The 55715-nt window shown below is 55.4% G+C and carries 59 protein-coding genes; 21 read left to right on the top strand and 38 right to left on the bottom strand.

Going from position 1 to position 55715, the window contains the following annotated elements:
* From F3I44_RS09435 to fkpA, 9 genes are all read right to left on the bottom strand, one after another.
* On the bottom strand, nt 1-463 hold a 463-nt coding region (locus tag F3I44_RS09435; RefSeq protein WP_150019384.1), incomplete at its 3' end, for a GTP-binding protein.
* Between the two features lie 68 nt (nt 464-531).
* Complete coding sequence (gene fusA / locus F3I44_RS09440; protein ID WP_150011018.1) at nt 532-2646, bottom strand: elongation factor G; 2115 nt, start codon at nt 2644-2646, stop codon at nt 532-534.
* A 93-nt stretch (nt 2647-2739) separates the two neighbouring features.
* Nucleotides 2740-3210 (bottom strand): 30S ribosomal protein S7, encoded by a 471-nt coding sequence (rpsG, locus tag F3I44_RS09445; protein ID WP_009087603.1) that lies wholly within the window; start codon nt 3208-3210, stop codon nt 2740-2742.
* A 96-nt stretch (nt 3211-3306) separates the two neighbouring features.
* On the bottom strand, nt 3307-3681 hold the full coding sequence (gene rpsL, locus F3I44_RS09450) for a 30S ribosomal protein S12 (RefSeq protein WP_003852912.1): 375 nt from the start codon (nt 3679-3681) through the stop codon (nt 3307-3309).
* Nucleotides 3682-3805: 124 nt separating this feature from the next.
* Nucleotides 3806-4093 carry a sulfurtransferase complex subunit TusB gene (gene tusB / locus F3I44_RS09455; protein WP_150011020.1) on the bottom strand — a complete coding sequence of 96 codons (288 nt, stop codon included), beginning with the start codon at nt 4091-4093 and terminating at the stop codon, nt 3806-3808.
* 9 nt (nt 4094-4102) lie between these two features.
* Complete coding sequence (gene tusC, locus F3I44_RS09460) at nt 4103-4462, bottom strand: sulfurtransferase complex subunit TusC (protein WP_150011022.1); 360 nt, start codon at nt 4460-4462, stop codon at nt 4103-4105.
* Complete coding sequence (gene tusD / locus F3I44_RS09465) at nt 4462-4848, bottom strand: sulfurtransferase complex subunit TusD (protein WP_150011024.1); 387 nt, start codon at nt 4846-4848, stop codon at nt 4462-4464. Before tusD ends, tusC begins: the two co-directional genes overlap by 1 nt.
* A complete protein-coding gene (locus F3I44_RS09470) occupies nt 4848-5570 on the bottom strand; it encodes a transcriptional regulator (RefSeq protein WP_013359249.1) in 723 nt (240 codons plus the stop codon). Before F3I44_RS09470 ends, tusD begins: the two co-directional genes overlap by 1 nt.
* Nucleotides 5571-5736: 166 nt before the next feature.
* Complete coding sequence (gene fkpA, locus F3I44_RS09475; protein WP_061063525.1) at nt 5737-6582, bottom strand: FKBP-type peptidyl-prolyl cis-trans isomerase; 846 nt, start codon at nt 6580-6582, stop codon at nt 5737-5739.
* Nucleotides 6583-6851: 269 nt separating this feature from the next.
* Here fkpA and F3I44_RS09480 point away from each other — a divergent pair, with 269 nt between their 5' ends.
* On the top strand, nt 6852-7070 hold the full coding sequence (locus F3I44_RS09480) for a SlyX family protein (RefSeq protein ID WP_013359251.1): 219 nt from the start codon (nt 6852-6854) through the stop codon (nt 7068-7070).
* 97 nt (nt 7071-7167) lie between these two features.
* On the opposite strand, the gene slyD is transcribed toward F3I44_RS09480, so the two are convergent.
* The 4 genes from slyD to kefG all read right to left on the bottom strand — a co-directional run bounded on the left by slyD (nt 7168) and on the right by kefG (nt 10504).
* Complete coding sequence (gene slyD, locus F3I44_RS09485; protein WP_009087618.1) at nt 7168-7728, bottom strand: peptidylprolyl isomerase; 561 nt, start codon at nt 7726-7728, stop codon at nt 7168-7170.
* A 197-nt stretch (nt 7729-7925) separates the two neighbouring features.
* Nucleotides 7926-8120: a YheV family putative zinc ribbon protein gene (locus F3I44_RS09490; protein ID WP_010253033.1), complete on the bottom strand. Its 195-nt coding sequence runs from the start codon at nt 8118-8120 to the stop codon at nt 7926-7928.
* Nucleotides 8121-8143: 23 nt separating this feature from the next.
* A complete protein-coding gene (kefB, locus tag F3I44_RS09495; protein WP_150011026.1) occupies nt 8144-9952 on the bottom strand; it encodes a glutathione-regulated potassium-efflux system protein KefB in 1809 nt (602 codons plus the stop codon).
* Entirely contained in the window at nt 9953-10504 is a 552-nt protein-coding gene (gene kefG, locus F3I44_RS09500; RefSeq protein ID WP_150011028.1) for a glutathione-regulated potassium-efflux system ancillary protein KefG, read from the bottom strand.
* Between the two features lie 112 nt (nt 10505-10616).
* Here kefG and F3I44_RS09505 point away from each other — a divergent pair, with 112 nt between their 5' ends.
* Nucleotides 10617-12521 carry an ABC transporter ATP-binding protein gene (locus F3I44_RS09505; protein WP_150011030.1) on the top strand — a complete coding sequence of 635 codons (1905 nt, stop codon included), beginning with the start codon at nt 10617-10619 and terminating at the stop codon, nt 12519-12521.
* 32 nt (nt 12522-12553) lie between these two features.
* Here F3I44_RS09505 and tauD read toward each other — a convergent pair whose 3' ends face one another.
* Genes tauD through tauA form a run of 4 tightly spaced genes read right to left on the bottom strand, consistent with a single transcriptional unit; the run spans nt 12554 to nt 15968 of the window.
* The gene (gene tauD / locus F3I44_RS09510; protein ID WP_150011032.1) at nt 12554-13393 is read right to left on the bottom strand and encodes a taurine dioxygenase; all 840 of its coding nucleotides are present in this window, start codon (nt 13391-13393) and stop codon (nt 12554-12556) included.
* Nucleotides 13390-14217 (bottom strand): taurine ABC transporter permease TauC, encoded by an 828-nt coding sequence (tauC, locus tag F3I44_RS09515; RefSeq protein ID WP_033734148.1) that lies wholly within the window; start codon nt 14215-14217, stop codon nt 13390-13392. Before tauC ends, tauD begins: the two co-directional genes overlap by 4 nt.
* Nucleotides 14214-14981, bottom strand: a complete 768-nt coding sequence (tauB, locus tag F3I44_RS09520; protein WP_150011034.1) for a taurine ABC transporter ATP-binding subunit — start codon at nt 14979-14981, stop codon at nt 14214-14216. The genes tauC and tauB overlap by 4 nt, the downstream gene beginning before the upstream one ends.
* Nucleotides 14982-14990: 9 nt before the next feature.
* Nucleotides 14991-15968, bottom strand: coding sequence for a taurine ABC transporter substrate-binding protein (tauA, locus tag F3I44_RS09525; protein ID WP_150011036.1), 978 nt, complete (start codon nt 15966-15968; stop codon nt 14991-14993).
* 236 nt (nt 15969-16204) lie between these two features.
* Here tauA and F3I44_RS09530 point away from each other — a divergent pair, with 236 nt between their 5' ends.
* On the top strand, nt 16205-17185 hold the full coding sequence (locus F3I44_RS09530) for a LacI family DNA-binding transcriptional regulator (protein ID WP_150011038.1): 981 nt from the start codon (nt 16205-16207) through the stop codon (nt 17183-17185).
* Between the two features lies 1 nt (nt 17186).
* On the opposite strand, the gene F3I44_RS09535 is transcribed toward F3I44_RS09530, so the two are convergent.
* Complete coding sequence (locus F3I44_RS09535; protein WP_150011040.1) at nt 17187-17789, bottom strand: LysE family translocator; 603 nt, start codon at nt 17787-17789, stop codon at nt 17187-17189.
* Nucleotides 17790-17847: 58 nt separating this feature from the next.
* Here F3I44_RS09535 and F3I44_RS09540 point away from each other — a divergent pair, with 58 nt between their 5' ends.
* The 3 genes from F3I44_RS09540 to F3I44_RS09550 all read left to right on the top strand — a co-directional run bounded on the left by F3I44_RS09540 (nt 17848) and on the right by F3I44_RS09550 (nt 20018).
* Complete coding sequence (locus tag F3I44_RS09540) at nt 17848-18864, top strand: hydrolase (protein WP_150011042.1); 1017 nt, start codon at nt 17848-17850, stop codon at nt 18862-18864.
* Nucleotides 18865-18868: 4 nt separating this feature from the next.
* A complete protein-coding gene (locus F3I44_RS09545) occupies nt 18869-19087 on the top strand; it encodes a YheU family protein (RefSeq protein WP_013359263.1) in 219 nt (72 codons plus the stop codon).
* A 61-nt stretch (nt 19088-19148) separates the two neighbouring features.
* Nucleotides 19149-20018, top strand: coding sequence for a phosphoribulokinase (locus tag F3I44_RS09550; protein WP_150011044.1), 870 nt, complete (start codon nt 19149-19151; stop codon nt 20016-20018).
* Between the two features lie 536 nt (nt 20019-20554).
* On the opposite strand, the gene F3I44_RS09555 is transcribed toward F3I44_RS09550, so the two are convergent.
* On the bottom strand, nt 20555-20959 hold the full coding sequence (locus tag F3I44_RS09555; RefSeq protein ID WP_003852949.1) for an OsmC family protein: 405 nt from the start codon (nt 20957-20959) through the stop codon (nt 20555-20557).
* A gap of 303 nt (nt 20960-21262) precedes the next feature.
* Between F3I44_RS09555 and crp the strand changes: the two genes are divergently transcribed.
* Together crp and F3I44_RS09565 are read left to right on the top strand one after the other, a co-directional pair.
* The gene (crp, locus tag F3I44_RS09560) at nt 21263-21895 is read left to right on the top strand and encodes a cAMP-activated global transcriptional regulator CRP (RefSeq protein ID WP_003852956.1); all 633 of its coding nucleotides are present in this window, start codon (nt 21263-21265) and stop codon (nt 21893-21895) included.
* 57 nt (nt 21896-21952) lie between these two features.
* Nucleotides 21953-24028: a YccS/YhfK family putative transporter gene (locus F3I44_RS09565; RefSeq protein ID WP_150011046.1), complete on the top strand. Its 2076-nt coding sequence runs from the start codon at nt 21953-21955 to the stop codon at nt 24026-24028.
* 1 nt (nt 24029) lies between these two features.
* Here the strand turns inward: F3I44_RS09565 and F3I44_RS09570 are convergent, their stop codons facing one another.
* From F3I44_RS09570 to ppiA, 5 genes are all read right to left on the bottom strand, one after another.
* The gene (locus F3I44_RS09570; RefSeq protein ID WP_150011048.1) at nt 24030-25256 is read right to left on the bottom strand and encodes an aspartate aminotransferase family protein; all 1227 of its coding nucleotides are present in this window, start codon (nt 25254-25256) and stop codon (nt 24030-24032) included.
* Nucleotides 25257-25337: 81 nt separating this feature from the next.
* Nucleotides 25338-25913, bottom strand: a complete 576-nt coding sequence (locus tag F3I44_RS09575; protein ID WP_150011050.1) for an aminodeoxychorismate/anthranilate synthase component II — start codon at nt 25911-25913, stop codon at nt 25338-25340.
* Nucleotides 25914-25954: 41 nt separating this feature from the next.
* Nucleotides 25955-26548, bottom strand: a complete 594-nt coding sequence (locus F3I44_RS09580; RefSeq protein WP_150011052.1) for a putative adenosine monophosphate-protein transferase Fic — start codon at nt 26546-26548, stop codon at nt 25955-25957.
* Complete coding sequence (locus tag F3I44_RS09585; RefSeq protein ID WP_150011054.1) at nt 26538-26708, bottom strand: YhfG family protein; 171 nt, start codon at nt 26706-26708, stop codon at nt 26538-26540. The genes F3I44_RS09580 and F3I44_RS09585 overlap by 11 nt, the downstream gene beginning before the upstream one ends.
* A gap of 99 nt (nt 26709-26807) precedes the next feature.
* Nucleotides 26808-27380, bottom strand: coding sequence for a peptidylprolyl isomerase A (ppiA, locus tag F3I44_RS09590; protein ID WP_150011056.1), 573 nt, complete (start codon nt 27378-27380; stop codon nt 26808-26810).
* Between the two features lie 261 nt (nt 27381-27641).
* Here ppiA and tsgA point away from each other — a divergent pair, with 261 nt between their 5' ends.
* Complete coding sequence (tsgA, locus tag F3I44_RS09595; protein ID WP_150011058.1) at nt 27642-28820, top strand: MFS transporter TsgA; 1179 nt, start codon at nt 27642-27644, stop codon at nt 28818-28820.
* A 35-nt stretch (nt 28821-28855) separates the two neighbouring features.
* On the opposite strand, the gene F3I44_RS09600 is transcribed toward tsgA, so the two are convergent.
* The gene (locus tag F3I44_RS09600; protein ID WP_150011060.1) at nt 28856-30133 is read right to left on the bottom strand and encodes a cytosine deaminase; all 1278 of its coding nucleotides are present in this window, start codon (nt 30131-30133) and stop codon (nt 28856-28858) included.
* Nucleotides 30134-30354: 221 nt separating this feature from the next.
* On the opposite strand from F3I44_RS09600, the gene nirB reads away from it, so the two are divergent.
* From nirB to cysG, 3 genes are read left to right on the top strand one after another with little or no spacing between them, the layout of a single operon-like run.
* Nucleotides 30355-32895: a nitrite reductase large subunit NirB gene (nirB, locus tag F3I44_RS09605; protein WP_150011062.1), complete on the top strand. Its 2541-nt coding sequence runs from the start codon at nt 30355-30357 to the stop codon at nt 32893-32895.
* Nucleotides 32892-33218: a nitrite reductase small subunit NirD gene (gene nirD, locus F3I44_RS09610; RefSeq protein ID WP_013359274.1), complete on the top strand. Its 327-nt coding sequence runs from the start codon at nt 32892-32894 to the stop codon at nt 33216-33218. The genes nirB and nirD overlap by 4 nt, the downstream gene beginning before the upstream one ends.
* Before the next feature lie 44 nt (nt 33219-33262).
* Complete coding sequence (gene cysG, locus F3I44_RS09615) at nt 33263-34627, top strand: siroheme synthase CysG (RefSeq protein ID WP_150011064.1); 1365 nt, start codon at nt 33263-33265, stop codon at nt 34625-34627.
* Nucleotides 34628-34686: 59 nt separating this feature from the next.
* Here cysG and trpS read toward each other — a convergent pair whose 3' ends face one another.
* From trpS to aroK, 7 genes are all read right to left on the bottom strand, one after another.
* Complete coding sequence (gene trpS, locus F3I44_RS09620; protein WP_150011066.1) at nt 34687-35688, bottom strand: tryptophan--tRNA ligase; 1002 nt, start codon at nt 35686-35688, stop codon at nt 34687-34689.
* Between the two features lie 16 nt (nt 35689-35704).
* On the bottom strand, nt 35705-36382 hold the full coding sequence (locus F3I44_RS09625; protein ID WP_150011068.1) for a phosphoglycolate phosphatase: 678 nt from the start codon (nt 36380-36382) through the stop codon (nt 35705-35707).
* Nucleotides 36366-37049, bottom strand: a complete 684-nt coding sequence (gene rpe, locus F3I44_RS09630; protein ID WP_013359278.1) for a ribulose-phosphate 3-epimerase — start codon at nt 37047-37049, stop codon at nt 36366-36368. The genes F3I44_RS09625 and rpe overlap by 17 nt, the downstream gene beginning before the upstream one ends.
* 67 nt (nt 37050-37116) lie before the next feature.
* Nucleotides 37117-37932, bottom strand: a complete 816-nt coding sequence (gene dam, locus F3I44_RS09635) for an adenine-specific DNA-methyltransferase (protein ID WP_150011070.1) — start codon at nt 37930-37932, stop codon at nt 37117-37119.
* A 93-nt stretch (nt 37933-38025) separates the two neighbouring features.
* Nucleotides 38026-39045: an SPOR domain-containing protein gene (locus F3I44_RS09640; RefSeq protein WP_150011072.1), complete on the bottom strand. Its 1020-nt coding sequence runs from the start codon at nt 39043-39045 to the stop codon at nt 38026-38028.
* Nucleotides 39046-39117: 72 nt separating this feature from the next.
* Entirely contained in the window at nt 39118-40206 is a 1089-nt protein-coding gene (gene aroB / locus F3I44_RS09645) for a 3-dehydroquinate synthase (protein ID WP_150011074.1), read from the bottom strand.
* Between the two features lie 38 nt (nt 40207-40244).
* Nucleotides 40245-40766, bottom strand: a complete 522-nt coding sequence (gene aroK, locus F3I44_RS09650) for a shikimate kinase AroK (RefSeq protein ID WP_003852989.1) — start codon at nt 40764-40766, stop codon at nt 40245-40247.
* Between the two features lie 76 nt (nt 40767-40842).
* Between aroK and F3I44_RS09655 the strand changes: the two genes are divergently transcribed.
* A complete protein-coding gene (locus tag F3I44_RS09655) occupies nt 40843-41037 on the top strand; it encodes a hypothetical protein (protein WP_033734187.1) in 195 nt (64 codons plus the stop codon).
* Nucleotides 41038-41128: 91 nt separating this feature from the next.
* Here the strand turns inward: F3I44_RS09655 and hofQ are convergent, their stop codons facing one another.
* The 5 genes from hofQ to pilM are packed head-to-tail and all read right to left on the bottom strand — an operon-like array spanning nt 41129 to nt 44547.
* Nucleotides 41129-42397, bottom strand: coding sequence for a DNA uptake porin HofQ (hofQ, locus tag F3I44_RS09660; protein ID WP_150011076.1), 1269 nt, complete (start codon nt 42395-42397; stop codon nt 41129-41131).
* On the bottom strand, nt 42339-42719 hold the full coding sequence (locus tag F3I44_RS09665; protein WP_150011078.1) for a HofP DNA utilization family protein: 381 nt from the start codon (nt 42717-42719) through the stop codon (nt 42339-42341). Before F3I44_RS09665 ends, hofQ begins: the two co-directional genes overlap by 59 nt.
* The gene (locus tag F3I44_RS09670) at nt 42709-43206 is read right to left on the bottom strand and encodes a hypothetical protein (RefSeq protein ID WP_150011080.1); all 498 of its coding nucleotides are present in this window, start codon (nt 43204-43206) and stop codon (nt 42709-42711) included. The genes F3I44_RS09665 and F3I44_RS09670 overlap by 11 nt, the downstream gene beginning before the upstream one ends.
* Nucleotides 43199-43744 (bottom strand): PilN domain-containing protein, encoded by a 546-nt coding sequence (locus F3I44_RS09675; RefSeq protein ID WP_223811663.1) that lies wholly within the window; start codon nt 43742-43744, stop codon nt 43199-43201. The genes F3I44_RS09670 and F3I44_RS09675 overlap by 8 nt, the downstream gene beginning before the upstream one ends.
* Nucleotides 43741-44547: a type IV pilus biogenesis protein PilM gene (gene pilM, locus F3I44_RS09680; RefSeq protein ID WP_150011082.1), complete on the bottom strand. Its 807-nt coding sequence runs from the start codon at nt 44545-44547 to the stop codon at nt 43741-43743. The genes F3I44_RS09675 and pilM overlap by 4 nt, the downstream gene beginning before the upstream one ends.
* 117 nt (nt 44548-44664) lie before the next feature.
* Here pilM and mrcA point away from each other — a divergent pair, with 117 nt between their 5' ends.
* From mrcA to F3I44_RS09700, 4 genes are all read left to right on the top strand, one after another.
* A complete protein-coding gene (gene mrcA / locus F3I44_RS09685; RefSeq protein WP_150011084.1) occupies nt 44665-47214 on the top strand; it encodes a peptidoglycan glycosyltransferase/peptidoglycan DD-transpeptidase MrcA in 2550 nt (849 codons plus the stop codon).
* 600 nt (nt 47215-47814) lie between these two features.
* Nucleotides 47815-48225, top strand: coding sequence for an N-acetyltransferase (locus F3I44_RS09690; protein WP_150011086.1), 411 nt, complete (start codon nt 47815-47817; stop codon nt 48223-48225).
* A 24-nt stretch (nt 48226-48249) separates the two neighbouring features.
* Nucleotides 48250-48939 carry a PAS and helix-turn-helix domain-containing protein gene (locus F3I44_RS09695; protein ID WP_150011088.1) on the top strand — a complete coding sequence of 230 codons (690 nt, stop codon included), beginning with the start codon at nt 48250-48252 and terminating at the stop codon, nt 48937-48939.
* A gap of 19 nt (nt 48940-48958) precedes the next feature.
* Nucleotides 48959-50257 (top strand): cytosine permease, encoded by a 1299-nt coding sequence (locus F3I44_RS09700; RefSeq protein ID WP_150011090.1) that lies wholly within the window; start codon nt 48959-48961, stop codon nt 50255-50257.
* 50 nt (nt 50258-50307) lie between these two features.
* Here F3I44_RS09700 and nudE read toward each other — a convergent pair whose 3' ends face one another.
* A complete protein-coding gene (gene nudE / locus F3I44_RS09705; protein ID WP_150011092.1) occupies nt 50308-50871 on the bottom strand; it encodes an ADP compounds hydrolase NudE in 564 nt (187 codons plus the stop codon).
* A gap of 391 nt (nt 50872-51262) precedes the next feature.
* On the opposite strand from nudE, the gene F3I44_RS09710 reads away from it, so the two are divergent.
* Genes F3I44_RS09710 through hslO form a run of 4 tightly spaced genes read left to right on the top strand, consistent with a single transcriptional unit; the run spans nt 51263 to nt 55433 of the window.
* Nucleotides 51263-53398 (top strand): intracellular growth attenuator family protein, encoded by a 2136-nt coding sequence (locus F3I44_RS09710; protein WP_150011094.1) that lies wholly within the window; start codon nt 51263-51265, stop codon nt 53396-53398.
* 56 nt (nt 53399-53454) lie between these two features.
* Entirely contained in the window at nt 53455-54102 is a 648-nt protein-coding gene (gene yrfG / locus F3I44_RS09715; RefSeq protein WP_150011096.1) for a GMP/IMP nucleotidase, read from the top strand.
* 13 nt (nt 54103-54115) lie between these two features.
* On the top strand, nt 54116-54517 hold the full coding sequence (gene hslR, locus F3I44_RS09720) for a ribosome-associated heat shock protein Hsp15 (protein WP_033734209.1): 402 nt from the start codon (nt 54116-54118) through the stop codon (nt 54515-54517).
* Between the two features lie 49 nt (nt 54518-54566).
* Entirely contained in the window at nt 54567-55433 is an 867-nt protein-coding gene (gene hslO, locus F3I44_RS09725) for an Hsp33 family molecular chaperone HslO (protein WP_150011098.1), read from the top strand.
* Nucleotides 55434-55715: the final 282 nt, after the last annotated feature.

Genomic DNA, 55715 nt, shown 5'->3' on the forward strand with positions numbered 1-55715 from the left:
GCACTTCCATCTCAACCAGTTCCAGCAGCTCTTCATCATCAACCATGTCGCACTTGTTCAGGAACACGATGATGTAAGGAACGCCAACCTGACGACCCAGCAGGATGTGCTCACGGGTCTGTGGCATTGGGCCATCAGTTGCAGCAACAACCAGGATCGCGCCGTCCATCTGCGCAGCACCGGTGATCATGTTTTTCACATAGTCGGCGTGGCCTGGGCAGTCAACGTGTGCATAGTGACGAGTCGGGGTTTCATATTCAACGTGTGAAGTGTTGATGGTGATACCACGAGCTTTCTCTTCTGGTGCGTTATCGATCTGATCGAATGCACGAGCCTGACCGCCGTAAGTTTTAGACAGTACGGTAGTGATAGCTGCAGTCAGAGTGGTTTTACCGTGGTCGACGTGACCGATGGTGCCCACGTTTACGTGCAGTTTGTTACGCTGAAATTGCTCTTTCGCCATGGCGATAATTCCTTACGTTGTGCCTTCACCATCTGGGTGAAGGCATCAGTTCAAATTTAAACCGTAGCTTATTTGCTACGAGCTTCAATAACGGCCTGCGCTACGTTGTTCGGCGCATCGTCATACTTCAGGAACTCCATGGAGTAAGAAGCACGACCTTTGGTCAGAGAACGCAGCTGAGTTGCGTATCCGAACATTTCAGACAGCGGAACTTCAGCGTGAATCTGAACGCCAGTAGCGTTAGATTCCTGCCCTTTAAGCATACCACGACGACGGCTAAGGTCACCGATGACATCACCCGTGTTCTCTTCTGGCGTTTCAACTTCAACCTTCATGATAGGCTCAAGCAGAACAGGTGTCGCTTGTTTAAAGCCTTGTTTGAAGGCAATAGACGCGGCCAGTTTAAACGCCAGTTCTGAGGAGTCGACATCATGGTAAGAACCGAAGTGCAGACGCACGCCCAGATCCACAACCGGATAACCAGCCAGAGGGCCTGATTTCAGCTGCTCCTGGATACCTTTGTCAACCGCAGGGATGTATTCGCCAGGAATCACACCACCTTTGATGTCGTTGATAAATTCGTAACCTTTCGGGTTCGAACCTGGCTCCAGTGGGTACATGTCGATAACAACATGACCATACTGACCACGACCACCAGACTGCTTGGCGTGTTTACCTTCAACATCGGTAACTTTGTTGCGAATCGCTTCACGGTAAGCAACCTGTGGTTTACCCACGTTTGCTTCAACGTTGAATTCACGCTTCATACGGTCAACGATGATGTCGAGGTGCAATTCACCCATACCGGCGATGATGGTCTGGTTAGATTCTTCATCAGTCCATACGCGGAATGATGGGTCTTCTTTCGCCAGACGGCCCAGAGCCAGACCCATTTTTTCCTGGTCAGCTTTGGTTTTTGGTTCAACGGCGATAGAGATTACCGGCTCCGGGAACTCCATGCGCTCAAGGATGATGACGTTCTCTGGGTCACACAGGGTATCACCAGTGGTCACATCTTTCAGGCCGATCGCAGCGGCGATATCACCCGCACGGACTTCTTTGATTTCTTCACGCTTGTTAGCGTGCATCTGAACGATACGGCCCAGACGCTCACGGTTTGACTTAACCGGGTTGAACACGGTGTCACCTGTGTTAACAACACCAGAGTAAACGCGGAAGAAGGTCAGGTTACCCACAAACGGGTCGGTAGCAATTTTGAACGCCAGTGCAGCAAACGGCTCGTTGTCGTCTGAGTGACGAACAGCCGGCGTGTCTTTACCGTCGTCCAGCATACCGTTGATCGCGGTAACGTCAGTTGGTGCTGGCAGATATTCAACAACTGCATCCAGCATCGCCTGAACACCTTTGTTCTTAAATGCAGAACCACAGGTTACCAGGATGATTTCGTTGTTCAGAACACGCTTACGCAGAGATGTTTTGATCTCTTCTTCAGTCAGTTCTTCACCGCCGAAGAATTTCTCCATCAGCTCATCAGAGCCTTCAGCAGCGGCTTCAACCAGCTTCGCACGCCATTCTTCAGCCAGTTCCTGCATATCAGCTGGGATATCTTCGTAAACGAAGGTTACACCCTGGTCTTCGTCGTTCCAGTTGATGGCTTTCATTTTCACCAGGTCAACAACACCGGTGAATTTCTCTTCTGCGCCGATAGCCAGCTGCAGAGGAACTGGAGTTGCGCCCAGACGAACTTCCATCTGGTTAACAACTTTCAGGAAGTTTGCACCCATGCGGTCCATTTTGTTGACGAACGCAATGCGTGGAACTTTGTATTTGTTAGCCTGACGCCATACGGTCTCAGACTGTGGCTGAACGCCACCAACTGCACAGTAAACCATTACCGCGCCATCAAGAACACGCATAGAACGTTCTACTTCGATGGTGAAGTCAACGTGTCCTGGGGTGTCGATGATGTTGATGTGGTGTGGTTCAAACTGCTTAGCCATACCAGACCAGTAACAGGTGGTCGCAGCGGAAGTGATAGTAATACCACGTTCCTGTTCCTGCTCCATCCAGTCCATAGTTGCTGCGCCGTCATGTACTTCACCGATTTTGTGGTTTACACCGGTGTAGAACAGAACACGTTCGGTAGTGGTAGTTTTACCGGCGTCGATGTGCGCACTGATACCGATGTTACGGTAGCGAGCAATGGGTGTTTTACGAGCCATTTTATTCCTCGGTTTTTCGGACGTTCAAAATTAGTCAACCCCAGCGGGTTGGCCATTTGGGCGCCCGCTGGTTTAACAATAACTACGCGACTGTTACCAGCGGTAGTGTGCGAACGCCTTGTTGGCTTCAGCCATACGGTGAACGTCTTCACGTTTCTTCACTGCAGTACCTTTGTTCTCTGCAGCATCAGAAAGTTCGTTCGCCAGGCGAAGAGCCATTGATTTATCACCACGTTTACGAGCAGCATCTACGATCCAGCGCATTGCCAGGGCATTACGACGAACCGGACGGACTTCAACTGGTACCTGATAAGTAGAACCACCAACGCGACGTGACTTAACTTCAACAGTCGGACGCACGTTTTCCAGTGCTACTTCAAAGGCTTCCAGGGAGTTTTTACCTGAACGCTGAGCCAGGGTCTCAAGCGCGGTATAAACAATTGATTCTGCAGTAGATTTTTTACCATCTACCATCAGGATATTTACAAATTTGGCCAGCAGCTCTGATCCGAACTTAGGATCTGGCAGAATTTTACGCTGACCAATGACGCGACGACGTGGCATGGAAATACTCCGTTGTTAATTCAGGATTGTCCAAAACTCTATGAGTTTATTTTGACATTTAATTTAAAACGTTTGGCCTTACTTAACGGAGAACCATTAAGCCTTTGGCTTCTTCACGCCGTACTTGGAGCGAGCCTGCTTACGGTCTTTAACACCTGAGCAGTCCAGCGCGCCACGAACGGTGTGGTAACGCACACCTGGCAGGTCTTTTACACGACCGCCACGGATCAGGATCACGGAGTGTTCCTGCAGGTTATGACCTTCACCGCCGATGTAGGAGGTAACTTCAAAACCGTTGGTCAAACGCACACGGCAGACTTTACGCAGTGCAGAGTTTGGTTTCTTAGGAGTGGTGGTGTACACACGAGTACAAACGCCACGTTTTTGCGGGCAAGCTTCCAGCGCCGGCACGTTGCTCTTTGCAACTTTGCGGACGCGTGGTTTGCGAACCAGCTGGTTAACTGTTGCCATTAAATAGCTCCTGGATTTGCTTTTGCTTCGTAAACACGTAATAAATCGCCTCGTAGAATTACGAGGAGGCAGAATTTTAGGGCTGAGTCAAAAGGGTGTCAAGAAATAACCAGGTTTTAGCCGATTACCAGACCATTTGTTGCTGATGCCTGCTCGTTAGCGTGACAAAGCCAGTATAGTCTATTGACTGCACGCTGGTCGAAATTTGTTCAGTGAGTCCGCGCGCCTGGACATCCTCAGCAAGCACCCACAGCGTGGCTTCACATTCTGATAGCCGCATCAGTACGCGACTGCCCGCTAAGGCAGCCAGCACGCCATCCTGCAGTAGCAGCAGGTCATCACCCTCACCCGCGATTAAAAGCAGGGTTTCGAGGTCACAGTGTGCCGGTGAATGTATTAAGGTGTGCAGCATTAACGTCTCTTAAAAAGTCAGAATGCGATCGTAGCTGGCCAGCGTCTGCCGCAGCGCCGGCGCGTCCAGTAGCGTAACATTCAGCAACCGGTGAGCGTCAATCGCTAATCCACGTGCTATCAGCGATGTCCGGCAGAGATAGCACTGTTCAATGTCATACAGCGCCAGCACGCCAAAGGTCGCGGCATAGTGACGACTCTTAATCGCCTCAGGCTGCTGGTGCTGATTAAGCTGCAGCACGCCATCACCAATAAAAAACAGGCCGATATCTTCACTGAGTGCGCCCGTAGCCAGCGCAGCATCCAGCCCCTCGCGCCCTGCGCTGCTACCGTGCGGTGCCCGGGTAAAGACAAATGCGACACGATTCATCAGAACTGCACCATACGTTCACAGCTCAGCGCCGCTTCTGCCAGCGCACCCAGCCCGCTCAGTGTAAAACCCGGCTGCAGGTTACTGCCCGCCAGCTGGAGTCGGGCCGCTTCCTGCTGATCGCTGACGCCACGCCGTAGCGCAGCCGCTACACAGATGTTCAGTGCCACACCCTCCTCCTGATGTAATGCCTGCCACGCGCGTACCAGATCAAACTCATCGCTGGCCGGTGCCGTCAGCTGGTTAGCGTTCAGCACGCCTTCGCGATAAAAGAAAACGCTGTCAAGCTGATGGCCTGCCGCCAGCAGTGCGCGGGCAAACAGATATGCACTGGTCGCCTGTTGCGTACCGTAAGCCGGACCGGTGACCAGCAGGGTATAGCGCATTACCGATCCTGTCCCTGAAAGTCGCCATTTTTAAACTGGCGGATGTAGAGATAGACGGTGTGCTTCGAAATGTTCAGCCGATCGGCCACCTGGTTGATGGCATCTTTGATATCGAAGATTCCCTTCTCATACAGGTTCAACACAATCTGGCGATTCTTGGCGTTGTTGGACACATTGCGATCAGCGCTGACCTCTTCAATGGTGAACTCCAGCGTCTGCATCACCAGATCATCGACCGAACTGGCAAAGTTGACGTTGGAGTCAACCTGCTGCATTTCTGGCGGCATAAAGGTCGACATGATCTGTGAGAAAGGGACATCCAGGTTCATGTTGATGCAGAGCAGTCCAATGACCCGCTGCTGACGGTTGCGAATCGCAATGGTGACCGACTTCATCAGCACGCCACTTTTAGCACGTGTGAAATAGGCACGTGAAACATTACTGTCCGCGCCATGCATATCATGCAGCATACGCAGGGCCAGATCGGTAATCGGCGAACCGACCTTACGGCCGGTGTGTTCACCATTGGCGATACGCACGGCCGAACACTTAAGGTCTTCCAGCGAATGCAGGACAATTTCACAATGCGAGCCGATCAACATCGCCAGGCCATCCACGACAGCCTCGTACGATTTCAGAATATCGTAATCAGTTTCTTCGAACGGGCGCTGCTCCAGAAGATCGAAGTCGCTCAGTTCACCCGGATTGAATGGATTAGACATTGAAGAGTATCACCCTGAATGGCTGGAGCCTGTCACAGCGGCTTATGGGCAGACTCAATATTGGGATAATTAGGCAGGCATTAGTCTGGCAAATGTCGTCGGCTTATGCCAGAGGTTTGTCGTGAAGCTAAAATGAAACCGCCGCCCGGAGGCGGCGGTCAACAGATTACTGCGCTTTTTCTGCAGCAGCAGGCGCAGGAGCCTGTGCTTTTTCATCTGCTTTTGGCGCGGGTTTGATATCAAGCAGTTCAACATCAAAGACCAGGGTGGAGTTAGCCGGAATGCCCGGAACGCCATTTTTACCGTAAGCCAGATTCGGTGGGATCACCAGCTTGATTTTGCCGCCTTTCTTCACGTGCTTCAGACCTTCAGTCCAGCCTGGGATCACACCGTCCAGACGGAATGAGAGTGGCTCGCCACGGGTATAAGAGTTGTCGAATTCATTACCGTCGATCAGCGTACCTTTGTAGTTAACCACGACAGTATCGCTATCTTTAGGTGCGTCGCCGGTACCTTCTTTCTCAACTTTATATAACAGGCCGCTTTCGGTTTTCTTCACGCCGCTCTCTTTAGCAAATTTGGTCGCGAAAGCGTCGCCCTTTTCAGCGTTCTCTTTCGCATCTTTTTCCATTTTCGCTGAGGCTGCGCCTTTCACGCGGCCTTCAAAGGATTGCAATGTCTGCTCAATCTCTTCGTCAGACAGTTTGCTCTTGCCACCAAACGCATCCTGAACACCAGCAATCAGCTGCTGCTTATCCAGTTTGATACCCAGTTTTTCCTGTTCCTTCAGGGAGTTGTCCATGTAGCGACCCAGTGAAGCACCCAGTGCATAGGCAGACTGCTGGTCTTCATCTTTGAAGGCCGCATTCTTAGGTGCCTGAGGCGCGGACTGTGGCGCGGCGGCTGGTGCAGCCTGTGGTGCCGCAGCGGTGTCTGCTGCCATTGCCATTGATGCATTCAGTGCAACAGCCATGGTGGTAGCTAACAATGTGACTTTAAACAGTGATTTCATCCATTCTCCAAAACCGAAGCGTCTAACCTCGGGAAACATTGCGGACTTCAGAGCCCACACTATAACTTTACGTGGCAGTGTCGAACACTCCCACAATGTAATTACCCGGTCTACCTCCGACCTTTATAACATCGGGAAGTTTCATCAGAGATGATGCCGCGCTGCCTTTTTTCAAGCGCAACGCCTCCGGGCGTGAAAAAAACAGGTGATTCCTGGCATTCAGGTCGTAGAATCACGCCCTGAGTCGCACCTTAACAGAGGAACAGGTCATGCAACAATCTGAGTGGGAACAGCGTCTGGAGACGTTAGAGAGCAAACTGGCCTTTCAGGAGATGACCATTGAGCAGCTGAACAGCGCGGTGGTTCAGCACGAGCTGGAGATGAACAAGATGCGTGAGCAGATGCGCATTTTAACCGACAAGCTCAAAGCAAATGCGCCATCGATGGTCGCCTCGCAGTCTGAAGAGACGCCTCCGCCACACTACTGATGGTGGGCGGTATCTGGCCCTGGTTCTGCCGGGCCGGATCAGAGTATCAGCCAAAAGAAAGGCCACCCGGAGGTGGCCTTGAAAGGTCTGGTGAGACTTAGTGGCTGCAGCCGCAACCGCCAGTACCACAACCGCCTTTACCGTGGTCGTGGTCGTGATCATGGCCGTGATCGTGGTCATGATGATGGCCATCTGCACCGTGAACGTGGCCATGAGCCAGCTCTTCCGGTGTGGCTTCACGGATAGCAACCACTTCAACATTGAAGTTCAGGTTCTGACCCGCCAGCATGTGGTTACCATCAACCACGACGTGATCGTCTTCCACTTCGGTGATTTCTACCGGTACCGGACCCTGATCGGTCTCTGCCAGGAAGCGCATGCCAACCTGCAGTTCGTCAACGCCCATGAAGACGTCTTTAGGTACGCGCTGCACCAGATTGTCATCATATTGACCGTAAGCATCGTTTGCCGGGATATGCACGTCAAACTTGTCGCCGGCAACGTGGTTTTCCAGCGCATTTTCCAGACCAGAAATCAGGGAACCATGACCGTGCAGGTAGTCTAACGGTGCACTCACCGGTGACTCGTCAACTAACACGCCGTCTTCTGTACGTACCTGATAGGCCAGGCTTACCACCAGGTCTTTTGCTACTTTCATGATATCTCCTAACCGTTGAGAGCTGAGATCCCGTCTCATTGGTCTATTCTTGCGTGCAATAACACCAACCAGAAAGGTTCGGGGTTGAGTACAAGAGGGGTTTCACTTTCTCTTGCGACTTCAGCCTTAATGGCGTCAATTGTAACGGAATTCAATCCCGCTGTAAGTTTAAGCGTGAAAAAAGCTGCCCGATTCCACTATTCAGGATGAAAAATGCCGATAACCTGCTCGTTAGTGCGAACCTGATCGCGCGCCTGCTTATCTGCCTCACGCATCTGATGACCACACTTGACGCACTCCACCACATCCACATTGTTTTCACGCCACATTGCCAGCGTGTCCTTCTCCTGGCAGTGCGGGCATGTCGCACCAGCAATAAAACGTTTACGCATGAGCTTCTGCCTGTTTAAAAAGGTTATTGATCATCGTCCCAGCCGTCGATCTGCCGCTTTTCGCGCTGCATTTCGCGCTGGAAGATATCTTCCAGTTCACGCCGGGCTTCACGGACGCGTGAGGCCTGCGCCGCGCTTTCAGAGAGCGTCGGTACCAGCTCGCGCAGCATCCGCATATCAAGCCGGCGGAAATGCTGCTGGGCGCGATGCGCCTGATGGGGATGCATCCCCAGCGACATTAATGTTTTACGGCCCAGCTCCAGCGCACTGGAGAATGTCTCACGCGAGAACTGTGTAACGCCTGCCTGTAGCAGCTCATGCGCTTCCACACGGCCCCGGGCGCGCGCCTGAATCTGCAGCTGCGGAAAATGCTGCTGGCACAGGTGCACGATAGTCATCACATCTTCCGGCTCATTACAGGTGATCACAATCGACTGCGCGCTGGCTGCACCGGCGGCACGCAGTAGCTCCAGCTCTGTGGCATCACCGTAATAGACCTTATAGCCATATTTACGCATCAGACTCACGACACTGATGTCGCGCTCCAGCACGGTAATGCGTTTGTTGTTCGCCATCAGCAGGCGGCCTATCACCTGACCAAAGCGACCAAAGCCCACCACAATCACCTGCGGCTGATCATCTTCGACAAAGTGTTTCTCTGCATTTTCGTCCGGCTCATTAAAGCGGCGAGCCAGCAGTCGGTCGATACCCTTCATCAGCAGCGGCGTGGTCATCATCGACAGCGTCACGGTCACCAGCAGCATCGGCAACTGGTCGCCTGAGAAGAGTTTCGCCGACGAGGCCGCTGAAAAAAGCACAAAGGCGAACTCGCCGCCCTGACTCAGTACGCCAGCAAACTGCTGTCGCTCGGAACTGCGCAGACCATAAATGCGCGCCAGCAGATAGAGCAGCAGCGTTTTCACCGCCACCAGCGTCACCACGCCCAGCAGGATGGTCACAATATGGGTATAGAGCACACCGAGGTTGAGCGCCATGCCCACCGAAATAAAGAACAGGCCCAGCAGTAACCCCTTAAACGGGTCGATAGCGACTTCCAGCTCATGCCGGTATTCACTTTCTGCCAGCAGGATCCCGGCAATAAAGGTGCCCAGCGCCATCGACAGGCCCAGCGCATCCATAAACAGCGCCGAACCCAGCACCAGCAGCAGCGACGCCGCGGTAAAGACCTCACGGACACCTGATGCGGCGATATAGCGGAAGATAGGCCGCAGCAGATAACGCCCACCCACCAGCATCCCGGCAAACGCCAGCACTTTCATGCCGACCTTCATCCAGTCGATATGGCCGCTGTCGGTTCCGGCCAGCAGCGGGATCAGCGCCAGGGCCGGGATCACCGCGATATCCTGAAACAGCAGCACCGAAAAGCCCAGCTGCCCCGCTTCGCTGCGGTTCATACCTTTATCCATCATCAGCTGCAGCGCCATGGCGGTCGAAGACATCGCCAGACCAATCCCGCCGATGATTGCCGCCTGCCAGCTAAAGTCGGTCAGCCATAATAAGCCGCCCAGAATGGCTGCTGAGAAGATCACCTGCGCTGCGCCGACGCCAAAAATGGAGCGGCGCAGCGCCCACAGCTTTGCCGGGTTCAGCTCCAGCCCGATAATAAACATCAGGAAAACCACGCCAAGCTCAGAGAAGTGGAGAATCTCATCGACGTCGCTGATAAAGCCTAATCCCCAGGGGCCGATGGCGATACCCGCCACCAGATAGCCCAGAACTGCACCAATACCGAGGCGAGCTGCCACCGGTACAATCAATACCGCCGCGACCAGATAAATCACCCCGGCGGTCAGCAGCGTTTGCCCTTCCATCTATACCCCTCCATTCGGCAGCGGTGCTGCCAGCCACTCGCCATAGGCGCGGGCATAATTTTTCATCAGTTCAGGACTCTGCCGACGCGCCCAGTAGACGATCATCGGCGGCATCCAGTGCATGCGGCACATCTGCGCAGTCAGCTCAAAAGGCCGCATAATGTCATTGAGTGAATAGCGGTTCAGCCCCTGCTGTTTAAAGGCGCTCTCCGGCTCCCCGGTCGTCACAACGCTGCGCCAGTACTTGCCTTCCAGCGCATTGCCATCCACGCCATTGGCAAAACCGCGCGACAGCACCCGATCCAGCCACTCTTTCAGCAAGGCCGGACAGCTATAGGTATAGAGCGGATGCTGAAAAATGATGACATCATGTTCACGCAGTAGCTGCTGTTCATGATGAATATCGATAAAAAAATCCGGATAGGTGGCGTACAAATCGTGCACGGTGACGTGTTCCAGTGCCTGCGCCGACTGCAACAAAATCCGGTTAGCGACGGAATCCTGTAATTCCGGATGAGCAAAAAGCAGTAACACGCGGGGTGGCTGCGACATCCTTTCCCTCCAAAGCGTCGTCATTGGTGCGGTTTTCGGCTACCATGCACGACGCAGCAAAATCTCATTATGTTGCCAGTAAATTAACATATTCTGACGATACGGCGCTTACATGATTGTCTTCTCTGCCTTACAAATTCGTCGCGGCATCCGCGTCCTGCTCGACAACGCCACCGCCACCATTAATCCCGGTCAGAAGGTCGGGCTGGTGGGTAAAAACGGCTGTGGTAAATCCACGCTGCTGTCGCTGTTAAAAGGTGAGATCACCAGCGATGCCGGCACCGTCACCTTTCCTGCTCACTGGGCGCTGGCCTGGGTGAATCAGGAAACTCCCGCGCTGGATAAAGCTGCACTGGAGTACGTGATTGATGGCGATCGTCAGTTTCGCCAGCTTGAAGCAGAACTGGCGGACGCCAATCTGCGCGACGATGGTAATGCCATTGCGCTGCTGCATGGCAAACTGGATGCGGTGCAGGCGTGGAGCATCCATGCGCGCGCCTCCAGCCTGCTGCATGGTCTGGGCTTCAGTCAGGAACAGTTGCAGCGTCCGGTCAGCGACTTCTCCGGTGGCTGGCGTATGCGCCTTAATCTGGCCCAGGCGCTGATTTGCCCCTCCGACCTGCTGTTGCTGGATGAACCCACCAACCACCTCGATCTCGATGCGGTCATCTGGCTGGAGCGCTGGCTGAAGAGTTATGAAGGCACGCTGATCCTGATCTCGCACGATCGGGACTTCCTTGATCCGGTCATCGACAAAATTATTCATATCGAACAGGAGTCAATGTTCGAATACACCGGCAACTACAGCTCCTTTGAGCGACAGCGCGTCGCCAAGCTGGCTCAGCAGCAGGCGCTGTATGAAAGTCAGCAGGAGAAAGTGGCGCACTTACACAGCTACATTGATCGCTTCCGCGCCCAGGCCACCAAAGCGAAGCAGGCGCAGAGCCGCATCAAGATGCTGGAGCGGATGGAGATGATTGCGCCGGCCCATGTCGATAACCCGTTCAGCTTCACCTTCCGCAAGCCGGAGAATCTGCCCAACCCGATTCTGAAGATGGAGAAGGTCACCGCGGGCTATGGCGACCGTATCATTCTCGACGCCATCAAGCTCAACCTGGTTCCGGGATCGCGCATCGGCCTGCTGGGACGTAACGGTGCCGGTAAATCGACCCTGATTAAGCTGCTGGCGGGTGAGCTGGAAGCGATGGACGGCAGGATGGGGCTGGCGAAAGGGATCAAGCTCGGCTACTTCGCCCAGCATCAGCTGGAGTACCTGCGTGCTGACGAGTCCCCGCTGCAGCATCTGGCGCGCATTGCGCCGAACGTGCTGGAACAGCAGCTGCGCGACTATCTGGGCGGCTTCGATTTCCGTGGCGATAAAGTCACTGAAAACACCGAACGCTTCTCCGGCGGTGAGAAAGCGCGACTGGTGCTGGCGCTGATTGTCTGGCAGCGCCCTAACCTGCTGCTGCTTGATGAACCCACCAACCACCTGGATCTCGATATGCGTCAGGCGCTGACCGAAGCGTTGATCGACTTTGAAGGGGCGCTGGTGGTGGTGTCGCACGACCGTCACCTGCTGCGCGCCACCACCGACGATCTCTATCTGGTGCACGATGGCAAAGTGGATGTGTTTGAGGGCGACCTCGAAGATTATCAGCAGTGGCTGAGCGATCTGCAGAAACAGCAGGCGCAACAGGATGCTGCACCGAAGCAGGATAACGGCAACAGTGCCCAGGCGCGTAAAGATCAGAAGCGCCGCGATGCCGAACTGCGCACCCAGACGCAACCACTTCGCAAAGAGATCGAGAAGCTGGAAAAGCAGATGAGCAAATGGCAGAGCCAGCTGGCCGATGCCGAAGCGCAGCTCTCAGACAGTGCGATTTATGATCAGAGCCGTAAAGCGGACCTGACCACCGCGCTGCAGCGTCAGGCCGAGAGTAAATCTGCGCTGGAAGAGGTTGAGATGGCGTGGCTGGAAGCCCAGGAACAGCTCGAACAGATGATGTCCTCATAAAAAACGCTCCCCGCTCGCGGGGAGCGTCTCTTTCAACGCGGTTTATCGCCCAGCACCGTCGCCCGCTGCATGATCCGCCGGGCAGGATAGTAGTCGGCATTAGCATAATGCTGCGTGACCCGATTATCCCAGATAGCCAGATCGTCTGGCTGCCAGCGCCAGCGCACCTGAAACTCGGGTTTGGTGGCATGCGCAAACAGGAAGCCCAACAGCGCATCACTCTCCTTCTCGCTTAACTCCACAATCCGCGTGGTAAAACCCTCATTCACAAACAGCGCTTTTTTGCCGCTGACCGGATGCGTGCGGATCACCGGATGCTGCACCGGCGGATGCTTAGCCACCGCCTGCTGCCAGCGCTGATGCTCCTCTCTGGTTTTGCGGTACTTATACTCCTGAAACGACTTTTTGAAATCATGCTCGGCACTCAGGCCTGCCAGCAGCTGCTTAAAGGGTTTTGAGAGTGCCTCGTAAGCTGCAATGCCGCTGGTCCAGAGCGTGTCACCGCCCGCCTCCGGCAACACTTTTGAGGCCAGTAAAGCAATAGCCGGTGGCGTGTCGATAAAGGTAACGTCGGTGTGCCAGTTGTCGTTATCCGGCGGATTATCCTGATGCGTATCCAGTACGATTATCTCCTCAACGCCTTCTGCGTGGGGATAGACCGGATGGATATGCAGGTCGCCAAAGCGGATCGCCAGGGCGCGATGCTGTTCCGGCGTAATTTTCTGGTCACGCAGAAACAGCACCTGGTGACGCAGCAGGCCATGGTAAAGCTGTTCAAACTGCGCATCACTTAATGGCCGGGAGACATCCAGATTTGAAACCTGTGCGCCGATATAGGGGCCAAGCGGGGTAAAACTGAGACGTTCATTCATGACTGTTCTCCACTCCAGGGCGTCAGACGGCGCTGCAACGCGCGGAGCCCAAGTTCTAAGCTAAAAGCGATAAAGGCGATTACCGCTATACCCGCGAGCACCACATCGGTGGCGAGGAACTCACCCGCTGACTGCACCATAAAACCGAGGCCGCGCGTGGCGGCAATCAACTCCGCTGCCACCAGCGTTGACCAGCCCACTCCCAGACCAATGCGCAGACCGGTCAGAATCTCTGGCAGCGCGCCTGGCAGGATCACCCAGCGCAGCAGCTGCCAGCGGTTAGCCCCCAGCGAACGAGCCGCGCGAATACGTACCTGCTGCGTGTTACGCACCCCGGCCAGGGTTGAGAGAGTAACGGGCGCGAAGATCGCCAGATAGATCAGCAGGATTTTCGAGGTCTCACCAATGCCGAACCAGATCACCATCAGCGGCAGATAGGCGAGTGGCGGAATCGGACGATAAAGCTCAATCAGCGGATCGAGCAGCCCGCGAGCGACCGGGCTAAGGCCCATCAGAATCCCCACCGGAATACCGATAGCGGCAGCAGCCGTCAGTGCAATCAGCATCCGCGTCAGGCTGGCGGCCAGATGCTGCCAGAGCGTGGCATCCATAAAGCCCTGTGCGCTGGCAATCACCAGCAGCTTGCTGAACACCTGCTGCGGCGACGGCAGGAACAGCGGAGCAATCAGGCCCAGCGCGGTGACGCCCCACCAGAGCAGTAACAGGAGAGACAGGCTTAGCACGCTCAGTGTAAAGGCGGTTGAAAATGGCCAGCGCAGCCTGCGGCGCACCGGCAGAGACTTATCGTGGATTAACGCGCTCATGCAAACGCCTCCCGCTGATCAAACACCCGGCTCAGCACATATTCGCGCTGGACGATAAACTGCGGATCGGATTTGATGCTGCGGCACGACTCTCCCTCAGCAAAACGGCGGCCAAATTCGGGCCGCAGCCGCTCCACGATGCGGCCCGGTCCTGGCGACAGCAGAATCAGTTCACTGGCGAGGAAAATCGCCTCTTCGATATCGTGTGTAATCAGCAGAATCTGTTTACCACTGTCGCGCCATAGCGTCAGCAGCAGCGTCTGCATCTGCTCACGGGTAAAAGCATCCAGTGCGCCAAACGGCTCATCCAGCAGCAGCAGTTGCGGATCGGTGGCCAGCGCGCGGGCAATACCTACCCGTTGACGCTGACCGCCGGACAACTGCCAGATGGCGCGCTTTTCCGCCCCTTCCAGCCCGACCTGCCTGATGAGTTTCCGTGCTATGCCCTCACGTGCCTGGCGCGGCATCCCCGCCAGCTGCAGCCCAAAGGAAACGTTATCCAGCACGTTGCGCCACGGCAGTAATCCTTCATGCTGAAACACCACGCCGCGCTCCGCGCCTGGCCCGGTCACTGGCTGGTTATCCAGCGTGATGCTGCCCGACTCCACCGGCAGGAATCCGGCCACCAGATTAAGCAGCGTGGTTTTTCCGCAGCCGGAGGGACCGAGCACGACCAGCAGCTCCTGGCTATCCAGTTGCAGATTGATATCCTGCAACACAGGCTGTCCGGCATAACGGGCATTAAGGTGAGCGATGCGCAGCATAGTGCCTCCTTACGGTCTAACTAATGGTTCGACGAAACGGGAGGTCACGTAACTGCTGTAGTCATTATCTGCCTGCGGCACCCGGCCCTGCGCTTTCAGGAACTGCGCGGTATCGACGATCGCCTTATTGACCGGCTTGCCCAGCTGCTCAACCTGCTGCTGCGCCGTCAGGTAGGTATTACCCTTGACCAGACCCGGCACCTGCGCTTCCGGCACCCCGCTCAGGCGTGAGAGTTTGCTGAGGTTATCGGGCTGCTTCAGCCAGCTGTCGGGACTGTTAAGATAGGCCTGCTGCGCATCAATCGCGCTGCGGGCAAAGGCGGTCACGATCTCCGGGTGCTGTTCGGCAAAATCTTTGCGGACTACCCAGACATCCAGCGTCGGTGAACCCCAGCTCCCCACTTCCGCAGAGTCGGTTAACACCTTGCCCTCTTTCTCCAGCTCATTGACTGCAGGAGCCCAGACATAGGCACCATCAATATCGCCACGCTGCCAGGCCGCGATAATTGCTGGCGGCTGCAGGTTTACCAGCTGAACCTGCGACGGCTTGATGCCCCAGTGTTTCAGTGCAGCCAGCAGGCTGTAGTGGGTAGTTGAGATGAATGGCACCGCGATGCGTTTGCCGATGAGATCGTTGGGGGAGGTAATGTTCTTTTTTACCACCAGCGCTTCAGAGTTGCCCAGCTGAGAGGCGAGTAAGAACGCTTCAATTGGCAATTTCTGCGCTGCTGCGACCGCTAACGGACTGGAACCGATGTTGCCAATCTGCACGTCGCCGGACGCGAGTGCGCGTAATACCCCTGCGCCGCTGTCAAACTTTCGCCAGTCAACGCTGGCCCCGCTCTCTTTTGCAAAACTGTTGTCGGCCTGGGCCACTTTCGCGGGTTCGGCTGAGGTCTGGTACGCCACGGTGACATTGACCGCATCAGCCTGAAACGCCAGCAGCGCCAGCGCTGCGGCTAAAAAAGTTAAACGTGTTGCTGCCATGATCATTACCCCACCGTTTTTATCGTGGAGGCAGTGTCTATGGCCGCTATAGTTTCATAAAGGAATTAAAAATTATCCCTAATAGAAATAAGTTCTTAGATCACTATCTGCAAAGCTAAGTTAAAAATCACAAATACTGAAAATAGCTAAAGTAAGCAAAAATGTCAGGCGCTCACATTGTCCCTGTGCTATTGATATGCGTTCCCAGTTTTTGCCTGTTAAGGTCTCTGTATTCGATGTCGATCGAGAAAGTCGCTCAGCTGGCTGGCGTCTCCAAAGCCACGGTATCGCGCGTTCTCAACGCGCATCCCGGCGTAAAGCCCGATACGCGTGAGAAAGTTCTGGCGGCAATCTCTGCCTGCGACTATCAGCCCAATCTGCTGGCGCGTCAGCTGCGTACGGCGCAAAGCAACATGCTGCTGGTGCTGATCTCGGATATCACTAACCCCTTCTGTTCCCGCGTGGTTCAGGGCATCGAGGCCGAAGCGGAACTGCATGGCTATCATATCCTGCTCTGTAATTCGGCCTCGCAGCTTCAGCGTGAAGCCGCCTATCTGAGTCTGCTGACCGGCAAAGTGGTGGATGGCGTGATTACCATGGATGCGGCCTCCGGCTTACAGGATTTGCAGGCGCTGATCGCAGGAGCCCCCTGGGTGCAGTGCTGTGAGTTTGCTCCGGAGATCCCCGCCTCCTCGGTCAGCATTGATCATCTGGAAGCCGCACGCGACACCATCCATTACCTCGCCGGTAAAGGACGTAAGCGTATCGGGCTGGTTAACGGCGACATGCGTTACCTTTACTCGCATCATCGTGAAAAAGGCTACCGGCAGGCGATTGAAGAGCTCGGGTATGCGTGGTCCGGCGTCTCTTATACCTGTGAGATCTCCCCTGAAGCGGGCAGTCAGGCGATGCGGGAGTTGATGGCGCTGCCGGAACCGCCGGATGCGGTGTTTGCGGTGTCAGATGTACTGGCAGTGGGCGTGGTTCATGCGGCGCTGGAGGCAGGGCTGCGCGTGCCGGAAGATCTGGCGGTCGTCGGATTTGATGGCGTGCCGTTTACCCGCAGCCTGAATCCACCGCTGACCACCATCGAGCAACCGATGAATCAGCTCGGCGCGCGCAGCGTGCAGTTGCTGCTGCAGAAGATCCGTAATCCGAATGCACCAGTCATCCGTGAGGTGCTGCCCTGGACGCGCGTTGAACGCGCATCCAGCTGACTCAGTACCAGATTAACAGCACGCAGGCCGCAGTCAGCAGCCCCATAGCAAGGTTAAAGATTTTCCAGGCGCGACGGCTGCGCAGAATGCGGCCGATCATCGCGCCAAATCCCATCCAGATCACGCCTGACACCAGATTAACCAGAAACATGCCGACGCTTATCGCCATCACCGAATGGCGATAAGCATCACCCGCCAGACTGAAGCTGGCGACCGCGCCCAGCGCCATCAGCCAGGCCTTTGGATTGATCAGCTGCAGCAACCCACCCTGCCAGAACGGCATCGGTGCATCCGGTGCCTGATCGGTTTCCAGCTTTTCATAGCTGGACGTTGCTATCTTCCACGCCAGCCAGAGCAGATAGAGGCTACCGGCGATCTTCAGCACCAGGTGCAGCGAAGGATAGAGCAGGATCAGACCGCCAACGCCAAAGGCCACCATCAGCAGCATCACCTGCATACCAATCATGATGCCGATCATCAGTGGAATGGTGCGCAGAAAGCCAAAATTAGCGCCAGAGGCGGTGAGTAACATATTATTAGGCCCAGGCGTAATCGCCGCGACCCAAAGAAAGCCCAACATTGATAAGAAAAGACTCAGTTCCATGGCAATCGGGTACTCCTTACCCTTGCAAGAAAAAACTTATCGAAGCTAACAGTGTGATATGGAACAGACAAGCTTTTACCACATGAAATTTACCGGACCGGAAAACGAGCAATTCACGCCGCCTGACAGCCTGCGTAACGCCCACCTGCAGACAATGCTGCCGCGCCTGCTGCGTCGCCGTGTCACGTTCGCGCCTCACTGGCAGCGGCTCGATCTGCCGGATGGCGACTTTGTCGATCTCGCCTGGAGCGAAGATCCACAACAGGCGCAGCATAAACCGCGTGTCGTGTTGTTTCATGGGCTGGAGGGCAGCTTTCACAGCCCCTATATTCATGGCCTGATGAACATCTGCCGTGCGCGCGGCTGGCTGGCAGTGGTGATGCATTTTCGCGGCTGCAGCGGCGAACCTAACCGGCTCAATCGCATCTATCACTCCGGCGAAACGGAAGATGCCCGCTTTTTTCTGCACTGGCTGCGTATCCGCTGGGGCCAGGTGCCGACCGTCGCCGTCGGTTTTTCACTGGGCGGCAATATGCTGGGCTGCCTGCTGGGCCAGCAGGGCGCAGCTGCTGAAGTGGAGGCGGGCGTCATTGTCTCCGCCCCGCTGCAGCTGGAGCCGTGTAGCGTAAAACTGGAACGCGGCTTCTCACGCTTCTATCAATACTATTTGCTGGCGCAGCTGAAGAAAAATGCCCGCCGCAAACTGCACGCCTGGCCGGATACGCTGCCAGTCAATCTGGCGCAGTTAAAAGCGCTGCGGCGACTGCGCGATTTTGATGATGCGATTACCGCCCGCGCCCACGGTTTTGTCGATGCGGCCGATTACTATCATCGGGCCAGCGCCATGCCCTGGCTGCAGCACGCAAAGAAACCGCTGCTGATCATCCACGCCAAAGACGATCCTTTTATGAGTGATGAGGTGATCCCGCACAGCAGCCAATTATCTGCCACTATTACTTATCAACTGACACCACACGGCGGCCACGTCGGTTTTGTCGGCGGGACGTTACGCCAGCCTGAAATGTGGCTGGAACAGCGCATCCCGCAGTGGATCGCCCCTTTTCTGGATAACTGATCTCGTGATTATTCCCTGGCAACAGGTCTCACCTGAGACCCTTGAAAATCTGATTGAAACCTTTGTGCTGCGTGAAGGCACTGACTATGGCGAGCATGAACGTAGCCTGCTGGACAAGGTGGCTGATGTGCGACGCCAGCTGGAAACCGGTGAAGTGGTACTGGTATGGTCGGAACTGCATGAATCGGTCAACATCATGCCGCGTAAAGAATTTCGCGGCTGATGCACCGGCGGGCATTTCATGATAACAATGCTCATTGCCCGACCACACAGGGAGCTTTTCTATGTCTGCTCGTCATCCCATTATCGCGGTGACCGGTTCCAGCGGCGCAGGAACCACCACCACCAGCCTGGCGTTCCGCAAAATCTTCCAGCAGCTTGACCTGCATGCAGCGGAGCTGGAAGGTGACAGTTTTCACCGCTTTACCCGCCCGGAAATGGATATGGCGATTCGTAAGGCGCGCGATTTAGGACGTCACATCAGCTACTTTGGCCCGGAAGCCAATGACTTTGGCCTGCTTGAGCAGAGCTTTAAAGAGTATGGCCACAGTGGGCAGGGGCAGTCGCGTAAATATCTGCACACTTACGATGAGGCGGTGCCCTGGAATCAGGTGCCCGGCACCTTTACCCCCTGGCAGCCGCTACCGCAGAACACCGATATTCTTTTTTATGAAGGATTGCATGGCGGTGTGGTGACGGCGCAGCACAACGTGGCGGAACAGGTCGATCTGCTGGTGGGCGTGGTACCGATTGTTAACCTGGAGTGGATTCAGAAACTGGTGCGCGACACTGGCGAGCGCGGTCATTCACGTGAAGCAGTAATGGATTCGGTGGTGCGGTCGATGGAGGATTACATCAACTTCATTACGCCCCAGTTCTCACGTACCCATATCAACTTTCAGCGCGTTCCAACCATTGATACTTCCAACCCGTTCGCTGCCCGCACCATTCCGTCACTGGATGAGAGCTTCGTAGTGATTCACTTTCAGGGACTGGAGGATATCGACTTCCCCTATCTGCTGGCGATGCTGCAGGGGTCGTTTATCTCGCACATCAATACGCTGGTGGTGCCTGGCGGCAAAATGGGTCTGGCCATGGAGCTGATCATGGGGCCGCTGGTGAAGCGGCTGATGGAAGGTAAGCGGATAGAGTAAGAGGTCAGCAAAAAACCCTCAGACAGCAGATGCCTTTCGCAAAAATGTAAAACCGGCTTTTCTGCGGATAAAGGCTTGCTGCTGAGCAGGCTTCAGGGAGCATACGCCTTTCGCAAAGACGCAAAACCGCCATCCCTGGCAGGCTCAGCGCGGGCCATCCCTGGCCCGCTATGCTTTGCTACAGGTGTATGCTCCCTTCGCTTCACGTCCGGCAGCCACATCCGGTTTCAGGGAGCTCGCTTCAGACAGACCCTGATCACAAAGAATCTGACAGCAGCATATAAGCTCAACACGCAGGGAACCGGGTCAGAAGAGGAAAGCGTCCCACGCCAGGGATAAAAACGCCGGGAGCGTTTTTGAACAACGCAACGCGTTGGCCCGGCTACAGGCGCACTTCAGGGATGAGGTGCGTAATCGCGTGGGCCGAGCGCCCAGGGATGGTTTAAGCGACTTTCCGATCTGGCCCGGTTTTCTGCGCAGGCTCGATCTTACCGCCGCCCAATGTTGCACGGGCCGTTAATGGTCGTTTTCAGATACTACAGCTCAATCACCTCATAGCTATGCGTAATCGTCACACCTTTACCCAGCATGATGGCCACAGAGCAGTATTTCTCTGCCGAAAGATCGACGGCGCGTGAGACCGCTTTATCCTGGAGCGCTTTGCCACTCACGATAAAATGCAGGTTGATGTGCGTAAAGATTCGCGGTGCTTCTTCACGACGTTCTGAGGTCAGTTTTACTTCACAATCAGCCACATCGTTGCGGCCTTTTTGCAGAATTGATACCACGTCAATCGCGCTGCATCCACCTGCCGCCATCAGCACCATCTCCATTGGGCTGGGCGCTTTATCACCCGAATTGCCATCCATCAGTATCTGATGGCCGGATGAGGATTCTCCAAGGAATGTCAGCCCTTCTACCCATTTCACTCTTGCCTGCATGATTTTTGCTCCGGAATACGCTGTTTTGTCGCCAGAGTACGCTTTCACCTGGTAAACAGCAATCCAGAGAAATCCGCCTGTAGCTGAAGCGAGACAACAGAAGACAGTCGGCAAAAGCTGTGCTACAAACAGTGCTGAAAATATTTTTCGTCACCCGATGGCGAAGCCGGGAAGAATGAAGCGCACTGCGCCTGATGCGGCCCGAATAATTTCCTGAAAAGGAAACGCTTGAAGCTTTCACCGCCTGACAGGGAAAACTGCCCCCTGTATTTTGGGCACGATTACAACAGAGGATAATAGCGAATGGTTCTCGGCAAACCGCAAACAGACCCTACACTCGAATGGTTCCTGTCCCATTGCCATATTCACAAGTATCCATCCAAAAGTACGCTGATTCACCAAGGTGAAAAAGCAGAAACGCTTTACTACATCGTGAAAGGTTCCGTCGCGGTTCTGATTAAAGATGAAGAAGGCAAAGAGATGATTCTTTCCTACCTGAATCAGGGCGATTTTATTGGTGAGCTTGGCCTGTTCGAAGAAGGTCAGGAGCGCAGCGCCTGGGTACGTGCGAAAAGCGCGTGCGAAGTCGCGGAGATTTCTTACAAGAAATTCCGTCAGCTGATCCAGGTGAATCCCGACATCCTGATGCGACTCTCCTCGCAGATGGCGCGTCGCCTGCAGGTCACGTCTGAAAAAGTGGGTAACCTCGCTTTCCTCGACGTCACCGGACGCATTGCTCAGACCCTGCTTAACCTGGCGAAGCAGCCAGATGCCATGACGCATCCCGACGGCATGCAAATTAAAATCACTCGTCAGGAAATTGGCCAGATTGTGGGTTGTTCACGTGAAACCGTGGGCCGTATTCTGAAGATGCTGGAAGATCAGAACCTGATCTCCGCACACGGTAAAACCATCGTCGTTTACGGCACCCGCTAACTCCTGTCATCCACGGCGTGATGGCAACATCACGCCGTTATTGTTTGTGTTGGGCCGATGTGGCGTCGAATCATTTATCATCCTGAAGTTAACTACGCCTTGCGGCAAACGCTGGTGCTCTGCCTGCCGGTCGCGTTGGGCTGGCTGGCTGGCGACCTGCAAAAAGGTCTGCTGTTCTCATTAGTGCCCGCCTGCTGCAATATCGCCGGTCTCGATACTCCGCATAAACGCTTTTTCAAACGTCTGATTGTGGGCGGCAGCCTGTTTGCCCTCGGCAGCTTTCTGATCCAGTGGCTCACCCTGCATGCGATTCCACTGCCGCTGATCCTCTTCGCTATGCCTTTGCTGCTTGGCGTCACCGGTGAGATTAGCCCGCTGCACGGCCGTCTGCTGCCCGGTACGCTTATTGCCGCCATCTTTACCCTCAGCCTGATTGGCCGCATGCCCATCTATGTCACTCCGCTGCTCTATATCGGCGGCACACTCTGGTATGGGATATTTAACTGGTTCTGGTTCTGGCTGTGGAAAGAGCAGCCGATGCGGGAGAGCCTGAGCCTGATTTACCGCGAGCTGGCCAACTACTGTGACGCCAAATATACCCTGCTGACGCAGCTGACCGATCCCGAAAAAGCGCTGCCGCCGCTGCTGGCTCACCAGCAGAAAGTGGTCGATCTGATCAACACCTGTTATCAGCAGATGCACATGCTGTCGGCAAGCCGCGATCACAGCCATAAGCGGCTAACGCGCGCTTTCCAGGTGGCGCTCGATCTGCAGGAGCATATCTCGGTCAGCCTGCATCGGCCGGAAGAAGTACAGAAGCTGGTAGAGCAGAGCCATGCTGAAGCGGTGATCCGCTGGAATGCCAAAACCATCTCGGCCCGGTTGCGGGTGCTGGCAGATAACATTCTTTATCACCAGTTACCCGACCGCTTTGCGATGGATAAACAGCTCGGCGCGCTGGAGAAAATCGCCCATCAGCATCCCGATAATCCGGTGGGTAACTTCTGCCTTTATCACTTCAACCGCATTGCGCGGGTGCTGCGCACCCAGAAGCCGCTTTACCAGCGCGATTTGATGGCAGACCGCCAGCGCCGCCTGCCGCTGTTACCGGCGCTGCGCAGCTATCTCTCGTTTCGCTCGTCGGCGCTGCGTACGGCGGGTCGCTTTGCGGTGATGCTGATGCTGGGCAGCGCGCTGGCGCTGTTCTTTAATATCCCCAAACCCTACTGGATCCTGATGACCATTATGTTCGTCAGCCAGAACGGCTACAGCGCCACCCGCGTCCGTATTCAGCACCGGGCGTTGGGCACCTTTGCCGGCCTGGTCATCGCGGCCGCTACGCTGCGGCTGGCGGTGCCGGAGTCCCTGGTGCTGTTGATCATGCTGGCGATAACCTTTATCAGCTATCGCTTTACCCGCCAGTTCTATGGCTGGTCGATGATTGGCTTTACGGTCACGGCAGTTTACTCGCTGCAACTGCTGTCACTGAATGGTGCGCAGTTTCTGCTGCCGCGACTGATGGATACGCTGATGGGCTGTCTGATCGCCTTTGGCGGGATGCTGTGGTTATGGCCGCAGTGGCAGAGCGGCTTACTGCGGCAGAACGCCCACGACGCGCTGGAAACCTACCAGGATGCACTGCGGCTCTTGCTGGGCGATGAACAGTCGCCAGAGAAACTGGCTTATCAGCGAGTGAAAGTGAATCAGGCACACAATGCGCTGTTTAACTCGCTAAATCAGGCGATGCAGGAACCCGCGTTCAACTCGCGCTATCTGACTGATATGCGGCTCTGGGTCACCCACAGTCAGTTTATTGTCGAGCATATCAATGCGATAACGATTCTGGCGCGCGAGCACACGATGCTGACCGCCTCGCTGGCTCAACGCTATCTGCAATCCTGCGAAATTGCGCTGCAGCGGTGTCAGCAGCGGCTGGAATATGATGGTGAAAGCTCACAGGTGAATCTGCTGGATGACCTGGAGAACATCAGTGAGGGACCGATTACGGTGGTGGAGCAGCATGTGCGGCGCATTCTCGATCATCTGAGCGTGATGTACACCATTTCATCGCTGGCGTGGAACCAGCGACCGCAACATGGCCGCTGGCTGATCAGACGCTTACGTAAAAACTAAGCTAGCCGTTAAGCACTTTGCCGACGGCGGTGGCGAAGCGGCTCATGCCCTCTTCAATGTCGGCCGGTTCGATGATCAGCGACGGGGCAAAACGCATCACATCGGTGCCAGCTACCAGTACCATCACACCTTCAGCGGCAGCGGCAGCGGCATTCAGAATGTCGCGCGACCTGCCGGCATGCTGAGGTTTAAGCGCCGCGCCAATCAGCAGACCTTTACCGCGAATGTCACTGAACAGGTCATACTTTGCGTCGATGGCCTGCAGCGCCGTGACAAAGTGCTGGCGACGCATCTCCACGCCCGCCAGCACCTCCGGCGTATTGATAATATCCAGCGCGGTTTCGGCAATGGCACAGGCGAGCGGGTTGCCGCCATAGGTGGTGCCATGCACGCCCGGTGCCATGGTCGAAGCAATCTCGTTGGTGGTCAGCATGGCGCTGACCGGGAAACCGCCGCCCAGCGCTTTGGCTGAGGTCAGGATATCGGGCTGGACGCCATAATGCTCATAGGCGAACAGCTTGCCGCTGCGTCCCATGCCGCTCTGCACTTCGTCCAGTACCAGCAGCGCCTGATGCTGATCGCAAAGCGCACGCAGTCCCTGCATAAATTCCTGCGTCGCAGGCATGACGCCGCCCTCACCCTGAATCGGTTCAACCACAATGGCACAGGTGTGATCGTCAATGACCGCTTTTACAGCGTCCAGGTCATTGAACGGTACGTGGACAATATCCGCCGGTTTCGGACCGAATCCGTCAGAATATTTTGGCTGGCCGCCCACCGTAACGGTAAACAGCGTCCGGCCATGAAAGGCATTATGAAACGCGATGATCTTACTTTTGAACGGACTGTGACGTTTGCAGGCGTAATAGCGCGCCAGTTTAAACGCAGCTTCGTTGGCTTCGGCACCGGAGTTGGCGAAGAAGACGCGATTGGCAAAGGTCGCCTGAATGAGCTTACTGGCGAGACGCAGTGCCGGTTCGTTGGTAAAGACATTGCTGGTGTGCCACAGCGTCTCGCCCTGGCTTTTCAGTGTTTCCACCAGCGCAGGATGGCAGTGTCCAAGTGCGGTAACAGCAATACCACCCGAGAAGTCGATATACTCTTTGCCCTGCTGATCCCATACGCGACTGCCCTTGCCTTTTACCGGCACAAACTGCGCAGGTGCATAAACAGGCAAAATAACGTTATCGAACGTCTCCCGCGTGACCGCCATTTTTTCCGCTGCCATTAGTGACCCCATTTGAATGATTGTTGTGCAACATTGAAATAATAATCACAAAATATGCATAAAAAATCATTCAAAGGCAACTTATTGCGTAAGGAAATTGCGCAGCAGCTGATGCCCCTGCTCGCTGAGAATACTTTCGGGATGGAACTGCACGCCTTCCAGCGCCAGGGTTTTATGGCGGAATCCCATAATTTCGTCAGGCTCGCCGTCACGCACCGTCCAGGCCGTCACTTCGAACGCCTCGGGCAGAGAATCGCGCTGCACAATCAGGGAGTGATAGCGGGTCACAGTAAGGGGATTATTGAGATGGCGGAACACGCCCTGACCGGTGTGCTGAATCGCAGAGGTTTTGCCGTGCATCACCTGCCGTGCTCGCACGACCTGCGCGCCATAGGCCTGCGCGATCGCCTGATGGCCCAGGCAGACACCCAGCACCGGTACGTTACCGGCGAAATGCCGAATCGCCGCCAGCGAGATACCCGACTCTGACGGCGTGCAGGGGCCGGGGGAGATCACCAGATGGGTCAGCGGTAACGCTGCCATCTGCTCCAGGGTGATGGCATCATTGCGCACCACCTGAACCTGCGCGCCCAGCTCACAGAAATATTGATAAAGATTCCAGGTAAAGGAGTCGTAATTGTCGATAAGCAGCAGCATGACGCGTCCAGAATGATAAATCGCGCCGCTATTCTACGCGGTTAAGCCGCCTCACTCACCACTTTCGCAAACACCTGCTCCAGCGGCGTCAGATCGCCGGCTACACCCGCCTGATTAGCGGCTTTCCAGCTCTCTGCGTCCGTCTCTTCCCACGACAGCAGATAACCGGCATGCAACGCCAGCTGTTCAAAGAAAATGCGCTGTGCCCGGCCATTTCCATGACGGAAAGGATGCAGCATATTGATTTCGCAATAGTAATGGGCGATGCGCTGGATAAACGCGTCACGCGGCAACTCAGCGAGTCCTTTCTCCTCTTCCAGCGCGGCCATCAGCGCATTGCCTTCCTTTTCGATATATTCAAAATGGCAGAACGGCGTTTCATCACGCCAGATATCGATGGTGCGCAGTTCGCCGGCCCAGCTGTAAACGTCCTGGAACAGCGTGCGGTGGATCTGGCGCAGGTAAGGCAATCCGGGATTACGCGGTCCCAGTTCCAGCGTGGCGGCACGCGCTGCACTGAAGCTCAGCTCCGCCTTGCGCAGTTGGGCGGCATCATGAATATCGACCAGATTTTTCAGCACCGTGTCATGCTGCCACAGGTAAGGATCCTGGGTCACTGCGGTATTAGAGTCCATATTGCCTCCTCAGTGAGGCCAGGCGTGCAGCCGCATCTTCACTGTTCAGGCTGGTTTCATTCAGCGCGAAGCCTTCCAGCTTACAACTGGCCTGATAACTGGCGCTACGCCGCTGTTGCCACAGTGTGACCTTCTGTTTTTCGGTGAGTTTGTTCGCCATACCGCCTCCTGCTCAGGTTTTTGCCCTAAGTATAAGAGCAAATTCTGGCTTTGCCGGAAGCGGCAGGCGATCGCCATCCGCAGATGGCGACAAAAATCGTTAAGGCAGGACTTTGGCGGAGAGGATAACTACCGGTTTGGACGGCACATTCTGGTACGGACCCACATCTTTGGTCGGAACCTGAGAAATTTTTTCAACCACATCCTGACCTTTCACAATCTTACCAAATACGGCATAGCCGAAGTCTCGCTGGCCGTGGTCGAGGAAGGCATTATCCGCGACGTTGAGAAAGAACTGGCTGGTGGCACTGTCTTTATCGGCGGTACGCGCCATAGAGATGGTACCGCGCAGATTACGCAGTCCATTGTCCGCTTCGTTTTTAATTGGCGCGTTGGTCTGCTTCTGCTGCATATCCGTGGTGAAGCCACCACCCTGCACCATAAAGCCGGGGATCACGCGATGAAAAATGGTGTTGTTGTAAAAACCGTTGTTGACGTAATCAACGAAGTTTTTCACAGAAACCGGCGCTTTCTGGTTATTCAGTTCGAGTTCGATATTGCCGGCGGAGGTGGTGAGCAGAACGTGGGTGTCACCTTTTGCAGCCAGCGCCTGGGCGGAAACGGTAGAGAGCGCTAACAAGGTGATGGCCGCTGTTAAAGTACGTTTAAACATGAAAGATTCCTTACCTGGGAGAGCGGGCACAAAAACGTGATTGATTGTAGAGAGACTCGATTCTATGAGCCAGCGTTTTACTTATATTTACGCTGTTACGGCAAATGCGCTGAGCAAACGTTAAACAACCCTAATTGCGTGATTAAAATCACACAACACATGAAATATAGATCTGTAGTTTCACTGCTTGTTTATTAAGATCACAGTTCCGTTTACACTTTCTGACACTTTTTGGCACCCGGTTCTCAACAGGTTCAGAACATGACAAACCGTAATCGTATTGGCCTTACCTGGATAAGCTTCTTCTCCTACGCGCTGACCGGCGCGCTGGTGATCGTTACCGGCATGGTAATGGGCGATATCGCGAAAGATTTCCAGATTCCCATCTCCAGCATGAGTAATACCTTCACCTTCCTCAACAGCGGCATCCTGGCGGCGGTCTTCCTGAACGCCTGGCTGATGGTGATTGTGCCACTGAAGCGCCAGCTGATTTTCGGCTTCGTCCTGATGGTCCTGGCGATCATCGGATTAATGACCAGCCGCGATCTGACCATCTTCTCGCTCTGTATGTTTGTGCTGGGCGTAGTCAGCGGCATCACCATGTCGATCGGCACCTTCCTGATTACCCACATGTATGAAGGCCGTCAGCGCGGTTCACGGCTGCTGTTTACCGACTCCTTCTTTAGCATGGCGGGCACGCTGTTTCCGGTGCTGGCTGGCATTCTGCTGGCGCGTCAGTTGCCGTGGTACTGGGTCTATGTCTGCATCGGCTTCATCTACGTCGCGATCTTCATCATGACGCTGTGTGTGGAGTTTCCGGTGCTGCGCAAGCCTGAAAACAGCCCGACCGTTGAGAAAGAGAAATGGGGTGTGGGCGTGCTGCTGCTGGCTGTCGCGGCACTCTGCTACATTCTCGGCCAGCTTGGCTTCATCTCCTGGGTGCCGGAATATGCCACCAAAGTCATGGGCATGAACATCAATGATGCCGGACAGCTGGTGGGCAGCTTCTGGACGGCGTATATGGTGGGTATGTGGGCCTTCAGCTTCCTGCTGCGCTTCTTCGACCTGCAACGTATTCTGATGGTGCTGGCGGGTCTGGCCACGGTGCTGATGTACTGGTTCGTCAGCAGCAGCGATGCCGGCATGCTGAAATGGATCATCATGATTCTGGGCTTCAGCTCCAGTGCGATCTACACCACCATCATCACCCTGGGTTCGCTGCAGACCAAAGTCGCCTCACCGAAGCTGGTGAACTTCATTCTGACCTGCGGCACCGTCGGCACCATGCTGACCTTTGTGGTGACGGCGCCTATCGTTGAGAAAAGTGGTGTGCATACTGCACTGGCGACGGCGAACGCGCTTTACGCGGTGGTGTTTGTCATGTGTGCGCTGCTCGGCTTTGTCAGCCGTCATCGTACTCACGGTCACGTCACGCATTAATCCTTCAGGGCGGCGAGTGATTGCCGCCCTGCTCGTTAACGCCGGAAGTCTACGCGCTCCCGTTCCCGCCAGTAAATCTCGCTTTCTGCAGGCTTCGTCTCCGCCACAACCACACCGCGACGTAGTGAATAGCGCACCGGGACCTGCCTTCTTACCGCATCAAAACCGCTCTCTGCTGGCAGTATAATCAGACTGGCCTCGTTGCCGCTCTGAATGCCATAGCCTGCAAGCTGCATCGTCTTTGCACTATTGTGCGTAATCAGATCCAGACCTGCATCAATCTGCTCATAGCCCATCAGCTGACAGACATGTAATCCCATATGCAGCACCTGCAGCATGTTAGCGGTGCCCAGCGGATACCAGGGATCAAACACATCGTCATGGCCGAAGCAGACGTTAATCTCCGCCTCCAGCATCTCTTTCACCCGCGTAATGCCGCGCCGCTTGGGATAGGTGTCAAAGCGGCCCTGCAGGTGAATATTGACCAGCGGATTGGCGACAAAGTTAATGCCCGACAGCTTCAGCAGCCGGAACAGTCGTGAGGCGTACGCGCCATTGTAAGAGTGCATCGCGGTGGTATGACTGGCCGTCACGCGTGCGCCGTTGCCGTCGCGATGGGCCAGCGCCGCCACGGTTTCCACAAAGCGCGACTGTTCATCATCGATCTCATCGCAGTGAACATCGATCAGCCGGTCATAGCGGTTAGCCAGCGCAAAGGTTTTATGCAGCGACTCAACGCCATACTCGCGGGTGAATTCGTAGTGAGGAATGGCACCGACAACATCCGCGCCCAGTCGCAACGCCTCTTCCAGCAGCGCTTCGCCGTTGGGATAAGAGAGAATGCCCTCCTGAGGAAATGCCACTATCTGAATCGTGATCCACGGTGCCATCTCTGCTTTCAGCTCCAGCATCGCTTTCAGCGCCGTCAGTGAGGGGTCTGACACGTCAACATGGGTGCGCACAAACTGAATGCCGTTGGCGATCTGCCACTTCAGCGTCTGCAACGCCCGCTGCTTCACATCTTCGTGGCTGAGCAGCGCCTTGCGCTCGGCCCAGCGCTCAATTCCTTCAAACAGCGTACCGGACTGGTTCCACGCCGGTTCGCCCGCCGTCTGGGTGGTATCCAGATGAATATGTGGCTCAATGAAGGGTGCGCAGGCTAAGCCGCCTTCGCCGTCCAGCGATTGCTCCACCGGAGAAGGCTGCTGCGGCTGGGCTGAGATGCGGGCTATTTTTCCGTCGGCGATTTCGATTTGCCACAATCCTTCCCGCCAGGGCAGACGCACATTATTGATCCACTTAGGTGACAGCATGGCTGATTCCTTATCCGAAAAACCGGTGTGGTTAAAACTAACACGATTCATACCCTCATCAGCAATGCAGGATATTCAGCAGGTTAGCTGCGCCAGATAAACCCAATTAAAATCAAACATATACCTCTTAATGGGTATATGGCGTTGTGGTTGATACATATCAATAAGCGTCAGATAGGGCGCGCTATTGTAGCCGCAGATATCGTAAATTTGAGGCAAAAATGAGCAAGCACAATGTCGTCGTTATCGGTAACGGCATGGTCGGCCACCGCTTCATAGAAGAGTTACTTGAGAAAGCGGAACCCGACCAGTTTTCGCTGACCGTCTTTTGTGAAGAACCCCGCGTCGCCTACGACCGTGTCCACCTGTCCGCTTACTTCTCCCATCACACCGCCGAAGAGCTGTCGCTGGTTCGTGAAGGCTATTACGACAAACATCAGGTCAATCTGCTGCTGGGCGAACGCGCCATCACCATTAACCGTGATGAGAAGCTCATCCACTCCAGCACCGGTCGCGCGGTTTACTACGATACGCTGATTTTTGCCACCGGCTCTTATCCGTGGATCCCGCCGATTAACGGTGCCGAAGGCAGCGACTGCTTTGTCTACCGCACCATCGAAGATCTCAACGCTATCGAAGCCTGCTCGCGCCGCAGCAAACGCGGTGCGGTCATTGGCGGCGGCCTGCTGGGACTGGAGGCGGCGGGCGCGCTGAAAAATCTGGGTATTGAAACCCACGTTATTGAATTTGCGCCAGTACTGATGGCAGAACAGCTCGATCAGCAAGGCGGGGAACAGCTGCGTCGCAAGATTGAGCAGATGGGCGTGCGGGTCCACACCGGAAAAAACACCCAGCAGATAGTGCATCATGAGCACGGCGGTAAAACGCTGCAGTTCGCCGACGGCAGTGCGCTGGAAGTCGATTTCATTGTCTTCTCCACCGGCATTCGCCCGCAGGATAAACTGGCAAAACAGTGTGGATTGACCCTGGGTCCGCGCGGCGGGATCGCCATTGATGACCAGTGCCGCACCAGCGATCCCGCCATTTACGCCATCGGTGAGTGTGCCGCCTGGCAGAATCGCGTCTATGGCCTGGTGGCACCGGGTTACAAAATGGCGCAGGTCGCCAGCGACCATCTGCTGGGCCGTGACAATACGTTTACCGGCGCGGACATGAGCGCCAGACTCAAGCTGCTGGGTGTCGATGTTGGCGGTATTGGCGATGCGCGTGGCACCACGCCAGGCGCTCGCAGCGTGGTCTGGCTGGATGAAAGCAAATCGGTCTACAAACGCCTGATTATCAGCGAAGATCAGAAAACCCTGCTGGGTGCGGTGCTGGTGGGAGACACCAGCGACTATGGCAACCTGCTGCAACTAGTGCTGAATGGTATTCCGCTGCCGGATAACCCGGAAGCGCTGATTCTGCCTGCGGGCAGCGGAAATAAACCGGCTATCGGCGTCGATTCCCTGCCTGACAGCGCGCAAATCTGCTCCTGCTTCGACGTCAGCAAAGGCGACATCATCAAAGCGGTTCAGGGTGGCTGTCACACCGTCGCCGCGCTGAAAAGCAGCACCCGAGCCGGTACAGGCTGCGGCGGCTGTATTCCGCTGATTACTCAGGTACTGAACAGCGAACTCAGCCGTCAGGGCATCGAGGTCAATAACCATCTTTGTGCCCACTTCGCCTGGTCACGCCAGGAGCTGTATCACCTGATTCAGGTGGAAGAGATTAAAACCTTTGATGAGCTGCTGGCCCGCTATGGTCAGGGTTACGGTTGTGAAATATGCAAGCCTGCGGTGGGCTCCCTGCTCGCCTCCTGCTGGAACGAATACGTACTCAAGCCGCAGCACGCGCCGTTGCAGGACAGCAACGACCTCTATCTGGGTAATATCCAGAAAGATGGCACCTATTCGGTGATCCCGCGCTCGCCCGGCGGTGAAATCACGCCGCACGGACTGAAAGTGATTGGCGAGATCGCCGAACGCTATCAGCTCTATACCAAAATCACCGGCTCGCAGCGCATCGGCTTGTTTGGCGCGCAGAAAGACGATCTGCCCGCTATCTGGTCGCAGCTGATCGAGGCCGGATTTGAAACCGGTCAGGCCTACGCTAAAGCGCTGCGTATGGCGAAAACCTGCGTCGGCAGCGCCTGGTGCCGTTACGGCGTGGGCGACAGCCTCGGCTTCGGCGTCATGCTGGAGAACCGCTATAAAGGCATCCGCACACCGCACAAAATGAAGTTTGGTGTCTCCGGCTGCACCCGTGAATGCGCAGAAGCTCAGGGCAAAGATGTCGGCATTATCGCCACTGAAAAAGGCTGGAACCTCTACGTCTGCGGCAACGGCGGCATGAAACCGCGTCATGGCGATTTGCTGGCGGCAGATCTCGATCAGCAGACGCTGGTCAGCTATCTCGACCGCTTCATGATGTTCTATATCCGCACCGCCGACCGCCTGCAGCGCACCTCACTGTGGCTGGAGAGTCTGGAGGGCGGCATCGATTATCTGCGTAGCGTGATCGTGGATGACAAACTCGGCATCAACAGCCAGATGGAGCAGCAACTGACCGCGCTGCGCGCCAGTGTTCGCTGTGAATGGCAGGCGACGCTGGAAGATGAAAGCCAGCTGACGCGCTTTGCCCACTTTATCAACTCGCCGCAGCGCGACCCTGCAGTGCAGCGGGTGGCAGAGCGCGACCAGCATCGTCCGGCACGCCCTGAAGAACGTATTGCCGTAACCCTGATTGAGGAGACCGAATCATGAGCCAGTGGAATCCGGTGTGCCCGCTGACGCAGATCCTGCCCGCCACCGGCGTCTGCGCGCTGGTCAAAGGTCAGCAGGTGGCTATCTTCCGCCCGCGCGACGATGAGCAGCTTTATGCCATCAGCAATATCGACCCGTTTGCCGATGCCAGCGTGCTGTCACGCGGCATTATCGCCGAACATCAGGATGCGCTGTGGGTGGCCAGCCCGCTGAAGAAACAGCATTTTCGCCTTAGCGATGGCTACTGCATGGAGGATGAAACCCGCTCCGTGGCGGCCTGGCCGGTGCGGGTCAATGCCGGACAGGTTGAAGTCTGCCTGTAACGCCTGTCAACAGCCCGCCTCCGCGGGCTTTTTAAGGATCTCTGATGGACTACTTTCCCTTGTTCTGCCGCCTGCAGGGCCGTCGCTGCCTGCTGGTCGGCGCGGGTGATGTGGCGGAGCGAAAAGCGCGTCTGCTGCTGGAGGCTGGTGCCGATCTTTGGGTCGGTGCCCCTGATTTCTCCCCTGCCTTCCTGCAATGGGCACAGCAGAAAGCCGTCACCCTGCTGCCAGGGCATTTCGATCCAGCGTGGCTGACCGGCTGCTGGCTGGTGGTCGCCGCGACAAGCGATGACGTGGTCAATCAGCAGGTGGCAGAGGCAGCTGAAAAGCAGCAGATCTTCTGCAATCTGGTAGATGCACCACAGCAGGCCAGCGCCATTATGCCGTCGATCATCGACCGCTCGCCGCTGATGGTCGCCGTCTCTTCCGGGGGACGCGCGCCGGTGCTGGCGCGGCTGCTGAGGGAGAAACTGGAGGCGATGCTGCCGCAACATCTGGGCCAGCTGGCACAGCGGGCGGGAACCCTGCGCGATCGGGTGAAAAAGCAGTTCGGCTCACTCAATGCCCGACGCCATTTCTGGGAGCGCTTCTTTCACAGCGAGCGGCTGGCCCAGACACTGGCTAACGGCGACAGTGAACGCGCGGATCAGATTACCGACGCGCTTTTTAGCGCAGATATCGCCAGTCAGGGTGAAGTGGCGCTGGTCGGTGCCGGTCCGGGCGATGCCGGATTGCTCACACTCAAAGGCCTGCAGCTGATGCAGCAGGCGGACGTCATCGTCTATGACCGGCTGGTTTCCGATGAGATCCTGAATCTGGTGCGCCGCGATGCCGAACGCATTTTTGTCGGGAAACGCGCCGGATATCACTGCGTACCGCAGGATGCGATCAACCAGCTGCTCTGCGAACAGGCGCTGCGCGGCAAACGTGTGGTGCGCCTGAAAGGCGGCGATCCCTTTATCTTTGGTCGCGGCGGTGAAGAGCTGGAAGCGCTGGCACAGCTGAAGATTCCGTTTAGCGTGGTGCCGGGCATCACCGCGGCATCAGGCTGTGCGGCCTACAGTGGCATTCCCCTGACCCATCGCGATCATGCGCAGAGCGTCAGGCTGGTTACCGGCCATCTGCAGAAATCCGGTACGCTCGCCTGGCAGACGCTGGCGGCAGAGCAGCAGACACTGGTCTTTTATATGGGGCTGGCCCAGGCCGGAGAGATTCAGCAGCAGCTGATAAAAAACGGGATGCGCAGTGATATGCCTGTGGCACTGGTGGAAAACGGCACCAGCACGCGTCAGCGCGTGGTCACCGGGACGCTGAACGAGCTGGAGGCGTTAGCCGGTCAGGTGAACAGTCCCAGCCTGATGATCATCGGCAGCGTGGTGAGTCTGCGTGACAGCCTGCGCTGGTTCTGAATCGGCAAGTAAAAAAACGGCGGACATGATGCCCGCCGTCCTGTTTTTCTGCTCAGCCATTACGGCATCGCGACAAAGCCTACCGCTTCGTAAACCTTCTTCAGCGTTTCCTGCGCCTGTGCGCGTGCTTTCGCCGCGCCATCACGCATCACCTGCTCCAGCAGCGCTTCATCGTTGCGGAAGCTGTAATAACGCTCCTGCAGCTCGGAGAGCATGCCTGACACGGCATCAGCTACTGCACCTTTAAGGTGGCCATACATCTTGCCTTCGAACTCCTGCTCCAGCTCGGCGATGGTTTTACCGGTCACGCCTGACAGAATATCCAGCAGGTTAGAGACGCCCGCCTTCTCTTTCACGTCGTAGCGCACCACTGGCGGCTCTTCAGAGTCAGTAACGGCGCGTTTAATCTTCTTCACCACCGCTTTCGGATCTTCCAGCAGGCCGATCACGTTGTTGCGGTTGTCGTCAGACTTGGACATTTTTTTGGTCGGTTCCAGCAGCGACATCACGCGCGCGCCAGACTTCGGAATGAACGGCTCCGGCACCTTGAAGATGTCGCCATAGATCGCATTGAAACGATGCGCGATATCACGGCTCAGCTCCAGATGCTGCTTCTGATCTTCACCGACTGGCACCTGATTGGTCTGATAGAGCAGAATGTCTGCCGCCATCAGAACCGGGTAGTCGAACAGCCCGGCGTTGATGTTCTCTTCGTAACGCGCTGATTTGTCCTTGAACTGCGTCATACGGCTCAGTTCACCGAAATAGGCGTAGCAGTTCAGGATCCAGCTCAGCTGCGTGTGCTCTGGCACATGCGACTGAACAAAGATGGTGCTTTTTTGCGGGTCGATACCACAAGCCAGATAGAGTGCCAGCGTATCCAGCGTCGCTTTACGCAATGCAGCAGGATCCTGACGCACAGTGATCGCGTGCAGATCAACAATGCAGTAAATGCAGTGGAAATCATCCTGCATCTGCACCCACTGACGCAGCGCTCCCATATAGTTGCCAATGGTCAGTTCGCCGGACGGCTGTGCGCCGCTGAAAACGATGGGTTTCATACTTGAGTCCTGATATTTACAGCCCCAGTGTGGGCAAAAGTTCGTCGAAAGAGTCGAGGGTTAAATCGGGCTGGCTGGTGGCAATCGGCTCGCCATAGTTATAGCCATAGGTCATGGCCACATTGGGCACGCCCGCCGCCTGCGCCGCCTGGATATCATTGCGAGAGTCGCCAACAAACAGCAACTCGTTCGGCAATACGCCGAAGGTGCCCAGCACCATAAAGATCGCTGCAGGGTGCGGTTTTTTAACCGGCACATCATCACCACCGATAATCAGCGAAAACGCATCGGCAATGCCAAGCGATTCAAGCAGCGGTGCCACAAACGGCGTCGGCTTGTTGGTCACAATCGCCATCGGCAGCCCGGAAGATTTTAGGGCATCCAGCGTCTGCTTCACCTGTGGGAACAGTGTGCTGCCCGCATCCACGGTGTCGGCGTAGTGGCGGTCAAACAGCGCGCGTGCATCGCGCTGCTCTTCCGGCTGCGGCTCACGGCCCAGCGCGAAGGTCAGCGCGCGGGCCATCATGATATCGGCACCATTGCCAATCCAGGTTGAGACACGCTCAAGGCCCGCCCGTGGCAGGCGAAGATCGTTCAGCGTGCGGTCGATCGCATCGGCAAGGCCTGGCGCGCTATCCACCAGCGTGCCATCGAGATCAAACGCCAGCGCACGAATATCAGTGAAATGAGCCATTGGCTTTCTCCAGTTCGTTGCGCATATCGTCGATCACTTTTTTATAGTCAGGATGTCCGAAAATGGCAGAACCCGCGACAAACATGTCGGCACCGGCAGCCGCAATCTCGCGGATATTGTCGATCTTCACGCCGCCATCCACTTCGAGACGAATGTTATAGCCGCTCTGATCGATACGTCTGCGCGCTTCACGCAGTTTATCCAGGGTACCGGGAATAAATGACTGACCGCCAAAACCAGGGTTTACGGACATCAGCAGAATGATATCCAGCTTATCCATGACGTAATCGAGGTAGCTCAGCGGGGTCGCCGGATTAAACACCATACCCGCTTTACAGCCATGCTCTTTAATCAGTTGCAGGGTGCGGTCAACGTGTTCGCTGGCTTCGGGATGGAAGGTAATATAGGTGGCACCGGCTTTGGCAAACTCCGGGATCAGCGCATCCACCGGCTTCACCATCAGGTGCACATCGATAGGCGCAGTGATGCCATAGTCGCGCAGTGCTTTCAGCACCATCGGACCCATGGTGAGATTAGGGACGTAGTGGTTGTCCATTACGTCGAAGTGAACCACGTCACCTCCGGCCGCCAGCGCTTTGGCTGTGTCTTCGCCCAGCCGGGCAAAGTCCGCCGACAGGATTGAAGGGGCCAGCAAATATTGTTTCATCCGATTCTCCCACTGTTGTGCGCCAGCACTCAGGCTGGCGTAATGCGTTGGTCGCGGACGAAACAGACTAGCGATAAAGTGCCAGTAGTTCGTCGACCTTGGTGCGACCGGCTATGCTCCGGCTGATAGAACGCCGGGCTTTGACCACATGTAACACTGCATCCTGATACCATAAACGCGTCAGTGCAGTGTCGTGGTTAGAAATCAGTACCGGAATCCGGTGCTCCGACGCAGCCAGCTGTGCCGCTAACGCCGCCAGATTCTCCTGCTCACGCAGGCTGAAGCTGTTGGTGTGATAAGCCGTAAAATTGGCCGTTGCCGACAGTGGTGCATAAGGCGGATCGCAATAGACCACTGAGCCTTTACCGGCACTGGTCAGGGTAACATCGTACGATTCACAGACAAACGTCGCTTTTTGCGCTCGCTCGGCAAACCATAACAGTTCGGCTTCCGGAAAGTAGGGTTTGCGATAGCGGCCAAACGGCACGTTGAACTCACCACGCAGGTTATAGCGGCAGAGGCCGTTGTAACAGTGACGGTTCAGATAGAGAAATAACAGCGCGCGCTGGTAGGCGTCGGTGCTGGTATTAAATTCGGTGCGCCGCTGGTAATAACAGATCTCGTTGTTACCTTCGGGCGTAAACAGCAGCTGCGCGTCACGGATGAAATCCGCCGTGCGCGTTTTGACAGTGTTGTAGAGATTAATCAGGTCACTGTTGATATCAGCCAGATGGTAGCGATCAAATTCAGTGTTCAGAAACACCGAGCCCGCGCCAACAAATGGCTCGACCAGACAGTCGCCTTGCGGCAGATGACGATGGATCTCTTCTACTAAGGGAAATTTTCCCCCTGCCCATTTCAGGAAAGCGCGATTTTTTTTCATGCTGTCGTGGTTATTACATCTTATTGTGAGGCTGTGGCTGGACCGACAGCAGATCTGCGCTTAAAACGGGGCCAGAGCCTGGCCCCACATCCGCTATTGGCTGGCTTCTTTCTTCACCTGGCTGACGGGTTTTACCCATGGGTTCTTCGCACGCACGTCTGCAGGCAGCGATGCTACAGCGCGTTTGGCATCGGCCGGTGTGGCATAGGAGCCACTCACCAGCACGTACCACGACTGACCGTTACGGGTGGTTTTGTAGACGTGATAGCCACTCAGATTCTGTTGCTTAGCCCAGGCATTCAGGCTTTCCGGCTTCGACGCACCGCTCAGCTGCAGAGTATAACTTCCACCTGGCAGTGATTTGCTGGCTGAACTGCTGCCCGCTGCCGCGGAACTCACTGGCGTACGCGCTGGCGTGGTATGCGTTTTGCTGTCACGGGTTACAGGCTTCGACGCTGTTTTATGCGATGAATCGTGCGCCGAACGAGCAGCCGTATTTGATTTGTTCGGTGTCTGACGGACTGAAGGTGCGGTGACAGGATTGGCAGCCGTTCCGGCATTGCCGCTGACCGTTGCTGGCGCCGTTGGCAGTGAACTGCCGCTCTGCGTGCCCATCGCGGCACTGTCAACCTGCTGCTGCTGATTAGTCAGCGCGCTGTTCAGATCGCCGGGCAGTGTGACACGCTGCTGATTCGCGGGCGCATCAACCGGTGCGGCCTGCGTAGGCGTTGAAGCCACAGGCGGCATTGAGATATCGCGCTGCGGATTAGAGGCAGCATCACCGCTGGTGGCGGGGGTAGTCTGCGCATCTGATGGAGGCGTCTGCCCACCGGACAGGGAAGAGGAGCCGCCCAGGTCAATATTCTTTTCGCTGCCGGAACCGCCATTGGCGGCAGGGGTTGTGCCCGCCGTGGCCGGTTTTTTCTCATCCGGGCCATTCAGCGCCGAACCGATCCCCAGCACCAGTAACAGCAGAACCAGGATTCCGACGCCCATCATGATACGCTGGCGCGAAACCGGTGTTTTGGCCGCAGTAGAGGACTTACGAGGGCGCGAGGGACGGCGGTCGCTGGCGTCAGGCTTTAACTCGTCTTCCGGTTTAAACTCATCCATTTTGGCTCCTCCGTAAAGCGGCATTCCGCACTGCGCACCCTGCGCGCCGCGTCACCACTCAACTGCTTAATCTCAGGGTTGCTGACAATCGTTAATTGCAGCCAGCACCATATCATGTGCCACGCCACCACGCACTTCAGAGCGGCCAATCGACAGCGGGAGTATCAGCCGCAGTTCGCCCGCCAGAACTTTTTTATCGCGCATCATGTGCGGCAGATACATCTCTGCACTCATCGCCTGCGGCCCATGCACCGGCAAACCGGCACGCTGGAACAGGGCAATAATGCGGTCGGTCTCCTGCGGCTGGAACTGTCCCAGACGTTCAGCCGTACGTGCTGCCATCACCATGCCCGCAGCAATCGCTTCACCGTGTAGCCAGTTGCCGTAGCCCATGTGTGCTTCAATCGCATGACCAAAAGTATGGCCCAGGTTAAGCAACGCCCGCTGACCGTTTTCACGCTCATCGGCCGCCACGACCTCAGCCTTCAGTTCACAACAGCGACGAATGCAGTACGCCAGCGCCTGTTCATCCAGCGCCAGCAGCGAATCAAGATTCTGCTCCAGCCACTGGAAAAACGCACCGTCGAGGATAATGCCGTACTTAATGACTTCCGCTAAGCCAGACGCCAGTTCACGCGCAGGCAGCGTCTTCAGACAGGCCGTATCAATCACCACCGACGCGGGTTGATAAAATGCGCCGATCATGTTTTTGCCCAGCGGATGGTTAACGGCCGTTTTGCCGCCAACCGAAGAATCAACCTGCGACAGTAAGGTGGTCGGTACCTGAATAAAGCGTACGCCACGCTGATAACTGGCCGCAGCAAAACCGGTAAGATCGCCAATGACGCCGCCGCCTAAGGCGACAAGCGTCGTATCACGACCGTGCGGCTTTTGCAGGAGTGCGGTAAAAACCTGATCCATCACGGCCAGCGTCTTATATTGTTCGCCGTCGGGTAAGATCACCTGATCCACTTTTACACCTGCCGCCGTCAGACATGCTGTCAGCTGGTCAAGATAGAGCGGAGCCAGCGTCTGGTTTGTCACCACCATGGCGTTTTCGCCCGCGGTCAGCGGCCAAAAAGAAGCCGGATCGTTAAACAGTCCGGCGGCAATAGTGATGGGGTAACTGCGTTCCCCCAGTGAGACGGTGATCTTCTCCATGATGCCCGATACCTGTTAAAAAGCCTTCGAACGTTGGATCAACTTTTTTCCAACATGTGGATAATCTGATTCGCCACCACTTTCGCACTCTGATCATCTGTGCGAATGGTTACATCGGCGATCTCTTCGTAGAGCGGGTTGCGTTCGCCAGCCAGCGCTTCAAGCACTTCGCGCGGCGGTGAATCCACCTGCAGCAACGGACGTTTTTTGTCACGTTGGGTGCGCGCCAGTTGCTTTTCGATGGTGGTTTCAAGATAAACCACAACACCGCGGGCGGAGAGACGATTACGCGTTTCCCGGGATTTGACGGAACCACCGCCTGTCGCCAGGACGATGCCTTGCTTCTCGGTCAGTTCGTTAATGATTTTTTCTTCGCGATCGCGAAAGCCAGCTTCGCCTTCGACATCAAAAACCCAGCCCACATCCGCTCCGGTGCGTCGCTCAATTTCCTGATCGGAATCGAAGAACTCCATGTTGAGTTGCTGAGCCAACTGACGGCCAATAGTGCTTTTGCCGGCACCCATCGGCCCAACCAGAAAGATATTGCGTTTCTCTGCCATTTTGTCGGTATTACTAAGAATTCGTTAATGATACCCCGCGTTCAGCATTTGCTGGCGGGACAGGAACTGAGACCTCATGAGCGTTAGCAAGAGTCAGATGAAAAATTATCTCAACACTCAAGGCTGTTTGGCAACCGATTATATTGCCTTCAGCACATCCATTTCTGAATTGGCCTGTGTTCGCGAAACTGTAACGCGCCAGCGCTGCGTCTTTACAACGCTGCTTACAGAGGAGTTTTCTGATCTGTTTGCCGGGATTTACCCTGCATAGACGGTTACACCGTATTGAAAATCGCTAAACCTTGTAAGCTAATTCCTCTCCTGCGTCAACGCAGATGGCCTTAAGGAACGCATTTTCCGTTTTATCCCGCCGTAAGCGCTGCTTCCCTGACCAATCGCGGCGTTATGAAGATCACCAGCTCTCTTTTTTTGCGCTGTTCAGATTGCTGACGAAACAACCCGCCAATCAGCGGCACATTTCCCAGCAGCGGCACCTTATTTTCTCCATGACTGCGCTGCTGCTGAAAGATACCCCCTAACGCCAGTGTTTGCCCGTCACTGACCGTGACCTGCGTCTCAATTTCCTGTTTATCAATGGATAATATGTCGCTGTCGCCGGTTCTGATGCTGCGACCCGGCATGTTCTGACTGAGATGGATCTTCAGCTGGATGCGGCCATTCCCGGAAATCGTCGGTGTTACCTCCATGCCCAGCACCGCTTCTTTGAACTCAATACTGGTAGCTCCACTGTTTCCCGCCGACACTTCATAAGGTATCTCCGTACCCTGCTTAATCGACGCGGTCTGCTGATGTGAGGTAAAGAGGCGTGGACTGGCGATGATTTCAATCTGGTTTTCCTGCTCCAGCGCACTTAATTCCAGATCCAGAAGTTGGCCGCCGATGCGCGCCAGCGCCATACCCATGCTGATGCCGGGCGAACTGACCGCCAGCGGAATATCCAGCCGTGGATGATGCAGGATGTCAGTCACGGCGGCGTCACCGGCCTGCAATCCCCACTTCACACCCAGCTCCTGCAGATGCTCTTCGCTGATTGTGACGATATGCGCCGATAGCTCGATCTGCTCCAGTGGCAGGTCCAGCGCCCGTATCCAGCGTTCCGTCTCTTTCAACGCTGCCGCCGTATCGCGCAGTAACAGGGCGTTGGTGCGTTTGTCGACCGTTACGCTACCGCGCTCACTCATCAGCGACTGCCGTTCACTCACCAGACTGGCATGCACCTCGCTGGCACTGGCGTAACGCAATATCACGGCGCGCTGTTGCAAAGGCTCACGCTGCAATCGGGCCTGCTGCTCAGCCTGTCGCGTCTTCTGCTGTTCCTGTTGCCAGCTTTCAGGATAGACCAGCAGGACATTATCCTGTTCTATCAGCGTCAGCTTGGCCATGCGCGCCACCAGATCCAGCGCCTGATGCCACGGCAGGTTATCAAGCCGCAGCGATAACGCCCCTTCAACTTCTGGTGCAATCATCAGGTTAATCTGCTGATAGTCAGCCAGCGCCTGCAAAATGCGCGCTACCGGCGCGTTATCAAATGTCAGGCTGAGAGGCTCGTCATCAGCGGCGTAGACCGGCAGCAGGCAGCTTATGAGCAGCAGAGTGGCTATCCTTTTCATGCGAACGTCCTTTTAAGTAAAACGAAGTCTGTTGTGCTGTGCAGCTATTCGGTACCGCTAAGGAGAGACTGCGGCGGGTCATATCAGCGAGTTGCCAGGGCGACAGGGGAAACGGTTTACCTGTGCGGACCGCGATGCTCTCTCCCTTCGGGTTCAGCAGCCAGGCATGAAAATGCGTCTCACGGCCAATGATCCCCTGCAGACGCCAGCCGGTAAGCGGTTCCATGAGCGCCTCACAAGCTGCATCGGCAACAGGCCGGAACGGATCACGCGCCAGCACACCGCCACAGCACAGCAGTAAAATCAGCAGGCTAAGGCGCATCGTCAGGCTCCAGCCAGAGTTGAGCCACCAGATGCTGCGGCTGCGCCAGCAGCTGAAAATGCACCGGAAACGCCAGGGAAGCATCGGCAAGCTCGGCAAAAAGTGACTGAAACGCCGGCCACTGCAGATGCAGGGTCAGCGTGCGTGAAGGAGAATCCGGCTGCCACTCTTCCAGCTGATAACGTCGTGTCGCCAGCATCGCTTCCACTGCCCGGCCCGATGCGCCCGGTGCAGGCCTGGCAATCTGCATCGACTGCAGCTGCCCTTGCAACTGCGCAATATCCGGGTTCTGACCCCACTGCTGCTGGCGTTGCTGCAAAGTACGGTTTAACTGCAACAGTTTCTGCTGTTCAGCGATCAGTGCCTGCTGCTGTGGCCGCAACCAGAAAGCCCACAAGATCAGTAACAGGCCGGATGAGAGGGCGGCGAGCAAGCCGTAACGCGGACGTGCAGCCATCTGCCACCAGCGATCCCACCACTCATTCATTAGCCACCTCCTGCACCTCTGCCCGCAATGAAAAGCGATAATGACTATCAGCCTGACGCTTAACGCTGCCCTGCCTCACCTGGCCAAACAGGGCGATGGTGGTTAACTGCTCACGGAAATGCCGGACCGCCGCCATATCCTGCGCCAGCCCCTCCAGCGTGAGACGATTGTCGCGCTTCTCCAGCCGGGTCAGCCAGGCGGTGTCAGGCAGTAACGCGGGTAAATCGATCCAGAACTGATGCCATGCGGCCAGTTGCACAGATTGCTGACGCTGCTTCGCCTGCTGTTTTTGCACTACCGTGAGCTGCGACAGTAACGTTTTCTGCTGCGCCAGTTGTGCGTCCAGGTTTTGCAGTACCTGCTGCTGCTCCCTGCTCGTCTGCGCCACCTGCTTACGCGCCTGACAGATGCGCCAGCTTTGCTGCATGACTCCCACCAGAACAGCACCCAGCATCAGTGACAGCACGATAAGGCTCTGTCGCCGCTGCTGTTGCTGACGGCGCTGCCGCCACGGCAGCAGATTCACGGCGACCATCATTTATCTCCATCGCGTAGCGCCAGCCCGGCCGCCAGCGCAAAGGCACCCGGACTTTCCGGTAACGGCGGCTGTTTATAACGGAACAGATCAAAGGGGGAAAACGCGCGGGCGTCAGCGGGCAGCGCAGAATTATCGGCTGAGCACCAGGCGACAGAACGGGCATCGGGGAAAGACTGCTGCTGCAGTGCCGCAAGCGAAGTGGCTTCGCCGTTCTCAGCCGCGGTATGCACATCGCTCCAGAGCCAGCGGTTATCCTGCTGCAGCACCAGTACCTCACCCTCCTGCAGCGCGGCCTGGTGGGCTAACCGCCTGAGCGCTTCGGTAGTCAGTTCAAACACCTGCGGCTTTAAACCCGCCTGCAGCAGTGGCGCTGCCCACTGGTCTATAATCTCCAGCCGGGCCGCCGTGACGCAGAGCTGACCGCTCTGTGCATCGGCCCGATAATCCAGCGCCAGCGCAGCAGGCTCCAGCGGAAAGAGACGACGTGCGGCCGCCTGCACGTAGTGCCCCAGCGCAGGCTCATTGAGCGACTGTGCGGGCAGGGAGAGCTGACGCTGCAGTACCAGCCGGGTGGGCAGCGCGACCCGCAGCGAGTAACGACGCGGCAACCGCTGACGCCAGGCTGTTAAGGCTGCCACTAATTCAGGCGAACATTGCAGCACGCCGTTTCTTAACGTATCTTGCGGCAGCCGCTGCTGCCACCAGTGGCGTAGCTGCCAGCCATCACGATGCGGCTGGAGGGCCAGGGCACAAATCTGCCTATTCTGAATATCCAGCCCAATTTGCCAGGTATGAAAAGCCATGCGCGCGATCTCCTTATCGTTCGGGAAAGATGGACATATCAAAGCGTCTGGCTTGCCTTTATACTACCGCGCGGTTGTTTATAAACTGCTCAAACGACAAGAGATGGGAAATTCCAGGTGAAGTTCGTAAAGTATTTATTGATCCTTGCAGTGTGTTGCATCCTGTTGGGAGCTGGCTCGATTTATGGTTTATACAAATACATAGAGCCGCAGCTGCCCGACGTAAACACGCTGAAAGATGTGCGTCTGCAAACCCCGATGCAGGTTTACAGTGCCGATGGCGATTTAATCGCCCAGTATGGCGAAATGCGCCGTATCCCTTTGACTCTGCAGCAAGTGCCACCTGTGATGGTGAAAGCGTTTATTGCGACCGAAGACAGCCGTTTCTATGAGCACCATGGTGTTGACCCGGTGGGTATTTTCCGTGCGGCCAGCATTGCGCTGGTTTCCGGTCACGCCTCACAGGGTGCCAGTACCATCACTCAGCAGCTGGCCCGTAACTTTTTCCTGAGTCCGGAACGCACTCTGATGCGTAAAATAAAGGAAGCGTTCCTGGCGATCCGCATTGAGCAGTTGCTGAACAAAGATGAAATTCTTGAGCTTTACCTGAATAAGATCTACCTCGGCTACCGTGCTTATGGCATCGGCGCAGCTTCTCAGGTCTATTTTGGTAAGCCGGTTGACCAGCTGTCGCTGAGTGAGATGGCGATGATTGCCGGTCTGCCAAAAGCGCCGTCCACGTTTAACCCGCTTTATTCACCGAGCCGCGCCCTGTCGCGCCGCAATGTGGTGCTGGCGCGTATGCTGGATCAGCATTACATCACGCAGCAGCAGTATGACGAGGCACGTAATACGCCGCTGGTGGCGAAGTATCACGGTCCGGAAATTGCCTTCTCTGCCCCCTATCTCAGCGAGATGGTGCGTCAGGAGATGGTGAAACGCTACGGCGACGATGCCTATACCGACGGTTACAAGGTCTACACCACTGTTACCCGCCGTCTGCAGGAAGCCGCTCAGACCTCGGTGCGCAATAACGTCATGGCTTACGATATGCGTCATGGCTATCGCGGCCCGACCAGCGTCCTGTGGAAAGTGGGTGAACCTGCCTGGGATCAGACAAAGATTGAGAAGGCGCTGAAGCCGCTGCCGGTCTATGGACCGTTGCATCCGGCCGTGGTCACAGAAGCACGCAGTGATGAAGCGACCGTGATGCTGAAAGATGGCAGCAATGTGTCGCTGGCACTGGCGGGTGTGCGCTGGGCACGTCCTTATAAGTCTGACACCGTGCAGGGCCCGACGCCGAAAAGCGTGACGCAGGTCCTGCAGGCTGGCCAGCAGATCTGGGTGCGTAAAGTGGGTGACGACTGGTGGCTGGGCCAGGTGCCGGATGTGAACTCGGCGCTGGTCTCACTGGATCCAAATGATGGTGCGGTGCGCGCGCTGGTGGGCGGTTTCGCCTTTAACCAGAGCATGTTTAACCGTGCGACCCAGGCGCTGCGCCAGGTCGGTTCTAACATCAAACCTTTCCTCTATACCGCTGCCATGGATCGCGGCCTGACGCTCGCTTCCATCCTTAACGATGTGCCGATTTCCCGCTGGGATGCGGGTGCGGGTGCTGACTGGCGTCCGAAGAACTCCCCGCCGACGTATGATGGCCCGATTCGTCTGCGTCAGGGACTCGGCCAGTCGAAAAACGTCGTCATGGTACGTGCGATGCGTGCGATGGGCGTGGACTACGCCGCAGAGTATCTGCAGCGCTTTGGTTTCCCGGCTCAGAATATTGTGCACACCGAGTCGCTGGCATTGGGTGCGGCCTCATTCACACCGTTACAGGTGGTTCGCGGCTACTCCGTGATGGCAAATGGCGGCTTCCTGATCGATCCCTATTTCATTACTAAAATTGAGAACGAACAGGGCGGCACCGTATTTGAAGAGAAACCGAAGATCGCCTGTCCACAGTGCAATCTGCCGGTCATCTACGGTGAGACCAAAAAAGCGCTGGCATTAAATGAAGAGAGCGTCGAGAACGTTGCCGCCTCAAATAACAATCAGAATCAGGCGGTTCCTCAGCCTGAACTGGAGCAGGTTCCGGCGCAGGCACAGCAGGGTGAGCAGCAATATGCGCCGCACGTGATCAATACCCCACTCACCTTCCTGATTAAGAGCGCGCTGAACAGTAATATCTTTGGTGAACCAGGCTGGATGGGAACCGGCTGGCGTGCCGGGCGTGACCTCAAGCGTAATGATATCGGCGGTAAAACCGGTACCACCAACAGCTCGAAAGACGCCTGGTTCTCAGGTTACGGCCCTGGCGTAGTGACTTCAGTCTGGATCGGTTTTGATGATGCGCGCCGCAATCTGGGCCGCAGCACGCTCTCCGGTGCCATTCCCGATCAGATTTCGGGCTATGAAGGCGGTGCGAAGAGTGCACAACCGGCATGGGATGAGTACATGAAGAGCGCGCTGGACGGTGTACCGGTACAGCCATTAACCCCGCCGGATGGCGTGGTCACAGTGACTATTGATCGCAGCACCGGCAAGCTGGCCAATGGCGGTGGCAACACCCGTCAGGAGTACTTCATCAATGGTACCCAGCCAACCGAATATTCGGTGCATGATGTGGGTACGACGATTATGGATAACGGCGAGAGCCACGAGCTGTTCTGATGTGATATCTGTAGTATGAAATGCCCTGAGGCTGGTCGCTTAACGTGACCAGCCTTTTTTATTCAGACAGATTTTACTTTAATGCTACGTTTCTGCAGGGAATGTTCATCTCCCGCTCCGAACTATCAGCCATACTCCCTGTTAATATTTAGGCTACTACGCTATTCATTCTCTGCGTCAAAATTACACCCTGTTAACGTACACCTATTACTCTACTTTCTTCAGAGAAAACAGGTGATTATAAAAAATGCAAGGGGTGCGAATAATAGTGCTGTTAAAGGCAAAAAAAACCGGTCACCAGGTGACCGATTTTAATTAACCCTTATACTAATAAGGTGAAAATCTGACAAAAGGCTCCAGAATTCGAGCCAAAAAAGATAAGACTATCATTATTATAAACATCGCCACATTGGCTTTCCCTGATGCCAGCAAAAAACTCAATAGTGTGTTAACTCAAAACTGAAGTCAGTTTAATAGTAAAGACATTAGTTAACATGAGCAATATTGACTCTTGCGCATTGTATATTCTCGTGATAAGAATGAAACCCAGCGATGATCTTGCCCTCACATTAATTGAATCATTTATGGATGCATTTATATATGGAAATTAAAATAGGCCACACTGAAGACGCTAAGACTGAAGAGTATATTATTCAGCGGCTTTGGCAGCATAATGAACGCTTTACCGAGATCAATATGAAAACGCTGAATGTTATCCTGTATGACGATCAGCAAAATATCCAGGGTGGGCTGCTAGCCCATACCTGGTGCGGCACACTGGATATTCATTACCTCTGGATAGATGATGCCTGGCGACGGCTTGGCACAGGTCGTCAATTGATGCAGGCTGCAGAAGATGAAGCGCGTAATCGAGGCTGCCATATGTCAGTAGTTGATACGCTAAGTTTTCAGGCGCGTGGTTTCTACGAAAAGCTGGGTTATCGCGTTTATGGTGAACAGGAAGGCTATGCTCAGCGCTACGCACGTTATTATCTGGCTAAAAGATTATAATCTTAATATTTTGAGCGAGGCGCTATGGACAGCCCATATCGTAATATCGATCAGTTTATTGATGCATTCGTCGCAACAGTGAATCTATTACCTACCCCCTGGGGTCTTAAAGATGCAACATCCCGGCATCTCTATATGAATAAAGCAGCCAGGTTATATACGGGTACACCCGCGAATTTTTTATTAGAGGGTAAAAGCGATAGCGAATTCCCTACGCGCTGGAATGATTGCGCTGATCAATTCCTTGAACACGATCAACGAGTAAAAGTGCGAAGAGACTGTGTGACGGTTATCGAAACCCACTACTGGTATGGCAAGAATTACCTCATGCCATTTATTAGCGATAAATATCCTATTTTCGGTAACCGAAAGCAGTTACTCGGCTACATCTGGAATGCACGCCCGGTAGATAACTTTAGCACGCTGAGCTTTATTGATTCAAAGAAAGTGTCTGTAATGACGACGCAGCTTGAGCATCCACTTTTTACGCCAGCCGAACTGGATGTCATCTTTTTGCTGCTAAGACGATTCAATGTTAAAGAGATCGCCCGCATTTACAACCTCAGCGTAAAAACTGTCAGTAATCGCATCACCACGCTGTATCAAAAAGCAGGTGTGCATTCGCTACAACAATTTGAAGGCTACTGCCGTGCGGAGTCACTGGAGAATTATCTGCCAGAGCGGTTTCTCAGCACAGGCGTTATTTATATATAAACGGTAAGGAAACCATGTCGTGAGTAAATTTGATGATTATCCACTGAGCCCTGTCCCGGCAAATAGAAGACTCTCACTGCTGAGCGTGGCTATTGTGCATATGGGTATGCTGACTGCGCTGGATCAGTTTATGCTCGGCGCGGTTCTGGGCAACAGCATGACGCTGGCAGAGGCGTTTACCGCAATCACGCTGGCCAGCCTGCTGTTTGGCGTGCTGACTTTTGCGCTCGGCTATGCAGGAATGCGTGAGGGACTGCCGGGGAGCTTGCTGGCGCGCTGGTGTGGTTTTGGCCGCCACGGCTCAGTGCTGATAGGCATGCTGGTTGCAATCAGCCTGCTGGGCTGGTTCGGCATTCAGAATGCGGTATTTGCCCGCTCGCTGAGCTATGCCCTGAACGGCAAACTCAGCTTTGCAGAGTCGGCCGCACTCTCAGGTACCGTGTTGACGTTACTGGTTACCTTTGGCTTTAAGGCGCTGCGCTTTACCGCACGCATTGCGGTTCCGCTTTTCATCGCGCTGGTCGGCTGGATTTTCTGGCACGCATTCCACGGCCAGTCTGGCCAGAACATACCGCCGGTTATCGCCAGCCAGGCCATTACTGTAAGCGCCGCGATGACCATGGTGATTGGCGGCGCAATTCTTGCCAGCCTGATGACGCCTGACCTGACGCGCTTCTCACGTAACGGCAAAGATGTGTTTGCCATCACGCTGCTGACCATTATGGCGGGCGAATATGGGGTCAATGGCGTAGCTATTCTTATTGCCAGAGAATTGCAGACCTCAGATATCATCGCGATTATTACGCAAACCACCAGCTCACTGGGTTTGCTGGCTGTCGTTTTTTCGACCCTGCGCATTAATGACCTGAATCTCTATTCATCCACGCTGGGCATCGCTAACGCGATTGAAGGCGTGACCGGCTATAAACCACGTTATCAGATGATTACGCTGCTGCTGGGAATGCTCGGTACACTCTGTTCAGTTTTCGGGATTCTCGATCGCTTTGTCGATTTTCTGGAACTGCTGGGCGTCATCTTCCCACCGATACTGGGCGTAATGATCGTTGACTACTACGTACTGAAAACTGAACGACAGACGCTGGCGCTCAGTCGTACCAGCGAAGCCTTACCGGCAACCTCCCAGCTTATTGGCTGGCCCGCGCTGATCGCCAGCGTCGCAGGTGCAGCCACGGGTCTGCTGGTTGAGCGCGGCGTACCGGTGCTTAATTCAATGCTTGTCGCGTGTGTCATTTACCTGCTGACCGCGCCACTCTTAAAGCGATCATCGTCCTTACAGGAAAAAGTTACTGCTGAATAAAGCAAAAACGCGCCTGTAGCAGGCGCGTTTCTTTTCTCAGCCGTTAGGCTTCAGTAATTCAGCCGCCCCTGTTTCACCAGCCATTCGCGTGCCATAAACAGCGCACTGACATTGCGTGCCTCGCGGAAGTCGGGTTCGTCCAGCAGCGACAGCATATCGCTTAGCGGCCAGCGGTGGACAATCAGCGGCTCCGGCTCATCGCCTTCCAGCTTTTCAGCGTAGAGACCTTCCGCTATCACAATATTCATCTTGCTGGAAAAATAGGAGGGGGCCATGGTGAGCTTGCCCAGCGTGGTGAGCTGTTCGGCACCAAAACCCACCTCTTCTTTGAGTTCACGCACCGCCGCTTCATTCACGGTTTCACCTGCATCGATCAGCCCTTTAGGAAAACCCAGCTCGTAGGTTTCCAGTCCGACGGCATATTCCTGAATCAGGATCAGATGGTCATCGATAATCGGCACAATCATCACCGCTTCACGCTCAGAGGGCTTCATCCGCTCATAAACGCGATGCGCCCCATTGCTGAAAGCCAGATCGACCGACTCAATAGTGAATAACCGTGAACGTGCCACGGCGGTGATATTGAGGATGTCAGGTTTTTTTGGAGTTTTCATATCAGCCTCAAATTATTCTGCGCCGGCTATCTTGAGCGAATTAGCATACCTAACCACAGGCAATTGTGCGACAGTCACACAGTGCCGTTATCGTTGCACAGACTATAGCGATTGAATAACAGCCTTTGGTTATCAGTTAAGACTAAATTTGCATTAGTCAATATGCTGCGATAAGTTTCAGATAATACCGATATTTAATCCAGTCTGTGCCAGTTACCATTCGGACAAGGCAGGGTTTAACAAATGCCAGTCAGATATACGTTGGCACTATTTCATCGGGTGCCTGACTCCTCAGGGTTATATAATCTTCCGGAATGCCTCTTTTATAGTGAGCATAACCGGAGGCGAAAGTTTAAAGTGAAGGCAGCATTTTGGCTGAATTGAGCAGAGCATGAGCACAATCTTTATGATCCTGGCCATAGTGCTGACCTGTTCAATCCTGGCAGGTATTGGGTTCTGGTACGCTATGCGGCATCGCCCGCCGTTGGCGAAACCGCTGCCATTCATCAGTCCGCCCTGCCGCAAACTTTCTGCCCAGGAGCGTGAGGCGGTCGATAAATATGTCGCCGCGCTGGAAAAGCAGCCCCGTACCACGCTGACTACCGATAAGCGCAGCGCGCCTGAACGTCTGACACTCACGGCGCAGAGCAACAATGTCTATCCGGTTACCCGCGCCATTACCCGCTATGGCCTCTCAACTGACGATCCCCATAAATGGCGCTACTATCTGGATGAAGTTGAAGTTCATCTGCCGCCGCTGTGGGAACAGTACATTACCGACGAAAACTACGTTGAGTTAATCCGCACCCAATCTATTCCACTGGTGATCTCACTGAATGGTCACTCTCTGGTGGATTACGCCGTCGACCAGCAATCGCTGCCAACACTGATGCGCCCGGTGTCGACCAACGCCTCTATCCGCAAAGCAGAAACGGAAAACGTTGAACTGCTGCAGGTGCGCAAAGAGACAGCGGAAGAGTATCGGCTGTCGCGGCCAGACGGCACGCGTGAAGCGGTGATGATCTCCCTTGCCTTCTTACTCTTTTTCTTCAGCCTGTTAGTGCCCACCACACTGATGATCTGGCTGGTGCTGACGGGCGCAGTAGCGATCGCGGCCAGTCTGTGGCTGCTCTATCGCGTTCCCGGTGAGCGTGGACTGCGTGATATCCACTGCCTGCGCGGCGCGCCAAAGCGCTGGGGCCTGTTCAGCGAATCAAACCAGGAGCAGAGCAACATTACGCTGGGGATTATTGACCTGGCCTATCCCCCGCACTGGCAGCCCTATGTGGCACACGATCTCGGTCAGGTGACGGATGTTGAAATCTACCTCAACCGCCAGGTAGTGCGTCAGGGACGTTTCCTGTCGCTGCAGGATGAGGTCAAAAACTTCCCTATCCAGCGCTGGCGGAAAAACGTGGTGCTGGCCTGTGGTTCACTGATGGTGCTGACCATGCTGGTTACCTGGATCCCGCTTGGTATGCCGATTAAGCTCAGTCTGGCCTGGGCCAGAGGCACCGACAGTCTGGAGGTCAACAGCGTCGATAAGCTCAGCAGCGTGCCGCTGAATATTGGCGATAACCTCACAGTGAGTGGCACCGGCATGTGTTCCGTGCCGGACAACTACCAGAGCAACCGCAGTTACGCCTATATGCCGTTTGACTGCTCAGCGGTCTACTGGAATAACGCCACGCCCTTGCCACAGCCACAATCGGACATCATCGATAAAGCCGCCGCGCTGCTGGAGACCACCACAAAACAGCTGCATCCGGAAACCAATACCGATCCCAAACTCAATCCCCAACTGGCATCCGCGATTCAGAAATCAGGCATGATCCTGCTGGATGATTTTTCCGATCTGGTGATGAAAACGCAGGATCTCTGCAATCAGCCGCAGGACTGTATGCGCCTGAAAAATGCGCTGGTAAACCTGGGCAATGCCAAAGACTGGGAAGCGCTGATGCGCCGGGCAGATTCCGGTCAGCTAAACGGCATGAATGTGCTGCTGCGGCCGGTGAGCGCGGAAGCGCTGGAAAATCTGGTCAATACCGCCACCTCGACCTTCTTTTTCCGCGAAACCCGTCGTGCGGCAGAAAATCTCAACAGTCCACCGCCAGGGGGATTCCTGATCGTCAGCGACGAGGGTCGCCAGCTGGTGAATCAGCCACAGCCCACCGTGTCACTGTTTGATCTTGACCCACCGTCTCAATGGCGCGAGCTGCAACGTATTTCTGCCATGCTGCTGCATACGCCGTTCAGCGCCAGCGGCATCATTACTGGCATTTCTACCGATGCCAACGGCACACGTCACATCATGCTGCACAATGAACCGGATGCTATGGCGCAGTGGCGCTATCTCGGTACCGTATTGCTGCTGCTGGTGCTGCTGACCTGCGGCGTGATCAACGGGCTGCTGGCGCTGCGCCGCATGCACCGTAATCGCCAGCGCATGATTGATATCCAGCAATACTATGACAAGTGTTTCAACCATAACCTCAGCACTTTGCAGAGCGTGCGCTCGATATTCTGAGCCCTGCCCTTCTGTGCTACCCTGTCGCCCGGTTTTTTACAGGGTCTGACACTACAATGCTCAACTGGTCTGAGATTGATACCGTGCTGCTCGACATGGATGGCACGCTGCTGGATCTGGCATTCGATCGCCACTTCTGGCTGGAGCACGTCCCTGAACAGCTCAGCCAGCAACGCGACATCACCCGTGCAGCAGCCGACGCGATCATCACGGAAAAGTATCAGGCCGTCGCCCATACGCTAAACTGGTATTGTCTGGATTACTGGGCAGAGGCGCTGTCGATGGACATCCGTGCCATGACCTGGGGGATGCGCAGCCGGATTCGGCTGCGTGACGATACGCTGCCTTTTTTGCAGGCCCTGCGTCGCGCCGGAAAGTCCACGATTCTGTTGACCAACGCGCATCCTTTCAATCTGGACGTCAAACTGGCGCAGACAGGTTTAGCGCCGCACCTTGATTTATTACTTTCCACCCATACCTTTGGGTATCCGAAAGAAGACCCGCGTTTATGGCAGGCGGTACAACAGCACACCGGCTTTTCTGCGCCGCGCGCACTGTTTATCGATGACAGCGAAGTGATTCTGGATACGGCGAAGCGATGGGGCATCGGTGAGTGCTTAGGCGTGAAGAATCCCGATTCGGGTCGTCCTGAGCAAATCTTTCAGCGTCACCGCGCCACGGACGATTACCGGACGCTGATCTGAGTCAGGAGCAGCAATGAAAGAGAAAAGCAGCGAAGAGGTCCGTCTCGACAAGTGGCTGTGGGCGGCGCGCTTCTACAAAACCCGGGCGATGGCGCGGGAGATGATTGAAGGCGGCAAGGTGCATTACAACGGCCAGCGCAGCAAACCGGGCAAAGTGGTAGAGCTGAATGCGGAACTGACACTGCGTCAGGGCAATGATGAACGCACCGTGGTAGTGGCTGGCATCACCGCGCAGCGGCGTCCCGCCAGCGAGGCCCAGCAGCTCTATCGCGAAACCGATGCCAGCATTGAAAAACGCGAAAAAATGGCGCAGGCGCGCAAGATGAATGCGCTGACTATGCCCCATCCCGATCGGCGACCTGATAAAAAAGAGCGTCGCGATTTGATGAAGTTTAAATTATCGGGCGATGAATAACGCCGTCTTCGCTGACGCACCATCGCCCCGTTCCAGTGAGAGAAAAACTATGTCAGTCCAGGATCAACTGCACCGTTATCTGTTTGAAAATGCCGCCGTGCGCGGCGAGCTGGTGAACGTCTCTGACACCTGGCGTGAAACCGTGAAGAACCACGACTATCCGGCACCGGTTAAAACGCTGCTGGGTGAGATGCTGGTCGCCACCAGCCTGCTGACCGCCACGCTGAAGTTCGATGGCGAAATCACCGTGCAGTTGCAGGGTGACGGCCCGCTGTCGCTGGCGGTGATCAACGGTAACAATAATCAGGAACTGCGCGGCGTTGCACGTATCAAAGGCGACATCCCGGACGACAGCACCCTGAAAAGCATGGTCGGCAATGGCTATCTGGTGATCACCATCTCCCCTGAAAAGGGTGAGCGTTATCAGGGCGTGGTCGGGCTGGAAGGTGACACCCTGGCAGCGTGCCTGGAAGATTACTTCATGCGCTCAGAGCAGTTGCCCACGCGCCTGTTTATCCGCACCAGCGACAAAGGCGCTGCCGGTATTCTGTTGCAGGTACTGCCTGCGCAGGATACAGAGAAAGAGGTCTTCGAGCACCTGGCAACACTGACCGAAACCATTAAAACGGAAGAGCTGATCGATCTCCCTGCGAATGAAGCGCTCTGGCGTCTTTACCATCAGGAAGAGGTCACCCTTTACGATCCGCAGCCGGTGATCTACAAGTGCACCTGCTCGCGTGAACGCTGTGGCGAAGTGCTGACCACGCTGCCGCAGGAAGAAGTGGATGAGATCATCGCGGAAGATGGCAAAATCGACATGCACTGTGATTATTGCGGCTCAAACTACGTGTTTGACGCAGTAGACATTGCGGGCATCCGCAGCCACTCCCATGAAAATAACGACCGTCTGCACTGATTCATCGGGCGGCGTCTGCCGCCCCTTTTCCCTGCCCCTGCCTATCCCCATAATTTTTCAGACAAATTATCTTTTTTTACTTTCATAACATCTTTTAAACGTTCGAAACATAGCCTTAACGCGCCCTGAGTCGCATTTTTAGATCACTGCCCTTTTTCCCTCTTCGCAGAAGAGTAAACTGCGCGCGATCGTGCAAACGCCCGGACGCCTGGGGCAGATGCCCTGAATAGCCCGGTTATCTTTGCAGGCTGTCGTAACGACGCGCAGTAAACCGTCAGTGAT

Origin of the sequence: Pantoea sp. F_5, assembly GCF_008631595.1 — a bacterium.
GTDB classification, from domain to species: domain Bacteria; phylum Pseudomonadota; class Gammaproteobacteria; order Enterobacterales; family Enterobacteriaceae; genus Pantoea; species Pantoea gossypiicola.

What these genes read in the sequence shown, in the direction of transcription:
- F3I44_RS09655 (WP_033734187.1), top strand. Translation starts at nt 40,843, where the DNA reads ATGAGCGTTAGCAAGAGTCAGATGAAAAATTATCTCAACACTCAAGGC.
- F3I44_RS09675 (WP_223811663.1), bottom strand. Translation starts at nt 43,744, where the DNA reads ATGATGGTCGCCGTGAATCTGCTGCCGTGGCGGCAGCGCCGTCAGCAA.
- F3I44_RS09505 (WP_150011030.1), top strand. Translation starts at nt 10,617, where the DNA reads ATGATTGTCTTCTCTGCCTTACAAATTCGTCGCGGCATCCGCGTCCTG.
- tauA (WP_150011036.1), bottom strand. Translation starts at nt 15,968, where the DNA reads ATGGCAGCAACACGTTTAACTTTTTTAGCCGCAGCGCTGGCGCTGCTG.
- F3I44_RS09530 (WP_150011038.1), top strand. Translation starts at nt 16,205, where the DNA reads ATGTCGATCGAGAAAGTCGCTCAGCTGGCTGGCGTCTCCAAAGCCACG.
- rpsG (WP_009087603.1), bottom strand. Translation starts at nt 3,210, where the DNA reads ATGCCACGTCGTCGCGTCATTGGTCAGCGTAAAATTCTGCCAGATCCT.
- ppiA (WP_150011056.1), bottom strand. Translation starts at nt 27,380, where the DNA reads ATGTTTAAACGTACTTTAACAGCGGCCATCACCTTGTTAGCGCTCTCT.
- hslR (WP_033734209.1), top strand. Translation starts at nt 54,116, where the DNA reads ATGAAAGAGAAAAGCAGCGAAGAGGTCCGTCTCGACAAGTGGCTGTGG.
- tusD (WP_150011024.1), bottom strand. Translation starts at nt 4,848, where the DNA reads ATGCGCTATACCCTGCTGGTCACCGGTCCGGCTTACGGTACGCAACAG.
- kefG (WP_150011028.1), bottom strand. Translation starts at nt 10,504, where the DNA reads ATGTCGCAGCCACCCCGCGTGTTACTGCTTTTTGCTCATCCGGAATTA.
- tsgA (WP_150011058.1), top strand. Translation starts at nt 27,642, where the DNA reads ATGACAAACCGTAATCGTATTGGCCTTACCTGGATAAGCTTCTTCTCC.
- trpS (WP_150011066.1), bottom strand. Translation starts at nt 35,688, where the DNA reads ATGAAACCCATCGTTTTCAGCGGCGCACAGCCGTCCGGCGAACTGACC.
- rpsL (WP_003852912.1), bottom strand. Translation starts at nt 3,681, where the DNA reads ATGGCAACAGTTAACCAGCTGGTTCGCAAACCACGCGTCCGCAAAGTT.
- F3I44_RS09470 (WP_013359249.1), bottom strand. Translation starts at nt 5,570, where the DNA reads ATGTCTAATCCATTCAATCCGGGTGAACTGAGCGACTTCGATCTTCTG.
- tauC (WP_033734148.1), bottom strand. Translation starts at nt 14,217, where the DNA reads ATGAGCGCGTTAATCCACGATAAGTCTCTGCCGGTGCGCCGCAGGCTG.
- F3I44_RS09480 (WP_013359251.1), top strand. Translation starts at nt 6,852, where the DNA reads ATGCAACAATCTGAGTGGGAACAGCGTCTGGAGACGTTAGAGAGCAAA.
- tauB (WP_150011034.1), bottom strand. Translation starts at nt 14,981, where the DNA reads ATGCTGCGCATCGCTCACCTTAATGCCCGTTATGCCGGACAGCCTGTG.
- F3I44_RS09565 (WP_150011046.1), top strand. Translation starts at nt 21,953, where the DNA reads ATGTGGCGTCGAATCATTTATCATCCTGAAGTTAACTACGCCTTGCGG.
- F3I44_RS09535 (WP_150011040.1), bottom strand. Translation starts at nt 17,789, where the DNA reads ATGGAACTGAGTCTTTTCTTATCAATGTTGGGCTTTCTTTGGGTCGCG.
- tusC (WP_150011022.1), bottom strand. Translation starts at nt 4,462, where the DNA reads ATGAATCGTGTCGCATTTGTCTTTACCCGGGCACCGCACGGTAGCAGC.
- F3I44_RS09555 (WP_003852949.1), bottom strand. Translation starts at nt 20,959, where the DNA reads ATGCAGGCAAGAGTGAAATGGGTAGAAGGGCTGACATTCCTTGGAGAA.
- yrfG (WP_150011096.1), top strand. Translation starts at nt 53,455, where the DNA reads ATGCTCAACTGGTCTGAGATTGATACCGTGCTGCTCGACATGGATGGC.
- kefB (WP_150011026.1), bottom strand. Translation starts at nt 9,952, where the DNA reads ATGGAAGGGCAAACGCTGCTGACCGCCGGGGTGATTTATCTGGTCGCG.
- tusB (WP_150011020.1), bottom strand. Translation starts at nt 4,093, where the DNA reads ATGCTGCACACCTTAATACATTCACCGGCACACTGTGACCTCGAAACC.
- dam (WP_150011070.1), bottom strand. Translation starts at nt 37,932, where the DNA reads ATGAAAAAAAATCGCGCTTTCCTGAAATGGGCAGGGGGAAAATTTCCC.
- F3I44_RS09690 (WP_150011086.1), top strand. Translation starts at nt 47,815, where the DNA reads ATGGAAATTAAAATAGGCCACACTGAAGACGCTAAGACTGAAGAGTAT.
- fusA (WP_150011018.1), bottom strand. Translation starts at nt 2,646, where the DNA reads ATGGCTCGTAAAACACCCATTGCTCGCTACCGTAACATCGGTATCAGT.
- nirB (WP_150011062.1), top strand. Translation starts at nt 30,355, where the DNA reads ATGAGCAAGCACAATGTCGTCGTTATCGGTAACGGCATGGTCGGCCAC.
- hslO (WP_150011098.1), top strand. Translation starts at nt 54,567, where the DNA reads ATGTCAGTCCAGGATCAACTGCACCGTTATCTGTTTGAAAATGCCGCC.
- pilM (WP_150011082.1), bottom strand. Translation starts at nt 44,547, where the DNA reads ATGGCTTTTCATACCTGGCAAATTGGGCTGGATATTCAGAATAGGCAG.
- F3I44_RS09665 (WP_150011078.1), bottom strand. Translation starts at nt 42,719, where the DNA reads ATGCGCCTTAGCCTGCTGATTTTACTGCTGTGCTGTGGCGGTGTGCTG.
- F3I44_RS09580 (WP_150011052.1), bottom strand. Translation starts at nt 26,548, where the DNA reads ATGGACTCTAATACCGCAGTGACCCAGGATCCTTACCTGTGGCAGCAT.
- hofQ (WP_150011076.1), bottom strand. Translation starts at nt 42,397, where the DNA reads ATGAAAAGGATAGCCACTCTGCTGCTCATAAGCTGCCTGCTGCCGGTC.
- F3I44_RS09490 (WP_010253033.1), bottom strand. Translation starts at nt 8,120, where the DNA reads ATGCGTAAACGTTTTATTGCTGGTGCGACATGCCCGCACTGCCAGGAG.
- rpe (WP_013359278.1), bottom strand. Translation starts at nt 37,049, where the DNA reads ATGAAACAATATTTGCTGGCCCCTTCAATCCTGTCGGCGGACTTTGCC.
- F3I44_RS09550 (WP_150011044.1), top strand. Translation starts at nt 19,149, where the DNA reads ATGTCTGCTCGTCATCCCATTATCGCGGTGACCGGTTCCAGCGGCGCA.
- F3I44_RS09570 (WP_150011048.1), bottom strand. Translation starts at nt 25,256, where the DNA reads ATGGCAGCGGAAAAAATGGCGGTCACGCGGGAGACGTTCGATAACGTT.
- F3I44_RS09710 (WP_150011094.1), top strand. Translation starts at nt 51,263, where the DNA reads ATGAGCACAATCTTTATGATCCTGGCCATAGTGCTGACCTGTTCAATC.
- crp (WP_003852956.1), top strand. Translation starts at nt 21,263, where the DNA reads ATGGTTCTCGGCAAACCGCAAACAGACCCTACACTCGAATGGTTCCTG.
- aroB (WP_150011074.1), bottom strand. Translation starts at nt 40,206, where the DNA reads ATGGAGAAGATCACCGTCTCACTGGGGGAACGCAGTTACCCCATCACT.
- tauD (WP_150011032.1), bottom strand. Translation starts at nt 13,393, where the DNA reads ATGAATGAACGTCTCAGTTTTACCCCGCTTGGCCCCTATATCGGCGCA.
- F3I44_RS09640 (WP_150011072.1), bottom strand. Translation starts at nt 39,045, where the DNA reads ATGGATGAGTTTAAACCGGAAGACGAGTTAAAGCCTGACGCCAGCGAC.
- F3I44_RS09585 (WP_150011054.1), bottom strand. Translation starts at nt 26,708, where the DNA reads ATGGCGAACAAACTCACCGAAAAACAGAAGGTCACACTGTGGCAACAG.
- aroK (WP_003852989.1), bottom strand. Translation starts at nt 40,766, where the DNA reads ATGGCAGAGAAACGCAATATCTTTCTGGTTGGGCCGATGGGTGCCGGC.
- F3I44_RS09625 (WP_150011068.1), bottom strand. Translation starts at nt 36,382, where the DNA reads ATGGCTCATTTCACTGATATTCGTGCGCTGGCGTTTGATCTCGATGGC.
- F3I44_RS09600 (WP_150011060.1), bottom strand. Translation starts at nt 30,133, where the DNA reads ATGCTGTCACCTAAGTGGATCAATAATGTGCGTCTGCCCTGGCGGGAA.
- cysG (WP_150011064.1), top strand. Translation starts at nt 33,263, where the DNA reads ATGGACTACTTTCCCTTGTTCTGCCGCCTGCAGGGCCGTCGCTGCCTG.
- nirD (WP_013359274.1), top strand. Translation starts at nt 32,892, where the DNA reads ATGAGCCAGTGGAATCCGGTGTGCCCGCTGACGCAGATCCTGCCCGCC.
- fkpA (WP_061063525.1), bottom strand. Translation starts at nt 6,582, where the DNA reads ATGAAATCACTGTTTAAAGTCACATTGTTAGCTACCACCATGGCTGTT.
- slyD (WP_009087618.1), bottom strand. Translation starts at nt 7,728, where the DNA reads ATGAAAGTAGCAAAAGACCTGGTGGTAAGCCTGGCCTATCAGGTACGT.
- F3I44_RS09540 (WP_150011042.1), top strand. Translation starts at nt 17,848, where the DNA reads ATGGAACAGACAAGCTTTTACCACATGAAATTTACCGGACCGGAAAAC.
- nudE (WP_150011092.1), bottom strand. Translation starts at nt 50,871, where the DNA reads ATGAAAACTCCAAAAAAACCTGACATCCTCAATATCACCGCCGTGGCA.
- F3I44_RS09695 (WP_150011088.1), top strand. Translation starts at nt 48,250, where the DNA reads ATGGACAGCCCATATCGTAATATCGATCAGTTTATTGATGCATTCGTC.
- F3I44_RS09575 (WP_150011050.1), bottom strand. Translation starts at nt 25,913, where the DNA reads ATGCTGCTGCTTATCGACAATTACGACTCCTTTACCTGGAATCTTTAT.
- F3I44_RS09670 (WP_150011080.1), bottom strand. Translation starts at nt 43,206, where the DNA reads ATGAATGAGTGGTGGGATCGCTGGTGGCAGATGGCTGCACGTCCGCGT.